Annotated in this window: 35 protein-coding genes; 21 read left to right on the top strand and 14 right to left on the bottom strand. The window is 35.0% G+C overall.

Going from position 1 to position 41988, the window contains the following annotated elements:
* Positions 1-419 precede the first annotated feature (419 nt).
* From rpsO to AB1410_02300, 14 genes are all read left to right on the top strand, one after another.
* Positions 420-689, top strand: coding sequence for a 30S ribosomal protein S15 (gene rpsO, locus AB1410_02365; protein MEW6455547.1), 270 nt, complete (start codon positions 420-422; stop codon positions 687-689).
* A gap of 31 nt (positions 690-720) precedes the next feature.
* Positions 721-2862 (top strand): polyribonucleotide nucleotidyltransferase, encoded by a 2142-nt coding sequence (pnp, locus tag AB1410_02360; protein MEW6455546.1) that lies wholly within the window; start codon positions 721-723, stop codon positions 2860-2862.
* A gap of 3 nt (positions 2863-2865) precedes the next feature.
* Positions 2866-3336 carry a type II secretion system protein gene (locus AB1410_02355; protein ID MEW6455545.1) on the top strand — a complete coding sequence of 157 codons (471 nt, stop codon included), beginning with the start codon at positions 2866-2868 and terminating at the stop codon, positions 3334-3336.
* A 19-nt stretch (positions 3337-3355) separates the two neighbouring features.
* Complete coding sequence (locus AB1410_02350) at positions 3356-3769, top strand: type II secretion system protein (GenBank protein ID MEW6455544.1); 414 nt, start codon at positions 3356-3358, stop codon at positions 3767-3769.
* Between the two features lie 36 nt (positions 3770-3805).
* Positions 3806-4339 (top strand): hypothetical protein, encoded by a 534-nt coding sequence (locus AB1410_02345; protein MEW6455543.1) that lies wholly within the window; start codon positions 3806-3808, stop codon positions 4337-4339.
* Positions 4329-5456 carry a lipid-A-disaccharide synthase gene (gene lpxB / locus AB1410_02340; GenBank protein MEW6455542.1) on the top strand — a complete coding sequence of 376 codons (1128 nt, stop codon included), beginning with the start codon at positions 4329-4331 and terminating at the stop codon, positions 5454-5456. Before AB1410_02345 ends, lpxB begins: the two co-directional genes overlap by 11 nt.
* Positions 5453-6520, top strand: a complete 1068-nt coding sequence (locus AB1410_02335) for a DUF933 domain-containing protein (GenBank protein ID MEW6455541.1) — start codon at positions 5453-5455, stop codon at positions 6518-6520. The genes lpxB and AB1410_02335 overlap by 4 nt, the downstream gene beginning before the upstream one ends.
* Before the next feature lie 152 nt (positions 6521-6672).
* Positions 6673-7794: a tRNA guanosine(34) transglycosylase Tgt gene (tgt, locus tag AB1410_02330; GenBank protein ID MEW6455540.1), complete on the top strand. Its 1122-nt coding sequence runs from the start codon at positions 6673-6675 to the stop codon at positions 7792-7794.
* Entirely contained in the window at positions 7794-8108 is a 315-nt protein-coding gene (gene yajC, locus AB1410_02325) for a preprotein translocase subunit YajC (protein MEW6455539.1), read from the top strand. Before tgt ends, yajC begins: the two co-directional genes overlap by 1 nt.
* A 60-nt stretch (positions 8109-8168) precedes the next feature.
* Entirely contained in the window at positions 8169-9701 is a 1533-nt protein-coding gene (gene secD, locus AB1410_02320) for a protein translocase subunit SecD (protein ID MEW6455538.1), read from the top strand.
* A 12-nt stretch (positions 9702-9713) separates the two neighbouring features.
* On the top strand, positions 9714-10871 hold the full coding sequence (secF, locus tag AB1410_02315; GenBank protein ID MEW6455537.1) for a protein translocase subunit SecF: 1158 nt from the start codon (positions 9714-9716) through the stop codon (positions 10869-10871).
* Positions 10872-10976: 105 nt separating this feature from the next.
* On the top strand, positions 10977-11711 hold the full coding sequence (locus AB1410_02310) for a TonB family protein (GenBank protein ID MEW6455536.1): 735 nt from the start codon (positions 10977-10979) through the stop codon (positions 11709-11711).
* A 33-nt stretch (positions 11712-11744) separates the two neighbouring features.
* Entirely contained in the window at positions 11745-12419 is a 675-nt protein-coding gene (locus tag AB1410_02305; protein ID MEW6455535.1) for a MotA/TolQ/ExbB proton channel family protein, read from the top strand.
* 4 nt (positions 12420-12423) lie between these two features.
* Entirely contained in the window at positions 12424-12846 is a 423-nt protein-coding gene (locus tag AB1410_02300; protein ID MEW6455534.1) for a biopolymer transporter ExbD, read from the top strand.
* A gap of 42 nt (positions 12847-12888) precedes the next feature.
* Here the strand turns inward: AB1410_02300 and AB1410_02295 are convergent, their stop codons facing one another.
* The 3 genes from AB1410_02295 to galT form a co-directional block, all read right to left on the bottom strand.
* On the bottom strand, positions 12889-13764 hold the full coding sequence (locus AB1410_02295) for a diacylglycerol kinase family protein (protein MEW6455533.1): 876 nt from the start codon (positions 13762-13764) through the stop codon (positions 12889-12891).
* A 146-nt stretch (positions 13765-13910) separates the two neighbouring features.
* Positions 13911-14996 (bottom strand): ATP-dependent 6-phosphofructokinase, encoded by a 1086-nt coding sequence (locus AB1410_02290; protein MEW6455532.1) that lies wholly within the window; start codon positions 14994-14996, stop codon positions 13911-13913.
* Between the two features lie 158 nt (positions 14997-15154).
* On the bottom strand, positions 15155-16123 hold the full coding sequence (gene galT, locus AB1410_02285) for a galactose-1-phosphate uridylyltransferase (protein MEW6455531.1): 969 nt from the start codon (positions 16121-16123) through the stop codon (positions 15155-15157).
* Between the two features lie 258 nt (positions 16124-16381).
* On the opposite strand from galT, the gene AB1410_02280 reads away from it, so the two are divergent.
* Positions 16382-17551 carry an MFS transporter gene (locus AB1410_02280; protein MEW6455530.1) on the top strand — a complete coding sequence of 390 codons (1170 nt, stop codon included), beginning with the start codon at positions 16382-16384 and terminating at the stop codon, positions 17549-17551.
* Between the two features lie 40 nt (positions 17552-17591).
* On the opposite strand, the gene AB1410_02275 is transcribed toward AB1410_02280, so the two are convergent.
* From AB1410_02275 to hutU, 6 genes are all read right to left on the bottom strand, one after another.
* A complete protein-coding gene (locus AB1410_02275; protein ID MEW6455529.1) occupies positions 17592-18536 on the bottom strand; it encodes a DUF1177 domain-containing protein in 945 nt (314 codons plus the stop codon).
* A gap of 10 nt (positions 18537-18546) precedes the next feature.
* Positions 18547-19431 (bottom strand): DUF362 domain-containing protein, encoded by an 885-nt coding sequence (locus AB1410_02270; protein ID MEW6455528.1) that lies wholly within the window; start codon positions 19429-19431, stop codon positions 18547-18549.
* Between the two features lie 190 nt (positions 19432-19621).
* Positions 19622-20542, bottom strand: a complete 921-nt coding sequence (locus AB1410_02265; protein ID MEW6455527.1) for a DUF6599 family protein — start codon at positions 20540-20542, stop codon at positions 19622-19624.
* Between the two features lie 9 nt (positions 20543-20551).
* A complete protein-coding gene (locus AB1410_02260) occupies positions 20552-21880 on the bottom strand; it encodes a ribonuclease H-like domain-containing protein (GenBank protein MEW6455526.1) in 1329 nt (442 codons plus the stop codon).
* A 27-nt stretch (positions 21881-21907) separates the two neighbouring features.
* On the bottom strand, positions 21908-24289 hold the full coding sequence (locus AB1410_02255; protein MEW6455525.1) for a DEAD/DEAH box helicase: 2382 nt from the start codon (positions 24287-24289) through the stop codon (positions 21908-21910).
* A 10-nt stretch (positions 24290-24299) separates the two neighbouring features.
* The gene (gene hutU, locus AB1410_02250) at positions 24300-25964 is read right to left on the bottom strand and encodes a urocanate hydratase (GenBank protein ID MEW6455524.1); all 1665 of its coding nucleotides are present in this window, start codon (positions 25962-25964) and stop codon (positions 24300-24302) included.
* A gap of 489 nt (positions 25965-26453) precedes the next feature.
* Here hutU and lysA point away from each other — a divergent pair, with 489 nt between their 5' ends.
* The 4 genes from lysA (at position 26454) to AB1410_02230 (ending at position 34080) form a co-directional block, all read left to right on the top strand.
* On the top strand, positions 26454-27824 hold the full coding sequence (lysA, locus tag AB1410_02245; protein ID MEW6455523.1) for a diaminopimelate decarboxylase: 1371 nt from the start codon (positions 26454-26456) through the stop codon (positions 27822-27824).
* Positions 27825-28472: 648 nt separating this feature from the next.
* A complete protein-coding gene (locus AB1410_02240; protein MEW6455522.1) occupies positions 28473-29741 on the top strand; it encodes a TolC family protein in 1269 nt (422 codons plus the stop codon).
* 17 nt (positions 29742-29758) lie between these two features.
* Positions 29759-30988: an efflux RND transporter periplasmic adaptor subunit gene (locus tag AB1410_02235; GenBank protein MEW6455521.1), complete on the top strand. Its 1230-nt coding sequence runs from the start codon at positions 29759-29761 to the stop codon at positions 30986-30988.
* Between the two features lie 29 nt (positions 30989-31017).
* The gene (locus AB1410_02230) at positions 31018-34080 is read left to right on the top strand and encodes an efflux RND transporter permease subunit (protein ID MEW6455520.1); all 3063 of its coding nucleotides are present in this window, start codon (positions 31018-31020) and stop codon (positions 34078-34080) included.
* Positions 34081-34118: 38 nt separating this feature from the next.
* On the opposite strand, the gene AB1410_02225 is transcribed toward AB1410_02230, so the two are convergent.
* Genes AB1410_02225 through AB1410_02205 form a run of 5 tightly spaced genes read right to left on the bottom strand, consistent with a single transcriptional unit; the run spans position 34119 to position 39541 of the window.
* On the bottom strand, positions 34119-37397 hold the full coding sequence (locus tag AB1410_02225) for a glycoside hydrolase family 38 C-terminal domain-containing protein (GenBank protein ID MEW6455519.1): 3279 nt from the start codon (positions 37395-37397) through the stop codon (positions 34119-34121).
* A gap of 24 nt (positions 37398-37421) precedes the next feature.
* Positions 37422-37559, bottom strand: coding sequence for a hypothetical protein (locus tag AB1410_02220; GenBank protein ID MEW6455518.1), 138 nt, complete (start codon positions 37557-37559; stop codon positions 37422-37424).
* Complete coding sequence (locus tag AB1410_02215) at positions 37552-37674, bottom strand: hypothetical protein (GenBank protein MEW6455517.1); 123 nt, start codon at positions 37672-37674, stop codon at positions 37552-37554. Before AB1410_02215 ends, AB1410_02220 begins: the two co-directional genes overlap by 8 nt.
* On the bottom strand, positions 37667-37963 hold the full coding sequence (locus AB1410_02210; protein ID MEW6455516.1) for a hypothetical protein: 297 nt from the start codon (positions 37961-37963) through the stop codon (positions 37667-37669). Before AB1410_02210 ends, AB1410_02215 begins: the two co-directional genes overlap by 8 nt.
* 9 nt (positions 37964-37972) lie before the next feature.
* Positions 37973-39541, bottom strand: a complete 1569-nt coding sequence (locus AB1410_02205) for a sodium:solute symporter (GenBank protein ID MEW6455515.1) — start codon at positions 39539-39541, stop codon at positions 37973-37975.
* An 835-nt stretch (positions 39542-40376) separates the two neighbouring features.
* On the opposite strand from AB1410_02205, the gene AB1410_02200 reads away from it, so the two are divergent.
* A complete protein-coding gene (locus AB1410_02200; protein ID MEW6455514.1) occupies positions 40377-41375 on the top strand; it encodes a BF3164 family lipoprotein in 999 nt (332 codons plus the stop codon).
* Between the two features lie 28 nt (positions 41376-41403).
* On the top strand, positions 41404-41988 hold a 585-nt coding region (locus tag AB1410_02195), incomplete at its 3' end, for a redoxin domain-containing protein (protein ID MEW6455513.1).

Below are 41988 nucleotides of genomic sequence, written 5' to 3'. Positions count from 1 at the left end.
TCAAAATGGGAACAACGCAAGCCTTCCATTACCTCCTTCTTGAAAACCTCGTCTAACCCTTTACTCATCAACCTCTCTATTCTCTCATTCTTCTGGTCTCTTTCCATCAAAACCTCCTGAGAAAGAACTATAACTAAAGATATTAACAAGTAAAGAGTACTAATCATATGAAATAACTATAAGGGTTGCCCTACAATTTATTCAATGCGTTTGTATTAGGTAATAATAAGTTAGTGCGGGACTGGGGAAAATACAGCGTGTTTTCGGAGTCACCCTTACTGATTACTCTAAATTCTCTGAGCGAAGGGGATGTTTGGCCTCTCTGAGAATAGCAAGGATATAACCATGTTTTAAAAAATACCTTTACTTCTATTTAATATTCTGTTAATATTATATATTAATTAAAAGAGGAGGAAAGATTGGCTGTTACGGATACCAGAAAGAAAGAGTTAATAGATAAATTTAAAATTCATGAGAATGATACTGGATCTACGGAGATTCAGATCGCATTACTTACTGAAAGAATTAATTATTTAACCGAACATTTTAAAATTCACAAAAAAGATTATCATTCAAAGACAGGGCTGATGAAACTTGTTGGAAGAAGAAAAGGGCTTCTTGAATATCTTAAAAAAAATAATTACGAAAAATATAGAAGGATATTGAAAGAATTAGGCCTTAGAAAATAATTTTCCCCTTGGGGTTTGAACTGGAGGTAAAATGAAGGAAAAAGTAGAGCTGGAGATAGGGGGTAGAAAACTTATAATTGAAACAGGTTCTCTTGCAAAACAATCCTCTGCATCTTCATTGATTAGGTATGGAGATACGATAGTTCTTGTAACTGCTGCAGCTAAAGAAGAGCCAGTGGAAAATGGAGATTTCTTACCTCTTATTGTCGATTATCGAGAAAATACATATGCAGCTGGTAAAATCCCAGGAGGGTTTTTTAAGAGGGAAGGAAGGCCCTCAGAGAGAGAAATTCTTGTAAGCAGATTAATTGACAGACCGATAAGGCCTTTATTTCCTGAAGGATATTGTAATGAAACTCAGATTGTTGCTCTTCTTCTATCAGCTGATTTAGCTAATGACCCGGATGTCCTTGGAATAATCGGGGCATCCACCTCATTGTACATTTCAGAAATTCCCTTTAACACCCCAGTGGGGGCAGTTAGAGTTGGGATTATCAACGATAATTATCGTATAAACCCTACATCTGAGGAGCTGAAAGAGAGTCCGTTAAACATAGTTATTGCAGGAACAGAAGAAGGAATAGTTATGGTTGAGGCAGGAGCAAAAGAAGTTGAAGAAGATAAGATATGGGGAGCAATTCAGTTTGCCCACGAATACATCAAGCAAATTGTAAATTGCCAGAAAGAATTGTTTCACAGAATAAACCCTAAAAAAACACCGCTGGAACCAAAAATAATTGATCCTGAAAAAAGAAGTAAGATTGAAGAGCAGATAAGGGAGAGTTTAATTTCAGCGATTCATACTCCTGGGAAGAAAGAGAGCGAAACGAGAATAAAAGAGATCCTGGACTCGTTAATTTCAACAATTCCAGAAGAGAACGAAGAAGAGAGGAAAGAGACTGAAAGAATATTTATACAAATAAAAAAGGAATTGTTCAGGAATGATGTTGTTTTCAACAGAAGAAGACCGGATGGAAGGGATTTTAAAGAGATAAGGCCCATTTCAATTGAAGTGGGTTTCCTTCCAAGAACTCATGGCTCTGCGTTATTTACAAGGGGAGAGACCCAGGCTCTGGTTACGGTAACATTAGGAACATTTGAAGATGTCCAGCATCTTGATATTCTCGACGAAGAAAATGCTACAAAAAGATTTATGGTCCATTATAATTTCCCTCCTTTTTCTGTTGGAGAAGTTGCATTTTTAAGAGCCCCTGGAAGGAGAGAGATTGGGCATGGAGCCCTTGCAGAAAGAGCCATTTTTCCATCTATTCCAGAGGAGGAAGGTTTTCCTTACACGATACGACTTGTATCTGATATTTTAGAGTCAAATGGATCTTCTTCTATGGCTACTGTCTGTGGAGGGAGTCTTGCATTAATGGATGCAGGCGTTCCATTAAAAATGCCTATAGCAGGAATTGCCATGGGTCTTGTTATCGAAAATGGTCATTATGCAATATTAACAGATATAGCAGGGTTAGAAGACCATTATGGTGATATGGATTTTAAAGTAGCTGGCTCAAAAAAAGGCATTACCGCATTACAGATGGATATTAAAGTAAAAGGTGTTACACCACAAATAATGAAAGAGGCACTGGAACAGGCAAAAGAAGCAAGACTTCAGATATTGGAAAAGATGTTAAACATAATTTCCGAGCCAAGGAAACAAATATCTCAATTCGCTCCGAGAATTGTGAAGATGGATATAAATCCTGATAAGATTAAAGATCTGATAGGTCCAGCAGGGAAAACCATAAAGAGTATAATTGAAAAAACAGGGGCAAAAATAAATATCGAAAATAATGGAAAAGTAACCATCGCAGCCTCAGACCCTGAGACTATGAAAAAGGCGATCTCTCTGATAGAAGAAATCGTAGTTGAGGTTGAAGTTGGAAAAATCTATCTTGGGAAAGTAAAAAGAATTGAAGATTACGGAGCTTTTCTCGAAATTATGCCAAATGTGTTGGGTTTACTTCACATTTCAGAGATTGCACCCTACAGGATTAAAAACATAAAAGATGAGATAAAAGAAGGTCAAGAATTTTTCGTAAAGGTAATAGACATTGACGAATACAACAGGGTAAAATTGAGCAAGAAAGCTATAGATTCCAAGGAAGAAAAACATCGAAAACCAAAAACAACATTTAATAATAGAAGAAGAAATAGACTCTTCTGATTAATGAATTCTCTTTCCAATAAAAAAGATAAAGCATTAACACTTATAGAACTCCTTGTGACTTTATCAATACTTTCAATTTTAGCTGCCTCGATTCTTCCCCTTGCGAAGTTAGCAGTAAAGAGGGAAAAAGAGATTGAATTAAGAGAAAATCTAAGAATAATGAGAGAAGCAATTGATCAATACAAAAGATTGGCAGATGAAAAAAAGATAAAAATCGAGCCTGAAAGTGAAGGATATCCTCCTGACCTTCAGACTCTTGTTAATGGAGTAGAATTACTGGAGCCAAAAGGAAAAATTATAAAATTTTTAAGAAGGGTTCCGCTTGATCCAATGACAAATTCCTATGATTGGGGATTGAGGTCTTATCAGGACAGTCCTGATTCAAAAGTATGGGGTGGAAAGAATGTATGGGATGTGTATACAAAAAGTGAAGCCATAGGCCTTGATGGGACAAAGTATAACACATGGTAATAAGTAGAAAGAGGTAAAAATGATTTTTAAAAAAGGAAAACAGGGAAAAAGAGGCTTTACTTTTATCGAGCTTCTGGTAGTTTTGACATTGATAGGAATTCTTGCTGCAATTGCTCTTCCACAATTTAAAGGCTCAACTCGGAAGGCAAGAGAGGTTGTTCTCAAGGAAAACCTTTTCCAATTAAGAAAAGTAATAGATCAGTACTTTGCAGATAAAAGAAAATATCCTTTATCTTTACAGGATCTTGTTAAAGAAGGATATATCAGAGAAATTCCAATCGATCCGGTTACAAGATCAAAAGACACTTGGATTGTCATTCGTGAAGAGCCTTCTCTGGAAGAACATAAAACAGGGGAGGAATTGGGGATAATTGATGTGAAAAGCGGGTCGAGCGAAATTTCCTCAGAGGGTTCTCCATATAATAGCTGGTAAAAATTCATATCAAATAATATAATTTTCATAATATATATGTTAAAAAAAGGAATATCTATAGTAATTTTAATGATAGCTGTATCTATAATGGCAATAATTCTTCTCTCAATATATCCCCTGTGGTCCACTGCAATGAAGAGAGAGAGGGAAAAAGAATTGATATTCAGAGGAAGCCAGTATGTTGAAGCCATAAGAATTTATCAAATAAAAAATCCTGGAAAATTTCCATCCTCCCTGGACGAACTACTGAAACAGAAATGTATAAGAAAGTTGTACAAGGATCCTACAAATAATTCTTCTGGATGGGATTTGATTGTCATCCCGAGCAAGATTGAAGTTTCCAAGCAAGCATTAAGGAGTTTGTTGATCATTTCAAATAAATACTTGAAATATTATAGAGATGTGCCTCAAATTATAGGAGTGGTATCTTCTAATCCTGAAAAATCGATAAAAATTTATGATAAAGCAGAGCATTATAACAAATGGTTTTTTTATTATGGCAAAAAACAGGATGAAACTGTAAAAATGGAATATTTTAAGCCTGAAAAAGCAGGAGAGAATGAAAAATAAAAGTATCCTGATAATAGCTGGAGAGGAATCCGCTGAAAGGTATGGTGCCGAGTTGATCAAGGAATTTAAGAATTTTACAGATGAATACAGATTCTTTGGAACAGGTGGCCAGTTTATGAGAGATTCCGGAATGGAAATTCTTTTTGATGTAAATGAGCTTTCTTTTATCGGAATATTTGAAGTCATAACTCAGATAGGAAAAATATGGAAAATAAAAAAAAGAATGGAAAAAGAGATTGAAAGAAGAAAGCCAGCCCTTTCCATATTAATTGATTTTCCTGATTTCAATTTAATGATCGCAAAGAAACTGAAAAAATACGGAATACCTGTTGTTTATTACATAAGTCCTACTATATGGGCATGGAGAAGAAGAAGATTGAATAAGATAAAAAAATACGTTGATTTAATGTTATTGATTTTTCCTTTCGAAGCTGAAATATACGAAAAAGAAAAAATTAAACATAAATATATAGGCCATCCTCTTGTCTCCAGAGTGGTAAAAAATATGACAGATTCAGAATTCAGGAAGAATTTTAACATATTGGATAGAAAGAAAGTAATATCAATTCTTCCTGGTTCAAGGATGAGAGAAGTTAAATATCATCTTCCAGTGATAGTCGAGGCTGTTAAAATGCTAAAAAAAGAATTCGATATTGAGACATTTTTGATTTTAGCAAGAAATATAGATAAAGAATATCTAAACAGGTACTTAAATGAAATTCGAATTAATATTGTAAAAGATAAAGTTTATGATGTTATGGGAAATTCAGATTTGATAATAGCATCGTGTGGAACTTCAAATTTAGAAGCATTACTTTTAGAAATACCGTTGATAGTAGTTTATAAAGTGATGCCCATTTCATACCTTTTGGGAAGAAAGTTTGTAAAAATTGATAAATTCAGTATTGTAAATATTTTAGCCGGAAAAGAAATAATTCCAGAATTGATACAAACGAGATTAACTCCAGGAAATATCTATAACGAGGCTCTAAAAATTCTTAGATCTCAAGATAAAATAGAAGAAATGAAAACTCATTTTAGGGAAATAAAAGAGAAATTAGGATATGAAAATGCTTCAAAAATAGCGGTGGAAGAAATTTATAAATTTTTGAAATGAAGATAGGGATCCTCGGATATCCAAAAGTTGGCAAAACTTGCCTGTGGAATCTCTTGACTGTTTCGAAGAGAGTAGAGGAGCATAAAGGAACAAAAGAGATAAGGATTGGTTCAGCAAAAATAGAAGATAAAAGGCTCGACAATCTCTCATCCCTTTATCCTGAAAAGAACAAAGTAAGTTTCCATATAGATTATGGAGACCTGACTGGGTTTTCTTTCGGGGAAGTTAAAAATACAGTATATCTTGAAAATTTTAGAGAATTTGACGCTTTGATATTTGTAATCAGGGCTTTTTCAAGTCCATCGGTTCCCTATTTCAGGCAGGAGATAAACCCTCAAAAAGAAATTTATGAGATTGAAGAAGAGTTAAGACTTGTAGACATGATTGCGATCGAATCCTCTACAGAAAGAATCGAGAAAGAGTTGAAAAAGGTTAAAGATATCAATAGAGAAAGAGAATTGAAGATACTCCATAAACTGAAAATTGCCCTTGATGAGGATTATCCATTAAGAAATGTGACATTGGATGGAGAAGAAGAAAAGATTATAAAAGGATTTGGATTTTTTTCCAGAAAGCCGATTATTTATGCGATTAATCTTGATGAAAAAAATATTTCTGAACTATATGATTCATTGAAATATTTTGAAAAACAGGATAATGCAGTTGCTATTAATTTCTGTGGAAAAATCGAAGAAGAAATAATGGAACTTGAGGAAGATTTGAGGCTTTCTTTTATGGAAGAGTGGGGTCTAAAAGAATTTACAAGTCGAAAAATCATAAAAGCCTCTCTTGAGGTTCTCCACATTATTTCTTTTTTTACCATCGGGAAGGATGAAGTTAGATTGTGGCCTCTGAGGAAAGGGATGACAGTCAATAAAGCTGCAGGAGTAATTCATTCTGACCTTGAGAAAGGTTTTATAAAAGCTGAAATTATCCCATACGAAGAGTTGTTAAATCATGGATCAATTCAGAATGCAAAGAATAAAGGAGCTGTTAGACTGGAAGGTAAGGACTGCATAGTAAAAGATGGAGATGTGATTTATATCAGATTTTCTCATTCTTAAACCTGAATTACATAGGGTAATTCAGGTTTATATTGATAAAGAAGGAAAATCCTTATTATTTAAAAATGCTTTGAGGTAAAATGAAATATTGGGTTTGGGGCGAAGCCCCAAAGTTGAGCCTATGATATTGGGTAAATTGGGTTAAAGTTAATATGTTCTATTCTTTTAAAATCCTTTCAGAATTAAAAGATTCAAAGGCAAGGACTGGAATAATAAAAACAAAGATGGGCGATGTAAATACTCCATGTTTTCTTCCTGTGGCATCCCAGGGTGCTGTAAAAGCGCTAACACATAGAGAACTTGAAGAATTGGGAGCTGATATGATTCTCTCAAATACATATCATGTATATTTAAGACCGGGATTAGAAGTCATCGAGAAATTTGGAGGGCTCCATGAATTTATTTCATGGAGAAAACCAATATTGACGGATAGCGGTGGTTTCCAGATTTACAGCATTTCTAAACTTGCTAAAGTAGAGGGGGAAGGCGTATACTTTTCATCCCATCTGGATGGATCAAAATTCCATTTTTCTCCTGAAAAAGTTGTAGAAATTCAAAGTGTGCTCAACTCGGACATCATGATGGTTCTTGATTATTTTGTTCCTTACATCTCTCCCTATGAGGAAGTTAAATACTCCACTGAATTGACGGTAAAATGGGCAGAGCGTTCTATGGAGGCTTTTAAGAGATGGAATAAGAATCAAGCCATTTTCGGCATTGTTCAGGGAGGTACATACAGAAATTTAAGAGAGTATTGTGCAGAGAAATTAAAAGAAATGGATTTTGATGGCTATGGACTCGGCGGGATGAGTATCGGAGAGCCTAAAGAGAAGATGCTTGAAATGATTGAAGTTATGAATGAAATCCTTCCCGAAGAAAAACCAAAATACTTGATGGGTTCAGGGACCCCTGAAGATTTATTCGAAGCTGTTGAAAGAGGAGTTGATGTATTTGATTGTGTACTTCCCACAAGGAATGCAAGGACTGGTACCATTTTCACATCTCTGGGAAAGGTCATAATTAAACAGAAAAGATATTATGATGATGAATCTCCATTGGATCCAAATTGTAATTGTTATACCTGCAGAAATTATTCAAAAGCCTATTTAAGGCACCTGTATGTCAGTAATGAAATAAATTCTTCTATTCTGAATACGATACATAACATTCAATTTTATCTTGACATTATTAAAAAAATTAGGCAAAGTATTTTACTCGGTTCTTTTGAAGAACTGAAGAGTAATACATTAAATTTGAAGAAAGAGATGATTTAATGAGTTTGTTTCTTTTCGCACAGCAAAAGTCTTCTCAACCTTCTGGTAGTGTTTTAGCAGGCTTACTTCCTTTTATTTTAGTCTTTATAGTTTTCTATCTACTTTTGATTTTACCAGCAAGGAAAAGACAGAAAAAACACCAGCAGATGATAGGAAGTCTAAAGCCTGGCGATAAAGTAATTACAACAGGTGGAATTTATGGTGTTGTTATGGGCGTTCATGAAGATAAGATAGAGCTTCGAATAGCAACGAATGTAAAAATAGATATAGCAAAAAATGCTATTTCCGGAGTTTTAGGAAAAGAACATAAATAAATTACTTTTTTGATGATTTATCATTTCTAACAATGATTCCTTGAGATGAAGAAAGATTTAATGTGGAAATGGATTTTGATAGCTATTGTAGTAATCGGAACAGGATTTTTGACTTTTCCTCCAAAACAAAAAATAAAACTTGGCCTGGATTTAAAAGGAGGAATGCATTTAGTCCTGAAAGTGGAAACTAATGATGCCCTTAATATGGAAACCGATCATCAAATTCTTAGGATTCAGGATCTTTTCAAGGAGAAAATAATTAAATATTCTTCGATAAAAAAATTAGGGGTAAGTTCATTCGAAATCGAGGGAATTGACTCCTCTCAGGAAGATGAAATTAAAAATATCCTTGACCAGTATTTTATAGATTGGGATTATTCGATTTTTAGTAATGTTGTGAGATTATCGATGAGACTGAATATAGCAACTCAAATAAGGGATCAATCTGTCTCCCAGGCAATTGAAACAATAAGGAATAGAGTAGATGAATTTGGAGTGGCAGAGCCAGTAATTCAGAGACAGGGAATGGGAGGAGAAAGAATTCTCGTTCAGCTTCCAGGTGTAAGCGATCCTGACAGGGTGAAAGCCATAATAAAAAGCACAGCCCTTCTTGAATGGAAACTTGTTGTTGCTGGTCCTGCTCCGAGTGAAGAAGCTCTTTTAAAAGATTTTGGAGGAGTTGTACCAGGTGATGCAGACGTTGTAAGGGGAGACCCAAGAAAGGGGGTAGAGGGTTTTTATCTTTTAAAGAAAGTAGCTGCAGTTACTGGAAAAGATATCAGAAATGCAAGAAGATCCACAGATGAATTTAATCAACCTGTGGTGAGCTTTACATTGAGTTCTGCTGCAGGAAAGATATTCGAAAAAGTTACATCTCAGAATATTGGAAAGCCCCTTGCTATTGTCCTCGATAATAAAGTTATAAGTGCACCAACTATTCAAGCTACTATCAGGGACCAGGGAATTATCACAGGAAGATTTTCAATTGAAGAGGTTGATGATTTATCTCTTGTATTAAGGTCAGGCTCCCTTCCTGCTTCTATCAAGTATCTTGAGGAGAGAACAGTAGGTCCGTCCCTTGGAATCGATTCTATTCGAAAAGGATTAACCTCTTATTTAATAGCATTGGTTCTGGTTATTTTGTTTATGATAATTTATTATAAAGCAGCCGGAGTAAATGCATTTGTGGCCCTTATCTTTAATATGATTATCCTTCTGGGTGTTATGAGCTATTTTAAGGCAACTCTTACACTTCCTGGAATTGCAGGAATTATATTGACCGTGGGTATGGCCGTCGATGCCAATGTCTTGATTTTTGAAAGGATAAGAGAAGACTTGAGGCTTGGGAAGACTGTTAGAGCAGCAATTGCCAGCGGGTTCTCAAAAGCTTTTGTGACAATTTTAGATTCAAATATCACAACCATAATCGCTGCAGTATTTCTTTTTCAATTTGGAACAGGACCTGTTAAAGGTTTTGCTGTAACATTGATAATAGGTATTGTAGCTTCTATGTTCACTGCAGTATTTGTATCGAGAAATATATTTGAACTTATAATCAGCAAAAGGAGAAAAATTGAAAAGCTCAGTATATAAGGTGAAGTTTTAATGGAGTTTTTTAAAACCTCAAACATTAAGTTCATGAAGTATAAATACTTAGCCTTTGTCTTGAGCGGAATTGTAATAGCTCTTGGAATAATCTCATACATTTCAAAAGATGGTTTCATATATGGAATTGATTTTTCTGGAGGAACACTGGTTGAGTTGGCTTTTAAAGAAGACACAACAGTAGCTGATATTCGATCAAAACTTGCAAAAGTTGGACTGGGCGATAGTCTGATTCAAAGGTTTGGGGAAAGAAATGAGTTTTTAATCAAAACTCAAAGAATAAGCGAGAAAAAATTTGAAGAAGAAAGGATGGAAGACCATGAAAGAATGGCGAAGTTGATAGTTGATATCATGAGAACAGAAAAAGAAGAACAAGAGTTAAAAAAAGGGAAAATAGATCTAAACAATTCAAATGAGATTCGAATAGCAAAAATTGTTGAGAATTATTTAAATGATAGGAAAAGAGCAAGTGAGATTGCAAAAAAGATAATAGAATATAGAAATGGAAGAATGGGTTTGATCACTAATTACGATGAATTGTATAATCTTAGGCTTGATGGCAAAATTGTGGAAGGAATAAAAAAGGATTCATTTTTAGGCAGTTTCACTACTCTTGGAGTTGAAATAGTTGGGCCTCAGATTGGAAAAGATTTAAGAAAAAAGGCTACTCTTGCTATCATCTGGGCATTGCTTGGAATGTTGGTTTATATAGCATTAAGATTTAAAATTCAGTATGGAATTGCTGGGGTTATAACACTGTTTCATGATACACTTGTTACATTAGCATTCATATCTTTTTTTAATAAAGAAATCTCACTCAATGTAGTTGCAGCATTGTTAACAATAGTTGGATATTCTATAAACGATACGATAGTAATTTTCGATAGGGTCAGGGATAATTTAAAATCAATGAAGAAGCATAATTTTGAAGAGATACTGAATAATTCTATAAATCAAACTTTAAGTAGAACAATTATAACTTCTGGAGTTGTCTTTGTAACTGTTGTGATCCTCTATTTATTTGGAGGAGAGATAATAAATGGGTTCGCATTTACCATGATTGTTGGAGTTATAACGGGAAGTTATTCTACGATTTATCAGAGCTGTTCGATTGTATACTTATGGGAAAAATATCTAAGAAAGAAGAGATTTAAATAAAGAAAATAATATGATACTGTGAGAAAAATTTTTCTTGAAAATTGAAAAAAATAAAATTATAATTTTATTTGATAAAAGGATTATTTAAAAGAGAGGAAAAATAAAATGTTTGAAGAATGGATGATTGTATCCACAATGGCAAAAAAAAGAACAAAAAAATGGATAACTTTTCCTGTTTCTATAATAATTCATGGAGTTGTTATATTGTCTGCAATAATTATACCTCTTTTACTAACCCAGAATCTACCAAAATTTTCCATTACAACAGCATTTTTGGCGCTACCTCCCCCACCTCCCCCACCCCCACCCCCACCCGCAAAGAAAAAACAGGCTGAAACTCAAACTAAAGAAGTTAAGGAAACTAAGCCAATTGAGCCAGGGAAGCTTGTTGCTCCAATGGAGATCCCTGATACAATTGCTGAAGAAGTATTGAGTGATATTGGAATCGAAGGAGGAGTAGAAGGAGGAGTAGAAGGAGGAGTAATTGGAGGAGTTCTTGGAGGAGTTGTTGGAGGAGTAATTGGAGGAGTTGTTGGAGGTGATATAGAAGCTCCAGTAAGAGCAATAGGAGATATCAAACAGCCAAAATTAATAAAGAAAGTGGAACCTGTATATCCTCCAATCGCAGTTCAGGCGAGAGTAGAAGGGATTGTTATTTTAGAGGCGATGACTGATATATATGGACGTGTTCAGACAGTTAAAGTTTTAAGGTCTATTCCCCTTCTGGATCAGGCAGCTATTGACGCTGTGAGACAATGGGTCTATGAGCCATTATTCATTAGTGGAAGGCCAAGGCCGGTTATTTTTGTTGTTACGGTTACATTCGAACTTAAGAAATAAAAACTTATTTTAGAATAAAAAGGAGGTTTAAAAATGCAGTTCGGGTTGCTTGAGATGTGGCAGCAGATGGGAGCCTTAGCAAAGGGAGTAGTTTTCATATTGCTTTTTCTTTCTATCTGGACTTTTACAGTTGGAATTGAGAAAATCATAACCTATACAAAAGCGAGAAAACAATCTCGAAAGCTGGCACCCCAATTGGCTAAATTATTAAAAGAGGGAAAAACAAAAGATGCGATTACTTTAGCCATAGATAAGAAAAACAAGAATTCCCATTTAGCTAAAGTAGTTGCAGCAGGATTAGAGGAATTCATGTATCAATTAGAAACCACAAACAAGGTTGAAGAAAAAATTGAATCATCCAAAAGAGCAATTGAAAGAGCGACATTAATAGGAGTTCAGGATTTTAAAAAAGGATTAAATGCCCTCGCTACAATAGGAAGCACAGCTCCATTTGTTGGATTGTTTGGCACAGTTTTTGGAATTATAAACGCATTTCATGGCATGGCTATAACAGGCTCTGGAGGAATAGGTGCAGTCGCAGCAGGAATTGCTGAAGCACTTGTTACCACTGGAACTGGAATTGGTGTGGCGGTAATAGCTGTTTGGTTTTACAATTTCTTTTTGAATCAAATTGAGGTTTTTTCTGCTGAAATGGCAAACTCTTCATCTGAGCTTGTGGGGTTTTTCATTCAAAAAACAGGAGCATAAATAAATGGGAGTTGAATTAGGTGCAGGCGAAGCAAAGTCTGAACCCAATGTAGTTCCTCTTTGTGATGTCCTCTTAGTTCTATTGATTATATTCATGGTTGTAACTCCAATGCTTCAGAAAGGTGTTGATGTAAGATTGCCTGAAGCAGCTAACACAGTAGGCCAGCCTGATCCTGCAAACCAGATTGTTGTTGCAATAAAATTTGATGGTTCGATTTATCTGAATCAGGAACAGGTTAACGAAAATAACTTAAAGCCAAAAATAGAAGAGCTTTTTGAAAACAGAACTGATAAGACATTGTACTTAAAAGCAGATGCTGAGCTGGATTATGGATCCATCGTTAAAATCATGAACATCATTAGAGAAGCGGGAATTGAAATTTTAGGAATAGTTACAGAGCAGAAGGCCCACGAAGAGATAGATTAATTAATAAAACAGGATTTACAAGTTTAACATAAAATAGTTCTTTTAAATAATCCTTACTTTTAAAGCTCGAGAAAAAATAGATATATTTATTTCCTGAGTTTGATATCCAATTTCTCCATCATAATGGAAGTATTCAGGTTTATCGAGAGATATTTTTAGGTTTTCTATTTTAAAAGTTTGATAGGTAGGAAGTTTATGAATTTTTCCAGAGAATAAATAATTCAACTTTGATAGAGCTTTTAAAAAAGGCATTTTAGTAACTATACAGATGTCAAGCATTCCATCATATGGAGATGCAAAAGGAGCAATGATTGCTTTCCCACCGTATTCTCTGAAATTTGCAAAAGCAGTTATGATTATGGAGGAGAAAACCATTTTATTTCCATTTTGATTAATTTCAAGTTCAAATGGTTTAAAATTTGAATAATTTATTAATCCACAGTATATATATCCCAGTATCCCTCTTTTTTTCATCTGAGAGTTGAAGTCGTAAGAAATTTTTGCATCGAATCCTACTCCAGCCACATTCAAGAAATATTTATCGTTAATTTTTCCTACATCTATTTTTATATCTCTTTCATTTGCAATAATATTGAGCGCTTGTTTTAAATTTAAAGGAATGTTTAATCCTCTTGCCAGCCCGTTTCCTGATCCACCGGGAATAATTCCGAGGGGTTTCTCTGTATTGATGAGTGCAGTTCCTACCTCATTGATTGTGCCGTCCCCTCCCCATGCCACAATTAAATCATAATTATCCTTTTCCTGTTTTGCTATTAAATGATTTTCTCCCTTTTCTTTGGAAAATATAATTTCTACATGGTCAAAGTGCTCAGAAAGATAATTTTTTATTAATTTGTAATATTTTTCTTTTTTGCTGATACCAGCTCGTGGATTTCCAATGATCAATACTCTTTTCACAGAAGAATATTATCTAAATTCCTGCTTTTTTTCAATCATTTTAAAAGAGGTCAACCCTCCCCTTTGCTCAGAAGTTATTTAGAATTTATTCTTTATTAAGTATTAAGATATTCGTCGATATATCGTTCAGAGGATGGTTGGACTTCCTATACCCCAAAAGATGTGCCTATCGATTGGGCGAATTTTACAAGATCAGATTCAGGAGATACACGTCTTAATGTTTCGATGGCTTCTTTTATTGGAATAGTTATTATATTGGCACATCTCAATGCAACCATTTTTCCCGAGTCTCCATTTATAGCTGAAAGAATCGCATGGTATCCAAATCTTGTTGCAAGGAGTCTGTCAAATGGGGTGGGGCTTCCCCCTCTTTGAAGATGTCCTAAAACTGTAACACGAGTTTCAATGTCTGTGAGTTTTTCAACTTCTTCTCCTACCTTATTACCAATTCCGCCTAATCTAAATGGAGCATCAGGGTCATCGACTTTCTTTTTGTAAACCATTTCTCCTCCTTCTGGCTTTGCTCCTTCAGCAACCACAACCATTGAGAACCTTTTCCCTTTCTTTCCTCTCTCAGAAATTTTCTCAGCTACCTTCTCAATTCTGAAAGGAATCTCTGGAATTAATATTACATCTGCTCCTCCAGCAACACCGGCGTGCAATGCTATCCATCCAGCATACCTTCCCATTACTTCCATGACCATTACTCTATGATGGGATTCAGCCGTGGAATGAAGTTTATCAAGGGATGTTGTAGCAACACTCAATGCTGTATCAAACCCGAAAGATACATCGGTTCCAGAGATATCATTATCTATGGTTTTCGGAATGCCAATCACTGGTACTCCTAATTCATGAAATTTATATCCAATGGATTGGGTCCCATCACCTCCTACAATAATTAGAGCATCCAGTTCATTGTATTCAATTGTCTTCAATGCTTCATTTGAATAGTCACGATATTCTTTTTTTCCGTTTATTATCACAGGCCACTTGAACGGATTGTCACGATTTGAAGTTCCAAGAATGGTTCCTCCTCGAGCAATTATTCCAGCAACATCATCCAGCTCGAGCTTTTTTACCTTTTTTGTTACAAGACCTTTATAGCCATCTTCTATACCATAACATTCGATTCCAAATTCCATTATTGCTATTTTGACCACTGCTCTTATTACCGCGTTTAGACCCGGGCAATCTCCACCGCCGGTGAGTATTCCAATTCTTTTAATCATCTTTTTCTCCCTTTAGACTTTCACTAAATACTAAGAGATCTCTCAAAAAGCTCCAGATGCAAGGCGCAGTGAAGCTTTGAGCGGAGGCGTACTTCCTGTACGTTGGAGCGATAAAGCTGATACTGCAACGCAGCAGATGGACTTTTTCAGAGATCTCTCTAAATTTTAACATTTCTTAAGATTATTGCATTTTCCTCTGGAAGTGTATCGTTTATGAATGTGCCTGCTCCTTGTTCAGAACTGGCTAAAAATTTTAATTTATCCTTTGTTCGATAGGGAGGGTAAAATTCGATATGAAAATGAACCCATTTTGAATAATCTCTCTGATCAGTGGGAGATTGATGAATAACCATCATGTAGGGCATTTGAAAACCGAAAAGATTGTTGTATTTATTAACAAGAGATTTTAATATAGAAGCTAAGTTTTTTTTATCAAAATTGTCAATTTCTCTAAGAGAGCAGATATGTCTTTTTGAAAAAACATGAACCTCATAAGGATATCTTGCGTAAAAAGGAATAAAACCAAAGAAACTTTTATTTTCTATCACTACTCTTTTTCTTTCATTTTCCTCATGGGAGAGTATTTGACAGAATAAACATTTTTTATTTTTTTTAAAATAATTTAAGGCAGAATTGAGCTCCTTTTTCACAATTGGAGGAATGTAGGGATAAGCATATATCTGTCCATGGGGATGATCGAGAGTAACTCCAATCTCCCTTCCTTTGTTTTCAAAGATTAATACATATTTTATGAACTTTTCCTCCGAGAGCTCCTTATACCTGTCAATCCAGACTTCGATTAAATTCTCAATTTTTTTGAGAGGAAACTTTTCAAGAGGAAGATTATGATCTGGAGAATAGACCACAACCTCACATATTCCTGATGCTCTTCTTTTTTTTAAAAAATTTTCCTGAATAACTTCAGGAGCATTTAAGACAAAGGTTGGATATTTATTTTCAAATACAACAATTTCAAAATTCTTCTCAGGAATTTCTGTTGGCTTTTGTTTATCTTTCGTTGGGCATAGAGGACAGAAATCTTCAGGTGGTAAAAAATCTCTGTTCTGTCTATGAGTAGCAATGGCTACCCATTCATTAAGAAATGGATGAAATCTCAGCTCATTCATTCTTTTTTTTCTTTTTAATCTTTGAAGATTTATTTTTTGCCTTAAAGGAATAATAGATTACATACCTTCCATCATTTTTTCTTTTCTTTATTTTTTTCATTTCAGGCTTAAATTTTATTTTACCATTTTACCTAAGTCAACCCACTAATTTGTTATTTTTAAGAAAGGTCAACTATCTTCTGAGCGAAGGGGATGGTTGACCTCTTCAATAAATTTGCTTATAGGGTTATTTTTTGATATTTTTTCATATTATTCTTAATGAAGAGAGTTTTTTTCCCGAAAGAAATTTATCAAATTGATGTTATTATTCTTCTACTATACTGTACAAATTCCCTGATGCTCCTTCTTCCACTTTTCTTAAAAAAATTAGGGGCAACACCAGATATAGTGGGCATTTATGTTGGAATCTATTTCATATTCACTTTTTTCTCAAGGCCGATAATAGGTTGGATAATCGATGTTGTAAATCCAAAGAGGATATTGCTAACCGGGCTTATTTTCCTGTCATTTTTTGTGTTCTGCTATTTGGTTGTAAAGAAATTGGGTTTTTTTCTTATATTTGTAAGAGCAGGTCAGGGAATGAGTTATTCTTCCATATTAATTTCTTTACTGTTATTGGCAGTTATATTTTCAGATGAGACAAACAGAGCTCATGTTCTAAGTATTCTTTCTATATTCTTTCTCCTCCCCAATTTATTTATGCCATTCATTGGAGAATGGATTATTGAGAAAACTGGTTTTTTTCTTTATTTCATGTTCGCTTTTATTCTGTGCGTAACTGCATTAATTATTTCTTCCAGAATAAAATTTGAGTGGAAAAGAACAGAATCGACTAAAAGTAGAAATTTTTTCAGTTTAATCAGAAATTCGAAATTCCTTATAGTATCAATTTTTTCTTTTTTTCTTGGACTTGGACTTTCCTCTACGAATACATTTGTTCCTTTGTGGATAAAAAATTTTCCCTCTGTAAAAATTGGATTTTTTTTCACCTCTGCTGCCCTTATTGCAGTTTTGATCAGATTCTTTATAGGTGGAAGATTCAAATTCTGGGCTAAAGGAGAAACAGTGCTTTTCTCCTTTTACATACTGGGTCTGGGAATATTTTTGACTTCTTATGCCAGAGGAAATCCCATGGTAATAATTTCAGGTTTGATCTATGGAGGAGGGATGGGATTTCTATTTCCAAACCTGCTTACAATGGCTGTGACTGAGGTGGATGAGAAAGAAAGGGGAAAAGCTTTGAGTATATTTACTGCATTAATCGACCTGGGATTTGCAATAGGTCCTCCAATCTCAGGGTGGTTTGTTGAAAGTTTTGGATATTCAGAAATGTTTCGCTCTCTTTCTCTTTTAATGATCATTTCTTCAACATTTTTGTATCTCATTTTTAAAAAATTCATAAAAAGGAGATCCTCCCCTTTTTTATGAGAAAGCATTCTTGTTTTTGAAAAAGGGATTATCCCCTTTTTTACTTCATACGAAAGTATTTGTGAGAAAGCATACTTGGGCCATATCTTTTTAATATTTCTTCAAACTCTTTTTCATTATAGAATTTGCAATTTCCTTTACCGAAAGCTTTTGCCACTTCAATGTTAAACCTTGCTGCCATTTCGATGTCTATTATCTGTGTAACTCCTGTGGAACATCCGGCAATGGGAAGCTCTGAAGTTATTGCAACTCCTACAACTGGTGCAGAAGTGACTGTTGAAGGCTGCATTATGCTATTAAGATGATAGATATTATTTCCATAAGGAGTTATATCCTGCATTGTTATCGGTAGAACAACCGGAGGTTTACCCGTTACATTTTGCATTATATCGAGAAGATCCTCACTTACTCTTAAAATATACCCATCTTTTACTGTAGGAGATATTGAAAATCCTCGATGATTTATAATCCTGTTACCCCTGGTGGTGTCATTTGAAAGGATTGCATCCATTTCAGCGTCAACCTCGTGCTTAAGGAGAACATGAATGTCAACTGGCGAATCCATAAATTTTACCAATTCATGTTGAATGGTTGGAGCATTAGGACAGATATGGGTTGAAATTATTATATCTCCAAGTAGAAAGTCCTTTCGTTCTCTCATCTCAACAATTTTATAAGCACACGAAATTGCAATTATTGCTCCATCGGCATCAGATACGAGACCTATTTTTTCAGGCCTTGCACCGAGTCCACCGACCCTTCCTATTATGCCCAGTGTTGGAGATTTTAAACTCTTTGATTTTCCATTTGTTCCTCCAATCTTTATTTTTATCAAGTCTGTACAACCTTTCTTGCCTTCAATTTTTACAACTTCAATTTCTGAATCTTTCAGTCCTTTGTTTTTTAGAAATTTTTTTACTTTATCTCCGGATATATCAGGAGTATCTAATAAATCACAGACTTCAGTTATTTGTTTTAATAGCATTTTTTACTCCTTAAATTAAACAATCCTCCATCCATCCGATTTTAATTAAATCTATCTGTTCAGGGTCTGAGGGACCGAGTTTGAATTTTTTATCCGCGATAATTATGTGAGTCGGAAGAGGACTTATCGGTCTTACTTTTTTAAAAAAAGATAATCGCTTCGCCTGTAAAATTCGAACACCAGTTGAGTCCACTGAAACTGGATCTTTTCCAAGAATGATACCTTTATATTCCCATACATACTCAGGATTGAAATGATGAGGCCCTATTCCATGAAAAAGCGGGGTTAATATAACTAATATGTTCAATTTAGTTTTTCCCTTAACTCTTGAAGAATTCCATATTGCCCCAAGGTTGGCACATGAATTGTTATGGTAGAGAAAGGGGAAGGGTACAAACATGATGTAATTCTTTATGCATCCTCCGACTCCAGACCAATGATGAGTTCTAAGGGGACGGACATTAATAAGAACAGTGCTTTTTTTAAAAATTGGATTATTTAACACTCCTCGATCATCGATACTGATATGTTTTTCCTGAACTCCTGCATCTAAAATTCTATTTTTTATAGCCTGTTCAATCTCCTTCGGTGTTGGAAGAGGACTCCATACATTACTTTTAATTCCAACAACATCATCAGGTTTTATCAAAAGTTTCCATGCTTTAATTGGATCTTTTTCTCCCAAGAGTGCTGCAATTCCATCATCGAACATTCTTTGGATAACTTTCTGGTTCAATCTTTTCCGTTCAAGAGCATTTTCGTCACGAACAAGAACTACCTTTGTCTTCTTCGTGGCTTCAGCTTTTGATTTTTTTATCGAAGACAATCCCGATAAACTAAAGAGAGCAGCCAAAGTGGCATTATAAAGAAAATCCCGGCGGGTAATAATTTTCATTTTTTCTTTTCGGGGCAGAAAGGGTGACCAAGAAAACATATTTTATGTAAATAAGAGGTCAACAATCTTTTGAGCGATATATCGACGAGCATCTTAATACTTGAGAAACCGTTGATTCTGAAAGATTGAACACTCTGAAACCTCTGAGCGAAGGGGATGGCTGACTTCTCTAAGAAATCATATGTGTTCCTCATCTCGGGTCACCCTTGCTGCTCAAATTTTTAATATAAAAATTATTTCTAACACTTTTTATCAATTCCTCTGCAAGGCTTTTTGAAGAAGCATCGAGCACTATTATTATTAAATCATTATAATTAATTGCGCCAATCCATTTATTATTCTCATTTTGAAAATATTCGAAAATCTTGCTTTCTGGAAAGTATAATTTTAAAAAATTATTTAATCCTGATTTAGCCTTTTTTTCATCAGGATACTGAACAAGTAAAAGAAGAGATCCACCTTTTTCCCTCAAGTATTCTGCGAGCACGACTCTTGTTTCCTGATTTAGGTTGAGAATATTTTTATCAGATAAAAAATAGTGGTAGTTAAGAATGTTGTGATTATGGAAATATTTGATACTGTTGTTGATGAGGCCGTTGGAAGGCAAAAGTTTTAGCAATTCTGGTTCAAAGCCAGTGGATTTAATCGAATTTGAAATGGATCTTCCCAAGGATAATAAAGCTTGTTTGGAAGCTTCTGTTTCCTGTTCTGTTAAAATTGAAATAAAATATCTGTCTTTCCAGAATGATAACAAGCCGGACCTGTATTCAGAGCCCTGTCCAATGCCTATATCATTACCTTCTCGGTCATGAGTAAATATACCAAAAGCATCTTCTGATGAGCCCATATCGAATAAATCAACAATTATCTCTGGATTACCTTGTTTGAAGAATCTCCGAACTAAAAGCTCACGAAAATTGTAAGAACGATAAACTTCTCCAGCCCCATTGATGTAATCAAAAATGTTTTGAGGGTTGTAAATTATGTCTTCTCCTTTAGCTTTCCATCCATGAATTTCATAGGGTATTAAGTCCTTCATGTTAACTTTCTCCATATTTACCGAATAAAATATTCCTATATATAGAATAAATATGGGAAATAATCTTTTCATATGTTTCAGTTATTTTCCAATAAAACCTTCACTCTTTTTTAAATGGATTAATTTTTTGATAAGTCGATTTTTTCTTATCTCAAGTTCATCTTTTTTACTGAAACTTAGATCGTTTATTTTTTCATATAGACTTTCTACCAGCTCAAATGCTCTGTCTATTTTTTTCTCTTTATGTTCATAATATTTTGCAAGCTCCACAGCAGATTCGAAATCTATCTGCTGGATTTCATCCCATATTTTTATTGCTTCTTTCCATTGATTCTTCCTTTTTAGATTCAAAGCAAGTTTTTTCCTTGCAATTATATTTAGTTCTCCTGGTAAGCCTCTTTCAACAGCCATCTTTAAATTGTAAAGACAATTTTCCTCATCTTCAACTGTTTCATAAATTCTTGAAATACCGAATATCTCTATAGGATCTTCTGTCTGATTCTCCGGAGATTTTAGAATGAGAGAAGCTGTTACAACAAGGCCGAGTAGAGCTATTAAATCGAGCTCATTGTGATAGATAACAGGTTCAATAAGGGAAAAGTTTCCTGTTCTGAGGTATGTGGAATATCTGAGCGGTATTTCTTCTCTGGGAATGTCCTCATCCCTTTTTATGTTTAATATCATCTCTCCCAGGTAAGACAGGCTGCAGTTCTGGTATTTATATTTCCAGATTTTTCTTGCCGGATACAAAAAATCTAAATGAGGAATGTTTACAAAAGGATTCGGAACTCTATTCAAAATAAATCTTGCCTCAAGGATGGGCAAATCAAAGTTTTTTCCATTATAGGTTATAAGCCCTGAGAAGTTTCTCTCTTGTAGAAAACATTGAAACTTTTCAAGAATGTATCTTTCCTCCTTTAAATCTCTTATGAAGTAATGTTTTATTTTGTATTTTTCTTCTTCATAGAATCCAAGACCGATAAGGAAAGGTATTACGCCTGTTCCTCCTGAAAGACCTGTTGTTTCAAGGTCTAAAAACAGGGTTTCATTTAAATTTAAAGAATGGAAAGTCAAATCCTTGCCAAGAATGCCGAGCTCTCTTCTGAAATCAGAGAACCCATCCCTTATCAAGATTTTTCCTAATTTGAAATCAGCATTGAATGGATGTTCAAACTCATCAGGAATTTCAAAATAATTAAATGTTTCAATTTTTTCTGCCTCCTTTTGTGCTGTTTTTTCCTTTATTTTTTGAGATATCTCAATAAGCTTTTCAAGCTTTTCTCTTTTTGATAATTCTTCTTTCTGGATATTCTCCCATTCCTTTGCTATTTTCTCATCTTTTAGAAAACTCCTTTCAGTTTTTTCTCTCTGAATTTTTTTCAGAATTTCTAATCTATCTTTTAAATCCATTTAGACCCCTTATTTTAACTTTAAAAATTAACTTAGTAATTTATTCAGAATATACAAAGCCACTTTCTTTGCCAGTTTTCCAGTTTCTTTTGATGGTCCTATACATGAGGGACATCCTTCATAACATGGGCAGGAATTTATAATATCGATAGATGATTTAATCAGTTCTTCATGGCAATCATATAATCCCTGGCTGAACCCTACTCCTCCTGGGTAGTTATCCCAGACAAAAATATTTGGTTCGAATTCTCCCGAATAAGCAGCTACCTCTGACCTCATAGTCCTCATCCTTTTTTCTATCACATTTCTGTTTGGTAGAGATTGTCCTGTGGAGTTATCTCCTACTGTTACTCCTAAATCTTTCCAATCGCACATCAAAAAAAGAGGAGCTATGTGATGGAACAAATAGGAGATACCAAAAATGCCGCTAACTTTCTCATCAGGCTTAAAAGGAAGATTCTGGTACAGGTCTTTTGGTATCGTAACCCAGTAAGAAGATGTATGAATTTCCTGTTCTGGAAGGCTGAGTTCTCCGGCTCCAACGCTTTCCATTGTGTGAAATTTTATTTTTTTAAACCCGACTACCTGACTCTGAACATGAACTTCTCCTTCTGAAGCATAAGAGTTGAACTCTTTTTTTCTTTGAAATACATCCAGTATTTTAAGGTTTGTGTAGGTTATAGCATCAGTGAAATAATCAACATTTACTTTTTTAACCATGGCTTTTCTTTCATTAAAGTCTAACTTTTCCACATAGTATTGCTCTCCTTCAACCATGTATATTGCTTTTTCATGCAATGCCTCAAGAGCAGAAGTATAGTCAACTTCTGCAATTACTTTAGGTCTTCCAGTTATGTCAACTACTACAAAATTGTCCGATGTTACAGATCTTAAACTTATTGCATCAGCTGGATAGGATTCTGAAATCCAGAACCATTTATCATCTGTGTAATGTAAGAATTTGTCCTCTTCGAGGAACTTCAGAAACTCTTCTAAATTCTCATTTCCAAATTTCTCCCTTTTTTCAAAGGGAAGTTCAAAAGCAGCACATTTTATATGGCTTAAAAGAATTGATAGATTATCAGGATTAATAAGTCCTTTCTCTGGATTTTTCTCAAAAAAATAGTCAGGGTTATTTACGATGAATTGGTCAAGAGGTGAGCTTGAGGCGACAAGAATTGCAACCGATTTTCCTTTCCTTCTTCCAGCTCTTCCTGCTCTCTGCCATGTTGAAGAGATTGTACCTGGATAACCTGCTAAAACTGATACATCCAGGGAACCTATGTCTATTCCAAGTTCAAGGGCGTTTGTGGAAACAACCCCAAGAATTTTCCCTTCCCTTAGATCTTTTTCAATCTCTCTTCTCTTGAGAGGAAGGTACCCTCCTCTGTATCCTCGAATTAAACCCTCATCTTTAATACCTTTTTCGATTCCCTCCTTTAAATAATTTACAAGAACCTCTGTAAGTAGTCTCGTTTGAGTGAATATGATTGTTTGTAGTTTATTTTTGATAAATATTGTCGATAAATTTCTTGTTTCATTTACGTAAGATTTTCTGATTCCCAAACTCCGATTAACAACCGGAGGGTTAAAAAAGACAAAATATTTTTCTCCTGAGGGTGCGCCATTTTCATCGATAAGAGTTACTTCTTCCTCAATCATTTTTTCTGCCAATTCTTTCGGGTTTGAAATTGTTGCGGATGAGAGAATGTATTGAGGTTTTGAGCCATAGAATTTACATATTCTTTTGAGTCTCCTTATTATGTTTGCCAAATGACTTCCAAAAACTCCTTTATAATGGTGAAGCTCATCAATCACCACATATCTTAAATTTTCAAAAGTTTTTATCCATTTTGTGTGATGGGGTAGTATTCCGGTATGAAGCATGTCAGGGTTTGTGATTATGATATGACCCTGTGTTCTTATGGCTTTCCTTGCATCCTGGGGAGTATCTCCATCATAGGTAAAGATTTTTATGTCTAAATTTAAATTATTTGTAATTTCATCCAGCTCGGCTCTTTGATCCTGGGAGAGAGCTTTTGTAGGGAAAAGGTAGAATGCTCTTGGGCTAATTTCATTTATGATTGAATTTAAAACAGGAATGTTGTAACAGAGAGTCTTGCCAGATGCTGTGGGTGTTACAATTACTACATTTTTTCCGTCATTTATATGTTTTATAGCTTTTTCCTGATGGGAAAAAAGGGAGTTTATCCCGATTTTTCTTATCGCCTCAATGAGGTCAGGGTTTAAAAATTCAGGAAACTCTCCATATTTTGGTTCTCGAGACGAAATTTCCTTAATATTTATAGATGAGTTTTCACTTTTTGCTAAGAACTCTATTTTATCAAGGGCTTCAATTATCCTTGAGTCCTTATCAGATTCTTCCGAAAGATAGAAATTATCATCCATATTAATTCAATCAAAGAATTTTTATAGCTTTCTCCTTGGCGGTTTTTATTGCTTCTTCATATCCTGCATCAGCATGTCTTGCCACTCCGATTCCGGGATCACATGTAAGGACTCTATTCAATCTTTTTGCCATTTTTGCAGTTCCATCAGCCACGATTACCATTCCTGCATGGATTGCAAGCCCTATACCCACTCCTCCTCCATGGTGAACAGATACCCATGTGGCACCTGATACAGCATTAAGCAAGGCATTTAAAATTGGCCAATCAGCGATTGCATCCGAGCCATCCTTCATTCCCTCGGTTTCTCTATTAGGGGATGCAACTGAACCAGTATCAAGATGGTCCCTTCCGATTACTATCGGAGCTTTTATTTTGCCTTTTTTTACGAGGTTGTTAATTCTTTCCCCGAACTGAGCCCTTTCTCCGTAACCAAGCCAGCATATCCTCGCTGGAAGTCCTTGAAATTTAACTTTTTTTTCTGCCATAGTGATCCATCTTTTGAGAGTTTCATCCTCTGGAAATAGCTTTAATACAGCTTTATCAGTTTCGATTATATCCTGCGGGTCTCCTGAAAGAGCAACCCATCTGAAAGGGCCTTTTCCAAGGCAGAACAAAGGTCTTATGTATGCCTGAACAAACCCGTTAATTTCAAAAGCATCTTTAACACCTTCCTTATATGCCTGTCCTCTTATGTTGTTTCCATAGTCAAAAGCTATTGCACCCATTCTCTTCAGTTTAAGCAAGCCTTCCATATGCTCTGCCATTGCTTTCATAGATCTTTTAATGTATTCCTGAGGATTTTCTTTTCTCAGTCTAAGAGCCTCTTCATATGGAATTCCATTGGGAACATATCCATTTAGTTCGTCATGGGCAGATGTCTGGTCAGTAAGAACGTCCGGAACGATTCCTCTCCTTGCGAATTCAGGAATAACATCAGCTGCATTTCCAAGGAGTCCGATTGAAAGAGCCTCTCCTTTTTTCTTTGCCTCAAAAGCTTTATCAAGGGCTTCATCTAAATTCTCTACCATCATATCTAAATATCCTGTTTTGAGTCTTCTCTGGATTCTTTCTTTGTCAACCTCTACGATAATTCCAACTCCCTCATTCATCGTTATGGCAAGGGGTTGGGCGCCTCCCATTCCTCCGAGGCCTGCTGTTAAAACAAGCTTCCCTTTTAAAGAGCCTCTAAAATGTTTCTTTGCCACTGCAGCAAGGGTTTCGTATGTTCCCTGTAAAATTCCCTGGGTTCCTATATAAATCCAGCTTCCTGCTGTCATCTGACCAAACATTGTAAGTCCCATCGCCTCAAGACGCCTGAATTCATCCCATGTAGCCCAGGCTGGAACAACCATTGCGTTTGAAATTAAAACTCTTGGGGAATCCTCGTAGGTTTTAAAGATTCCAACAGGTTTTCCCGATTGAATTAAAAGAGTTTCATCATTCTCTAAATCTCTTAAAGCTTCAACTATTTTATGATAACATAACCAGTTTCTGGCTGCCTTTCCGGTTCCTCCGTATATTATTAACTCCTGCGGCTTTTCTGCAACCTCGGGGTCAAGGTTGTTCATAAGCATTCTCATCGCAGCTTCCTGTCCCCACCCTTTACAGGTAATTGCAGAGCCTCTTGGAGCCCTCACTTCTTTATATTCATATTTATATTCCACTGCTCCCATCTTTTCCTCCTGAGGTTATTATACTGAAATTTATTTTTAATTTAAATTTTTAAAATTAAGGAGACATTGGAATTTTTTTTGAGAGGTCAACCATCTTCTGAGCGATATATTAAAAAGGATCAAAATCTACAGAGAGACAGGGTGAGCAGGAAGGGTGGCGAAGAAAACCGTCACGAATGCGTAGCGGGCATGGTTTCCTCCCCAAGGAATTGGGGAGGAAGAGCGGAGCATGAGTGCCGAGCTGTAGTTTTCCTCGCTGGGGAAAATACAGCGTGTTTTCGAAGTCACCCTTGCTGATCACTATATAAAACATAAGAAAGACTATCTCTTGAGCGAAAGGGATGGTTGACCTCTCTTGATAATTAAATATGCATTCGGATTTTTTTGAGAGGTCAATCTTAGAATTTTGTTTTGGACTGAATGCTTGAAAATTGAATTATTCCCAATATAATATATCTGATTTAATTTTATGAACTTGAGAGGTTAGAGATGAGAAGAGTTTTTTTAATCTTTTTCATGATAATTTTAAGTCTTTATTCCCAGGGAAAACAATGGTTTCTGGAAGAGAAGACTCATTTAGGTATAAATGAGAAAAATCATTTAACAATTGGAGGGGTTGATGTAGTAAATCTTGCTGAAGAATTTGGCACTCCTCTCTATGTGATCGATGGTAACAGAATCATTGAAAGATATAAAGAATTCCTGAGGGCTTTTGATTCATTATATCCAAAAGTTGAGATTAAGTATGCTTATAAAGCAAATACATCTTTAGCTGTATTAAAAATTTTAAAAAATCAGGGAGCTGGAGCTGACATTGTTTCAGGAGGAGAATTGTATGTGGCGATGACAATCGGCCTTGCGCCAGAAAAAATTATATTTACCGGAAATAATAAAACAGATGAAGAACTCCGAATGGCTTTAGATGCAGGAGTGATAATTAATTTTGATTCAATCCATGAGATGGAAAGGCTGAAAAAAATTTGCGCTGAAAAGAAAAAAATCGTAAGAGTTTCATTCAGGGTTAATCCATCTGTTTCTCCTGAGACTCATCCCCATCTTGCGACAGGCCTATGGAAAAGCAAGTTTGGAATCCATGAAGATTCTGTTCTCGAGGCTTATAAATCTGCAAAGGGTTTTGAATATTTTAAGATTTCAGGAATACATATGCACATTGGTTCACAGATTCTTGATTCTGAGCCTTATAAAGAGGCAACTTCAAAACTGATGGACCTTGCAGGAAAATTGAAAAATCATCTGGGGGTTGAACTTGATTTTATAGATGTTGGAGGAGGAGTTGGAATCAGATATAAGAAAGATATGAAAAGTGTTCCAATCAAGAATTTTGCAGAAGATATAGTTAAGACAATCAAAGAAAAAATCAAGGAATACAATTTAAAACAACCACTTTTATACCTGGAGCCTGGAAGATGGATTGTAGGAGATGCTGGAATTCTTCTTACAAGAGTCAGCACAATCAAAAAAACTCCTTTTAAAAAATTTATAGGAGTGGATGCTGGTTTTAACACACTCGTAAGGCCTGTTCTTTATGATGCCTACCATGAAGTGGTTTTAGCAAACAGGGTGAATGAAAAATCAGAAGAAGAGGTTTATGTAGCTGGAAATCTCTGTGAATCAGGTGATATTTTAGCAAAGGATAGATTACTTCCAAAGGTTGAAGAAAACGATTTATTAGCATTTCTCGATGCTGGAGCATATGCAATTTCAATGGCTTCCGCTTACAATTCAAGACCATTCCCAGCTGAGGTTTTAGTTTTAAACGGAAAATATTATTTAATAAGGGAAAGAGAAAGCTACAAGGATTTATTAAGAAATCAGTTAATACCTGAATTTTTAAAATAGATATTTTTACTGAAAACCTTTAGTTAATTATTAATTTATTTAGATATTCATAGAGCTAAGGCTTAATTTCAGAGCTGAAGCAGAGCTTCATTGATAACTCCTAATATGAAACTTATCCATGTTAAGAATTTTTTGACAAATATACAAATTTAGATATAATAATATCGAAATTGGAGAAAATTTGGATATTGCAATATCAAAATGGTAAAAATTTAAGTATAAGGGAAAAAACTTATATGGAAGAACTTGAAAGAGCAAGCAAGAGGAATTCTGCTGAAAAATTAAAAGCTTGTATAAATTTATAAAATGAGAAAAGAAAAATTATTATTCAATGTTTTAATTTTTCTTTTATTTTCCTCAACTGCTTTTTTTATCGATTTCTTTCATGTAGAAACTAATTTTTTTGAAAGCAAATATTGTCCTGCCTGTAATTATCATAAATCTTCTATTGGAACTGATGATATATCCAGTTTTCAATTACCTCAGGTATACTTTTTATATAATTTAAAACTTTGCAATCCATTAAATTTCCATAATATATTTATCAGAAATCTTTCTTCAAGAGATCCTCCCATAATTTAAAAAACTTAACAAGTTCCTTTAATTGTTTTGAATCGAAAGATTAAATCTTTCGCAAGGGAGGAAATAATGATTTTTAAGAAAAAAAATAAAAGTTTTACCTTATTGTTTACTGTGATGTTTCTACTAACCTGTAGTGTATCTTCTAAAGAAATCTCCTCATCTGTAAATGGTTTAACACTGGATGAATGTGTATCAATAGCCTTGAATAAGAATCCAATGATTGTATCTGCATTGAAGAGATATGAAGCATCAAAAGCAAGAGTATATCAGGCAAAAGCTTTTCCTCAACCAGAGATTGCTTACGATTCTGATTTTCAGCCAATTTTTTTTAATTTCAGAGAGGCCAAGGAATCCTATTTAGGGATGAATCAATTATTAGAATTTCCTGGAAAGAGATTTTTAAGAGGAAAAATAGCAAAAAAAGAGTCAGATGAATTTTTAGCTGAAGTAGAAATTATAAAATTGGATTTGATTTTTCAGCTAGCGAAAGCATTTTATAAGTTGCTCTTATCCCATGAAATTGAAAGTTATGCAAGGGAAAATTTAAGTCTTTCGAAAGATTTCTTTGATAAGGCAAGAATTAAATATGAAACAGGTGATGTTGCAAGATTTGAAGTCTTAAGGGCTGAAGTAGAAGTAGCCAAGGCAGAAAATGAATTAAAAATAGCTACAAATGAAATAAAGTTATCAATAGCACGATTGAATTTTCTACTGGCAAGAGAAAAATATCAACCATTAGAGATTCTTGGTAAACTGAAAAGAGAGCCTCTCAGATTAAAATTGGAAGATTTGCAAAATTTAGCTTTTATAAACAGACCTGAGATGAGAAAAATAAATAATTCGATTGAAAGGGAGAATTTATCTTACAAATATGCTTCTTTAGGTTACATGCCAGATTTTAATTTGAATGTATCTGAACATCGAATCAAAGAATCAGCAGAAAATTTTGGAAGAGTGGCTTTTTCTTTATCGCTGCCAGTTTTTTTCTGGCAGAGGAAAAAAGGAGAAATTGCTGAAGCAAAAGCTAATATTGACTCTTTCAAATATGAATTAGAATACATTAAAAATTTAATTTCTCTTGAGGTAGAAGAGGCCTATTTAAACTCCATTGCCTTGGAAAATCAAATCAGGTTATTTGAGGAGCAGATATTAAAGCAGGCAGAGAAGGTCTATGAAATGACAATCTTGAGTTATCAGGAAGGTGCTGTAGGGAGCCTTGACCTAATTGAGTCAAGACGGACTTTGATTGAAGCAAAAAAATCATATGCGGAGGCTTTATTTAATTATAATCTTTCTATTGCTGAGTTAGAAAAAGCAATAGGAAAGAAAATTTAAATTGGAGGAGAGACGGAATGAAAATAAATATTTTTAATGTAATGAAGAAAAGAAAGAATTTGTTTTTTGTAGTCGTCCTTTTAGCTGCCTTTGCTCAACTTTTTCTGGGTTGTTCTAATGAATCACGCTTAACTGAGAAGTATAAAGAACAGAAAAATAATAATATTCATGAAAATTCTGATAGAAATAAAATTATTCATTTGTCTGAAGAAACAAAAAAAATTATCGAAATCGAAACTGTAAAAGCGGAATATCGACCTTTTAAATTGTTTCTTCAAGCTGTGGGAAAAGTTATTGCACCTCAGAATAGAATCGCGATTGTCAGTTATGTTTTTCCAGCAAGGATTTCAAAGATTTATGTAAGGATAGGTGATTGGGTCAAAAAAGGACAAAAGCTTATAGAGTTAGAAAGTGTTGAAGTAGGGGAGGCAAAATCCATTTTTTATAAAGCAATAGCTGATTATGAACTCGCTAAAGCAAATTATGAAAGAGAGGAGAGATTGTTCAAACAGGATATAGGAGCGAGAAAAAATCTTTTAGCAGCTGAAGCTGAGTATAAAGTTGCCCAGGCTAATTTGAATGCCGCTGAGAAAAAATTGCATCTGCTCGGATTTAACGAAGAACAGATAAAAATTTTAATTGAAACTCACCAGATCAGCCCTGTTATAGTGCTTTATGCTCCAATTGCTGGCAAAATCATTAAAAATAATGCATTTCTTGGAGCAATGGTGGATCAAACAACAGAAATATTGACCATCATGGACCCTACAGTTCTCTGGATCGATGCTGAAATTTATGAGAAAGACATTGATAAAATTAAAATAGCTCAGGAGGTTGAAATCTCAGTGTTAGCTTTTAAAGAAGAAAAATTTTCCGGAAAGGTAAGTTTTATAAGTGATACTCTGAATGAAGAAACCAGAACAATTACTGTAAGAACTGAAGTAATAAATAATGGATATAAATTAAAGCCCGGGATGTTTGCTGATATAAAAATTTTCATTGATAAAAAAAATAGAGTTATCGCTTTGCCAGAGAGGGCGATATTAGATGATAGAGATAGAAAGATTGTTTTTTTAAAAAAAGGAGACGGCTTTCTCGTGGAGGAAGTAGAAGTCGGCAGTAGCTATAATGGATACACAGAGATTCTAAAGGGAGTAAAAAAGGGAGATGAGGTTGTTGTAAAAGGAAATTATCAGCTTAAATCTGAGCTCCACGAAGAAGTTTTAAAAAAAGGTCATGTTCACTAAAGTTTGTCTAATGAGAAAGGAGAAACAACATGATCGATAAGCTTATAGATTTTTCATTGAAGAATAAACTTTTAATTATATTCATAACAATATTAACAGCTATTATCGGAGTTTTAGTCTATTTTCAGTTGCCAAAAGATATTTATCCTGATCTTAATGCCCCTCTTGTTAAGATTATTACGGAAAACCCTGGAATGGCTTCAGAGGATGTAGAGAGGTTAATCTCTTTTCCAATTGAGAGTTTGATGAATGGTGAACCTCATGTAACTCGAGTTAGGTCTGAATCAACCACAGGAAACTCTGTTGTGACAGTAGAATTTGACTGGGGAACAGATATTTATTTAGCCCGACAGATCGTTCTTGGAAAATTGGAGCTAATAGCAGGAAGATTACCGATCGGAACGTCTCCGCCAATTTTAGGGCCTATATCTTCAAGAATGGGAGAGGTATTTGAGTTTGCTGTTACAGGAGATGGGGTTGATCCGATGGAATTAAGAAGTACAGCTGATTGGATTATTCGTTACAGATTGCAGGGTACTCCTGGGATCTCGTTTGTCATAAATTTAGGAGGATTTGTAAAGCAATACCAGGTTTTTCTAAAACCTGAAATGATAAAAAATTACAAGCTAACTATTAGTCAAATAAAAGATGCTATTGAAAAAAGTAACAGAAATTTTTCTGGGGGGATAATCAGAAAGGGCTCCCAGGAGATTCTGATAAAAGGGCTGGGAAGAATAGAGGAATTAGAGCACATTAAAAATACAGTTATTACTTCAAGAAATAATGTTCCTGTATATGTGAAAGATGTAGCAGATGTAAGAATAGGCGAAAAATTTAGGAGGGAGGCTGCAAGTCATGATGGAGAAGAAGCAGTGAATGTTACAGTTGAAAAGCAATATGGAGGCGATACTTTAACTACGATTGCTAACATTAAAAGAACTCTTTCTCAGATTGAAAAAGATTTACTCGAATCCATAAAAATCAAACCCTATTATGACCAATCAATCTTAATCTTAAAATCTCTTAAACATGTTGGAGTGTCGATTATAGAAGGGGGTGTTCTAATAATTCTTATCATGCTCATATTTATGGGAAATATCAGGAGCGCTCTAATTGCCTCACTTACGATCCCATTTTCAATCCTGATATCTTTAATATTCATGAAAATTTTTAATGTATCCTTAACTGTTATGTCTCTCGGAGGTCTTGCGATTGGAATTGGCAAGATGGCAAATGGGTCTATAATAATGGTCGAGAATATATTCAGGATTCTTAAAGAGAAAAAAGGAAAAGCTTCAAACGAACGGATGACTTCAGAAGCAGCCAGAGAGGTTGGGAAATATCTTTTTTCAGCAAGCCTTATAATTATTTTAGTGTTTATTCCTTTGCTAACATTACACGGAATAGAAGGAAAGATGTTTAAACCCACAGCTTTTGCTGTGGCTGCAGCTCTTTTTGGTTCGTTAGTCTTAAACATAACCTTTCAACCTGTTTTAGCTTCAGTAGTTTTAAAGGAAAAATATCTTTCAGATAGAAAAAACCCTATCATAGAATTTCTCAACAAATTTTATCTTTCTGTATTGAAAAAAGCTTTTGAACATAAAAAGTCGATTTTGATTGTGTTCTTTATTTTAATTTTTATCGCTGGAATTTGTTACAATTTTTTAGGAAAAGAATTTGTTCCTCCTTTAGATGAAGGTTCAATAATAGCATCAACAGTAATGCTTCCAGAAACTTCTCTGGAGGAGTCAATTAGAACGGGAAGAAAAATTGAGAAGATATTTTTGTCTTTTCCAGAAGTAGTTTCTGTGACAAGGACAACGGGAACTGCTGAAGCATCAGAGCACCTTCATCCTGTAAATCACAGTCATTACATGATAGAACTTCTGCCAAGAGAAAAAAGGAAAAGAGATTTTAGAAAATTGACCCTGGAAATGAGAAAAGAACTGGACAGGATACCAGGGATAGCCTATATATTTGAACAGCCGATTGCAAATAAGCTCGCTGAAATGCTAACAGGAACTGAAGGACAGATTTCAGTAAAGCTTTTCGGCCATGATTTAAAAACTTTGAATGAAAAAATAGGAGAAATAAGAGAAGTCCTTTCAGATATAAAAGGTATTGCAGATTTGCAAGTGGAACAGACCACCGGAATTCCTCAGCTTATTATTAGATTAAAAAGAGAAAAATTAGCAAGGTTCGGCATCCCCGTTGAGCAGGTAGCAGATGTTATTGAAACAGCTTTGAATGGAATAGAGGTCACGGATGTTTATGAGCCAGATAGAATTACATCTGTGCTCATCAGGCTTCCCGAGGAATATCGAAATAATGAAGAGACAATAAAAAATCTCCTTATAGATTCTCCTGATGGACAGAGGATTCCTCTCTCTGAACTTGCTGAGTTAACAAAAAGTGAAGGTCCCCAGACTATTTTTCGGGAAAATTTAATGAGAAGAAAAATCATTCTCTGCAATGTGGTGAACCGAGATGTGGGAAGCTTTGTAAAAGAAGCAGAAGAAAAAATAAGTAAGAAAGTTTCATTGCCTAAGGGATATTTTGTAACATTCGGAGGTCAGTTTGAAAGCCAGCAGAGAGCAATAAAACAATTAACATGGTTCATGCTTCTTGTTGCTCTGATTGTGTTTGTAATTCTTTTTTCCTCATTCGGTTCGATGAGACAGGCATTCATGATTTTACTAAATGCTCCATCCACTTTGATTGGAGGGATAATAGGGCTTCTCGTAACAGGACAGACAATAAATGTCTCTTCAGCAATAGGGATGATCGCTCTTCTCGGCATTTGTGTTCAGAATGATATTATTCTCGTAGCAAAGATAAATGAATTGAGGAATAAAGGATATCCTTTAAGGGAAGCTGTTATTCAAGGTGCATTAACAAAGTTCAGGCCGATTTTTATGACGGATATGGTAATGATAGTAGGGGTTATTCCTTTAGCTCTTGGATTTTCTACAGGCTCTGAGATTCATAAGCCCTTAGCAGTTGTTTACATTGGAGGTTTTATCTTTGCCCTTCTTTTGAGATTGATAATTCTCCCCCTCCTCTATGAAATCTTTGCGAAAATAAGGACTTAATCAGTCTTTAATGCTTCCTAACTTCTTTATTTTTTATTTTATAATACGGATGAGTTTTTTAAAATAATTTTTAAGGTGACCACCTTGTTCTTTGGCATGAAGATCTTTATTGTATTATTACTGAATTCTACTTTGGCTTTTGTTTTTTCAAGGAAATCAACGGTGAAAACTTCTTCGGGAGTAAAAGGTAACACAATCCTGGCTTCAGTGTCCTTACCATGGGCTTCATAGGTTCTTAAAATTATTGATTTATCGTCTTCAGAAAGTTTCAGGGAGGAGAGAATAATATTCTCCGGCTCTAAATTGAGAAAGGAATTGGAGATGGGCAATGAGCCATCGTGCTTTTCTGATAAAAATGCTATTAAAGGGTTATTGTAATCATATGCAAGGCGGGGAGTATTGTTCATTCTCCAGCATCCTTTATGAGGAAAAAGAGCATATTCAATCTCATGCTGTCCTCTGTCTGCAGTGGGATCAGGGTCTTTGGGTGAACGGAGAAGGCTTATTCTCATGCGATTCCCATGGACATCATATCCGTATTTTGACCTTGTAAGTATACTCACTCCATAGTCCTCTGCCGAAAAGTCAATCCATTTTAAGCCAGGAACCTCATAGCGAGCCTTCTCCCAGTCGTTATTCATTGTGGTAGGGCGCTGAATAGAACCGAAGGGAATCTCATAGGTTGCCATATTGTTCTTTACATCTACATCGAATGCTGTTTTAAGCAATGTATGCTCTTCCCACCAATCAACCTGTGTTTTAAATTCAATCCGATTAATTTTATCGTAAAGGATTGTATCGCAGGTAAAGAATGAATTTGGATAATTAAGGGTTGGCTCTGCATTTAGTCTTTTTGCTTTTGATTCAGGATTGAAAAAATCAAGGTATGCCCTTAGAACTTTTCTAACTGGACCATTTTCAATTAGCTCCAATTTTCTGAATCCTGGAGTCCATTCCTTCCCAGTATATCCAATATCCCATGCATCCCAACGAGGAGGCTTGTCTCCAAAAAGCTGTAATAAATTTCCAGCTCCTGAAAGTATCTCTTTTCCATTCTTTTTATCAAAAATACTTTTAATCCAGCCTTTCTCCCTGTCCATTTTTATTCTAAAAAATTCATTTTCTATAGAATCTCCCTGAGGCCATGTTTTTTGTAGCTTCTCTTTTTTCTCAATTCTCTGCAGGTCAAAAACCTTATACCCGAACGCTGGGACATCCTCAGCTACGAAGAGCAAGGCTTTTGGTGTTATATCCGGCGGTAGCCCTTCTTTTAAACTAATTATCTGGGATGGAATCTCTTTTCCGTCAGGATCAGCAACAATATAATTAACTATTTCCTCGTTTCTTGCCTTTCTTGCAATTTCTATTTTTACTACATCTCTTCTCTTCCATGGTGATGGATTGAAAACAATCAGAGGCTCCCCTTTAATTCCACTCGTATTGATCTTTGAGGCAATATATTTAAGGGATTTTTCCATTTCTTTCTTGGTCAGAGCTTCAGCTATCTCATAGTCCTTCAAAGCATCAACATAAACTTCCCTTATGCTTGAACCGGGAAGGATATCATGGAATTGATTGAATAAAACCAATCTCCACGCCTCTTTAAAAGCTTCACGATTATAATATCCTCCAAGAAGATGAGAAACTACAGATATCCCTTCTGCATTGGCCAGGAGATTCTCAGCTATTCTATTATGTCTTTTTATTTCTGCCTGGGTAGTAAAAGTTCCTCGATGGTATTCGAGGTAAAGCTCATCGTTCCAGACTGGTATCTTGCTCAAGTCCTGTTTGAGAAGAAAATCCTCGAAATATTTTTTTGAGGTGCTAAATTTTACAGTGGGAAATATGGGAAGGGATTTAAGCCTTGCGATAACTTTTAGCATCTCTTCAGATGGTCCTCCACCATGGTCTCCAACTCCATAAAGAACAAGCATATTGCGGAAGCCAGTGTTGGCTTCGAATTGTCTGAGCTGGTCAACCAATCTAAATGGATCTTTAAAATCATAGACATAGCTGAAGGGGAAGTATACAAGAATCCTTGAACCATCAGGTCCTTCCCACCAGAAGACTCGATGGGGAAAGACATTTATATCATTCCAGGAGATCTTCTGGGTAATGAAAGCGTTAATACCTCCATTTAGATAAATCTGAGGCATATTCCAGTTGTATCCAAAAGAATCTGGATTCCATCCTATATTCACATCTATTCCAAATTTTTCTCTAAAATATCGCTTGGCATAAAGGATATGCCTTGCCCAAGATTCTCCATTTATGAGGTTGCAATCAGGCTCGATCATCATCCCGCCCACAAGCTCCCAGTAACCGCTTTTTACTTTACTTTTGATTCCCTTAAAGGTCTCCGGATATAAATCCTCCATCCATTTATAGTAATAAGCAGAACTCTGAGCAAAAGTAAAATCAGGGTAAGAATCCATCAATCTGAGTGCATTATCAAAGGTACTTTTAGAAACCTCTATGGTTTCTGATTTCCTCCATAGCCAGGCTGCATCTATGTGTGCATTCCCAATTAGTTCCAGAGTAAATTCCTTGATAAAATCCTTTACTGGCTTCAAACTTTTAAGTGATTTATCCAGAGAATTAAGAAGAGCAGTTCGATCTCCATTTTCCAGAGCCTTTGTGTCTATTAATAATGAACCCTCATCCAGGGTTTTTTGTAAATTCAGCTTTCTTTTCTTTGGAACGATGGATTTATCTATCTTTGGATCATAGCTTATCCATGCTCCTCTCTGATAGGTATCAAAGCTAAGGAGCTTCTTGCTTGTCTTCAGACTTAAAATCAAATCTTCTATTCTATTTACAAGTTCTACAGCAGGTTCAATTTCTATAGATGCCTTTAGCAATCTGAGCGGTCCGCCATAATTAATCCCTCTTAAAATCAGTATGTATTCCACATCTGGCAGGGCAGAATCGGTTAGAACATATCTTCCATTCCATTCAAAACGCCCTTTCTCAACACCATTAGTCCAGAGAAGACCAGCATCATCAAGTTCAAGATTAAGAAAAACTTTACTCCCTGAAACATCATAACCAAGAAATTTTTTAGGAAGCCTTATGCTTCCTTTTAACCAGGCAGTTTCTCCTCCAATATCTTTTCCCAGCTTGTATGGTTCCCAACTGGAAAAGTCTTCAATCTTGAGGGGATCAATTGTTACATCCTTTGTAAAGATCCAATTTTTTACATTGGTATCAATGGCTGATTGAAGCTGGTCTATAACAGATTGAACATCTTTTCCAGCAATAACAGGGATCTGAATTAAAATAAAAGAAAGAATAAATATTTTAGCTTTTCTTTTCATGCATACCTCCTTCATGATTGCAATTTATTTTTCAGAAGATTCCTTATCCCTTTTTTGAAGCTCTACAGAAAATCTTCTGTATAAAAGATAGGTTATAGAAAATGATAGGATAAAAATAGTAGCAGGAATAATTATTCCATAGATTAAAATCTGTTCATTCATCCTTCCTTCCCTTTCTTTTTCTTTTTTTGTAGGAATAATAGGCAAGAATAAGACCGAGAAATGAGACCACATAAGCAATGGTCATTCCTATGACAATAAATAACCCCTTATTCATATTCCCTCCACTTTATAATCCTATCGAGATGCTCCAGATAATCTTTCTGCCTTTTTTCGTAATCCTCTGAGATGGCTCTAAGTTTTGGATCAATAATCCAATGGAGAATCCATGTTAAAAAAATCCCTATGCCGAGGATAATAAAGCCTTCATTTCTCAGTAGACACACCAATGCCAATCCTATCATCAAAAGAGCATAGCAAACAGGAGAAATGATTATTGAAATTACATCCTCCTTTGTCCAGGTATCCGCTTCTTCTGGTTTCCATTCTCTTCTTATAATACCCATAATTGCCTCCTATTTGAGAAGGTCAAGCTTTTTCGCCTCAATTTCCACTGTTTTCCACCATCCAATTGGTTTAGTCATGGCATAGTATCTTGTAAGGTGACGCATATCCTCCGGTTTGGTTAGCAGAGTCACTGGTATATACACAAGGGCTGTCAGGAACATAAGAACCCAGAACTGTAGGTAATCAGGAAGCTCTGGAATGAGACCAAAGGAAGGAAGAATCCAGACAACGAGCCAGCTCATGCCAAGATTTGCAATCCATGCTGAAAGATATCCCCAGCTATTAAATCTCCACCATATAACCTGGAGGATGTTGGGTAACCACATTCCTGCTCCCATAATCCATAGAGCAAAAATCAGCCATTTTGTTATCTCCTCCATCATGCTTCCATATATAAAGGAACCTATGAGGAGGAGTGCGGTAGAAATTCTTCCTGCAAGAACCAGCATCTTCTCACTGGATTCTGGATTAATGTAATGATGATACAGGTCCCTTGTGAGATAGACAGCTCCAAGATTAAGATGGGTTGAGATAGTAGAGAAGTGAATGGCAATTACGCCTGCAAACAGAAATCCAGTTAATCCTATGGGTAGATTTTCAAATGCTACACGATACCATGCCATCTCATATTCTTTTGGATCGGTCAATCCAGGGTGGAGAATAAAGAAGGCGATGATGGCAACTGCCCAGATAGAATTTCTGGTAAGAGTCAGAGCTGTTCCCCACCAGATAGAATAGGATGCATCCCTTACAGTTCTGGAGGATTGGATACGCTGGGCTTCAGCATACCAGTCTATGCTTGTTCCCATTCCAAACCCACCCAGTACTGCTATAAAGATCATTGTAATGAACCAGGCAAAAGGAAATTCTCCTCTTAGAAAGCCTGTGAAATTAAAAGGATCAAGTCTCCATATCTCACCAATATTTGAAAGTTTCTCTACTATAGCGGATGGACCTCCTGCCACCATAACTCCCCACAGTGAAGCTATTAAGATTATAAAGAAGGCAATAATACCCTGCTGGAAATCAGCCATCACTACCCCCCAGAAACCTGCAGATAGGACATAGATAGCCACAATTATGGATGGGATAACAAGACCTATCCAGTTTTGCCAGCCAAAAAGATAGTTGCAGAGCTTCCCCATTGCCATTCCCACCCAGCCGAGAATAAACATGTTAAGGAAGGCACCCCATCCGGACATCCATCCTCTAAGGAGCTCAGCTCCCAGTCCAGAATAGCGCAAGCTCTGCCATTCAGCCTGGGAATAGGCAAGGGAACGACGGAATATACGGGCAGAAACAAAGGCCGCTATGGCGCACCAGGCAGAAAAGAATGTATACCATAGTCCTCTGAGCCCATGCTTGTAAATTACACCACTAACCCACATTGGCGTATCAGTGGCAGTATGGGTAGCATAAACACTCATTCCTGGAATCCACCAGGGAAGCCCCCGACCTGCGAGGAAAAAATCAGCTTCAGAACGCTTACCAAGTCTGTAAAATAGAATCCCACATCCTGTCATTAAAACAAGATATAGAAATAGCCAGAGCCAATCGAGAAATGCAAACTTGATCATTATGTATTTCTTTTTATATCGATTTTTCTCATTTTTTATTCTCTAATTATATTTTTTTAATTTTCTGAGTTCAACAATATTTTTAAAAAAAGGATTAAAGACATTGCGATATATTTATTGCTATATTGTATTATATATATGTAGGGCACCCTTTAGAGCCTGCCCCGAACCTTGCCCTGAACTTGTTTCATGGGTTGATTCGGGGGTTGCGCAATACAAGGCTGAAGCCTTGCCCTGCATTTCAAATTATTTAGTTCGTTTGTATTAATATAAAAAAAATCTTTTTAAATAAATTAATAACACTGTAACATGTTACAATTTTAGGTGTAACATGTTACACTCTCAAAGACATAATAAAATAAATGATTTTTTCCTTTTATGTAACATCAGAGTGTAACATTTGCAAGAATATTAATCCATATTTTTACTTTTTTAAAATTATATCTTCTTAATTATCAATTAATTATAAATTTTATTAATTATGGCATCTCAATTGCTATATTTTTAATGGAGGTAAAAGATGAAAAAATTAATTTCAATCTCTTTGGGTGTGTTTATAGTATTAGGGATAGTTTCATATTTTCTATTGATGCCAAAACCAGTCTATGGCTGGAGAGCATGTGGCGACGAATATGATGAATGCGTAAGAAGTGCTCATAATAGAGCTATAAGATGCCACGACAATTGTAGTAAAACTACAAGAGGATTAATGGAATATTACTGTAATCTACAATGTTCTAGATACTATTCTCTGGATAACTTTAATTGCTCTATGAGATTAGCTTGCTGCTGGGTTTTTGGAATATTTGGTTGCTGAAAAAAATCTGATATCGTAGTGTTATTAAGTTTCATTATTATATTATTTACTCTGATATCATGTAGAAATCAATCTATTGAAATAAGAGTCATCCATGTAAAAGAGGAAAATTTTGCAATCGGCATTCAGAATGATGAAAACTATATGTTTCATGAACCGAAGGATATAGAGATTCAAGATGATAAATATATTTTTATCGCTGATACAAAAAATAAAAGGGTTCAAAAATTTAACCATAATGGAGAGTTTTTAAAAAGTATAGTAAAAGGAGGAGAAGGGCCTGATCAGGTGCTTGAACCGGTTGATATAGAATTAACAGATAAAAATATCTTTATTGCTGACCCAAGCAAAAGAAAAATTTTATTCTTCAATAAAAATGAAGAGTATGTATCAAGTATAAATACACCATATTCAGTAAAAAATATTAATTATTTTCAGAATTATCTTTACATTTTAAAATTTTCCTCATTTGCAGCTGTATCTTTACAACTAAAAGGTTCTACTGAAGGGTATCTCGGCCATAGAGTAAATCTTTTAAATAATCAAGTTGACTTAAATTTTTGTGAATATTTAAAACCTTTAAATCTTTCCTTTTTCTCTTTGTTAAATTACTCCTCAATGGATATGGATAAAAATGGAAACATCTGGGTTGCTTATCTTTTTTTGAACAAAATAATCAAATTTAACAAAGATGGGAAAAAAATAAAAGAGCTTAAATCAATTTTCACAGAGAAAAAAATTAAGCCAACGAATTTAAAAGACTTAAACCCAATTCCTATTCTTATAAATAAAAGGATCAGAGTCGATGAGAAAGGAGATATTTATATTTTAGCTTCTATTTCAAGGGAGACAGAAAAGTTTCAGGCATCAAAAATCATATTTAAATATGACAATGAGGGAAATTATTTAGGAGAAATGTATTTTCCTTATTTCATAGAAGAGTTTAATATCTCAAACAATACAATTTACATTATTGATGAAGACTTTATAGTACGGAAATTTAAAATTGAGACATAAGAAAGATTCAAATATGAGGTCAAAATTTTTGCATTCTATTTTATTCATTATTTTGATTTTTTCTATATCATTAAATTTAATACTAATTCTTAAAAATTCATCTCTTTTAAATAAATATAATCTCCTTCTTACAGAGATTGCAAAAAACCAATTTGAAAAACCCACTCAAAAAAAGGATGCTCAAATTTATAAGAAAGGTGATTATCTTCCTAATTTTATTTTTAAAACTTTTGACAATAATTATATTGATTTATCAGAACTAAAATCAAATAATCTTCTTCTAATCTATTTTAAATTCAGCGATTGTGATGTCTGTTACAGCTATCTAATAAATGCCCAGAGAAATATCAGTTTTTATGAAAATAAAGGAATAGAAGTGGTAGGAATTTCTGACCAAAATATAAAAATAATTAATGATTTTATAAATAAAAAAGATATAACAATTCCTATTGCTCTTGATAGAGGAAAAATATTCAAATCTCTTGTTTGTATATTCCGATCCAAAGTGGCCATCGATTCCGATTCAAACCGGCCACTGATTCTGATTGAAAGTGGCCACCCATTCCGATTTATTCCGGCCACTTTTTCGATGAAATCAGAATTTGAAAAAGTT

The organism is Acidobacteriota bacterium (assembly GCA_040756905.1).
Taxonomy (GTDB): Bacteria; Acidobacteriota; Aminicenantia; order JBFLYD01; family JBFLYD01; genus JBFLYD01.
This window is presented reverse-complemented; position numbering and strand designations above follow the sequence as displayed.

What these genes read in the sequence shown, in the direction of transcription:
- AB1410_02280 (MEW6455530.1), top strand. Translation starts at nt 16,382, where the DNA reads ATGAAGAGAGTTTTTTTCCCGAAAGAAATTTATCAAATTGATGTTATT.
- AB1410_02210 (MEW6455516.1), bottom strand. Translation starts at nt 37,963, where the DNA reads ATGGGTATTATAAGAAGAGAATGGAAACCAGAAGAAGCGGATACCTGG.
- yajC (MEW6455539.1), top strand. Translation starts at nt 7,794, where the DNA reads ATGAGTTTGTTTCTTTTCGCACAGCAAAAGTCTTCTCAACCTTCTGGT.
- tgt (MEW6455540.1), top strand. Translation starts at nt 6,673, where the DNA reads ATGTTCTATTCTTTTAAAATCCTTTCAGAATTAAAAGATTCAAAGGCA.
- pnp (MEW6455546.1), top strand. Translation starts at nt 721, where the DNA reads ATGAAGGAAAAAGTAGAGCTGGAGATAGGGGGTAGAAAACTTATAATT.
- AB1410_02230 (MEW6455520.1), top strand. Translation starts at nt 31,018, where the DNA reads ATGATCGATAAGCTTATAGATTTTTCATTGAAGAATAAACTTTTAATT.
- AB1410_02350 (MEW6455544.1), top strand. Translation starts at nt 3,356, where the DNA reads ATGATTTTTAAAAAAGGAAAACAGGGAAAAAGAGGCTTTACTTTTATC.
- AB1410_02205 (MEW6455515.1), bottom strand. Translation starts at nt 39,541, where the DNA reads ATGATCAAGTTTGCATTTCTCGATTGGCTCTGGCTATTTCTATATCTT.
- AB1410_02220 (MEW6455518.1), bottom strand. Translation starts at nt 37,559, where the DNA reads ATGAATGAACAGATTTTAATCTATGGAATAATTATTCCTGCTACTATT.
- secF (MEW6455537.1), top strand. Translation starts at nt 9,714, where the DNA reads ATGGAGTTTTTTAAAACCTCAAACATTAAGTTCATGAAGTATAAATAC.
- AB1410_02225 (MEW6455519.1), bottom strand. Translation starts at nt 37,397, where the DNA reads ATGAAAAGAAAAGCTAAAATATTTATTCTTTCTTTTATTTTAATTCAG.
- AB1410_02270 (MEW6455528.1), bottom strand. Translation starts at nt 19,431, where the DNA reads ATGAAAATTATTACCCGCCGGGATTTTCTTTATAATGCCACTTTGGCT.
- AB1410_02345 (MEW6455543.1), top strand. Translation starts at nt 3,806, where the DNA reads ATGTTAAAAAAAGGAATATCTATAGTAATTTTAATGATAGCTGTATCT.
- galT (MEW6455531.1), bottom strand. Translation starts at nt 16,123, where the DNA reads ATGAATGAGCTGAGATTTCATCCATTTCTTAATGAATGGGTAGCCATT.
- AB1410_02260 (MEW6455526.1), bottom strand. Translation starts at nt 21,880, where the DNA reads ATGGATTTAAAAGATAGATTAGAAATTCTGAAAAAAATTCAGAGAGAA.
- AB1410_02305 (MEW6455535.1), top strand. Translation starts at nt 11,745, where the DNA reads ATGCAGTTCGGGTTGCTTGAGATGTGGCAGCAGATGGGAGCCTTAGCA.
- secD (MEW6455538.1), top strand. Translation starts at nt 8,169, where the DNA reads ATGTGGAAATGGATTTTGATAGCTATTGTAGTAATCGGAACAGGATTT.
- AB1410_02215 (MEW6455517.1), bottom strand. Translation starts at nt 37,674, where the DNA reads ATGAATAAGGGGTTATTTATTGTCATAGGAATGACCATTGCTTATGTG.
- hutU (MEW6455524.1), bottom strand. Translation starts at nt 25,964, where the DNA reads ATGGGAGCAGTGGAATATAAATATGAATATAAAGAAGTGAGGGCTCCA.
- AB1410_02235 (MEW6455521.1), top strand. Translation starts at nt 29,759, where the DNA reads ATGAAAATAAATATTTTTAATGTAATGAAGAAAAGAAAGAATTTGTTT.
- AB1410_02310 (MEW6455536.1), top strand. Translation starts at nt 10,977, where the DNA reads ATGTTTGAAGAATGGATGATTGTATCCACAATGGCAAAAAAAAGAACA.
- AB1410_02300 (MEW6455534.1), top strand. Translation starts at nt 12,424, where the DNA reads ATGGGAGTTGAATTAGGTGCAGGCGAAGCAAAGTCTGAACCCAATGTA.
- AB1410_02290 (MEW6455532.1), bottom strand. Translation starts at nt 14,996, where the DNA reads ATGATTAAAAGAATTGGAATACTCACCGGCGGTGGAGATTGCCCGGGT.
- AB1410_02265 (MEW6455527.1), bottom strand. Translation starts at nt 20,542, where the DNA reads ATGAAAAGATTATTTCCCATATTTATTCTATATATAGGAATATTTTAT.
- lysA (MEW6455523.1), top strand. Translation starts at nt 26,454, where the DNA reads ATGAGAAGAGTTTTTTTAATCTTTTTCATGATAATTTTAAGTCTTTAT.
- AB1410_02335 (MEW6455541.1), top strand. Translation starts at nt 5,453, where the DNA reads ATGAAGATAGGGATCCTCGGATATCCAAAAGTTGGCAAAACTTGCCTG.
- AB1410_02355 (MEW6455545.1), top strand. Translation starts at nt 2,866, where the DNA reads ATGAATTCTCTTTCCAATAAAAAAGATAAAGCATTAACACTTATAGAA.
- AB1410_02240 (MEW6455522.1), top strand. Translation starts at nt 28,473, where the DNA reads ATGATTTTTAAGAAAAAAAATAAAAGTTTTACCTTATTGTTTACTGTG.
- AB1410_02275 (MEW6455529.1), bottom strand. Translation starts at nt 18,536, where the DNA reads ATGCTATTAAAACAAATAACTGAAGTCTGTGATTTATTAGATACTCCT.
- AB1410_02255 (MEW6455525.1), bottom strand. Translation starts at nt 24,289, where the DNA reads ATGGATGATAATTTCTATCTTTCGGAAGAATCTGATAAGGACTCAAGG.
- lpxB (MEW6455542.1), top strand. Translation starts at nt 4,329, where the DNA reads ATGAAAAATAAAAGTATCCTGATAATAGCTGGAGAGGAATCCGCTGAA.